The following is a 53,364-nucleotide window of genomic DNA, read 5'->3' on the forward strand; positions in this document are numbered from 1 at the left end:
TCCGAGGCGGTTCCGTCGCCGTCCTCCTCCCCGTCGGCGAGGTCGCCGGTCGCCCTGGCATCCGACCCGCCCAGCGTCTCGGCTGCACCCTCCGCCGGGTCCGGCAGGATGACCTTCAGCGTCCCGTCGGCCTCTTCGAGTGCCGTCTCGACGGAGTCCGTGATGCGCGAGCGGGCGTCCGGCGATATCTTCACGCGGTCCACGACCACGTCGACGGTGTGGTCGTAGTTCTCGTCCAGGTCGGGGCGGTCCATCGTGAGGTCGAACTCCTCGCTGTCGACCTCGACGCGGCTGTACCCCTCGCTCACGAGGTCGTCGAACAGGTCCTCGAAGGCCCCCTTCTGGTCGCGGACGACCGGCGCACACAGCTTGGCGCGGGTCCCCTCGGGGAGTTCCAGAATCCGCGAGACCATGTTCTGTGCGGACTGCTCACCGACTTCACGGCCACACTCCGGACAGTGTGGCGTGCCGACCCGAGCGTACAGCAAACGGAGGTAGTCGTGCAGTTCAGTGACGGTCCCGACCGTCGAGCGGGGGTTGTTGGCCGCGTTCTTCTGGTCGATAGAGATGGCCGGTGACAGGCCCTCGACGTTCTCGACCTGTGGCTTGTCCATCTGCCCCAGGAAGTTCCGTGCGTAGGCGGAGAGCGATTCGATGTAGCGCCGCTGGCCCTCGGCGTACACCGTCTCGAATGCGAGCGAGGATTTGCCCGACCCCGACAGCCCGGTGACGACTGTCAGTTCCTCGCGGGGGATCTCCACGTCGACGTCCTTGAGGTTGTGTTCCTCGGCCCCCCGGACCTCGATTATATCCTTGCTCATCTTGGATTTTACTTGGCCGGCAGGGGGGAAACCCTGTCGGTTCGGGCCTCGGCGGACGACTTCAGGCGCGTGACTATTTTTATTTTGATCAGTACGTCGAAAGATTTACCACGAATATCGAATATGAGATTGGTATGGGAACGAGCGACTACGACATCAAGGGGATCGACCTCTCCGACGACAGCTACACAGTCGAACAGAGTCTGGTCCGCAACAAGTACAAAGCCATGGACGCCGCCGGGAACGTCGTCCTCCGCGGGAAACAGAAGATGATGAAGATGAAAGAGGAGTTCCCGTTCGTCGACGCAAACGACAACGAGGTGTTCCAGGTCAAGGCCGGCGGCATCATCGACGTGGCCGGCAACTACGTCCTGACCGATTCCAAGACCGACGAAGACATCGTCATCCTCGACAACGACTACTCCATCTTCCAAGATACGTGGAAGATTCGGGACGCCAGTACCGAGGCGAAGATCGCCGAGATCACCTCACAGGGCGCGCTCGTGACCATCGCTCGCAACGTCGTCCCCTTCGGCGGCTGGATTCCCCACAAGTACGAGATCAGCGATCAGGACGGCAACCACGTCGGCAACATCGACGGGCAGTTCTCGCTGAAAGACCGCTACGAGATTACTATCGACGACGCCAGCACGGTTCCGAAGGAGCCGATCATTGCCGCGGCGATGGTTATCGACGCGATTCAGGGGAACTGACCCCTCACCGGAATCCTTCTTGCCCTGGCTCCCGCATGGACGGCTATGCGCCGCCGGACGGTCCTCCGACGACTCGCCCTCGCAGGCACAGGTGTCGGCCTCGCTACGGGGACGACCCGCGGCCATCCGATGCCGACCGGAGATGGGACAGCCGAGCCAGCGGCCTCCGACACCCCGACTGGCGAGGACCCGCTGGGCGTGCTAGAGATGGAGACGGTGTACGAGGTCGTTACCAGCCTCGACGGACACACGGCCTACGTCGCGACGGGGGACGGCATCGCGCTCGTCGACCTCGTCACGCCGACCAGTCCGCGACTGCTCAGCCGACGGACCGACCTGCTGGCCGAGAGCGATGACGGGCCAATACAGCGTGTACAGGACCTCGCTGTCAGCGGCTCACGGCTGCTGGCCGCCGGTCCCGCTCACCCCGCCGACGGCGCTCACGGTTTCGTCGTCTTCGACGTGAGCGACCGGCAGGCTCCGGAGCGAATCGCGGGCCTCGAACTGGACACACGGGTCCACAACTGTCACTTTGACGGCCGCTACGCCTATCTGACCGCGAACGACCGCGACGGCAACCCCTTGCTCGTGGCCGATATCGAAGCCGAAGAGGAAGTCGGCGAGTGGTCGCTGCTTGATGCCGACGACGCCTGGACCGACGTGCCGACGAGTCTCTGGCCGCTGCACGATGTCTGGGTGGAGGACGACCGGGCCTACTTGGCGTACTGGGACGGCGGGACGTGGGTCGTGGACGTATCCGACCCGAGCGACATCTCGCTCGTCTCGAAGGTCCGCGGGCGCTCCCCCGAAGACCTCGCCGCCATCGAGGACCCCGGGACCGAGCGGAGCGAACCGCCGGGCAACGACCACTTCGTGACGGTCAATGAGGACGCGTCGCTGCTGGGCGTCGGCGGCGAATCATGGGACCTCGCGGACGACGACAGCGGCGGCCCCAGCGGCATCGACCTGTACGACATCAGCGACCCGACCGACGCCGAACTGCTGTCCACGCTCGACCCGCCGCCGACCTCGGACCCGTCGCCGGGGGGCATCCTCACGACGGCACACAACTTCGAACTGACCGACAACCGCTGTTACTCCGCGTGGTACAACGGCGGCGTCCGTGTCCACGACCTGACGGACCCGACCGCTCCGGAACTCGCCTTCGAGTGGCGCGACACCGAAGCGACCTCGTTCTGGACCGCACAGCGGGCCGCCGGCTGTTTCGTCGCCGGAAGCACGAACGCGAGCCAGGGGACGGAGGTCCAGCCCGGACTGTACACGTTCCCGGACCCGCGGATACGGACGCCGACAGCGGACCCGTCGGCCACAGGCGACGAGGGCGGCGGCGCTAACAGCACTGATGGCACCTCCCTCGGGGTCGGCGGCCCCGGCTTCGGCGTCGGGTCGGCGGTTGCAGCGGTCGGGCTGGCAGCCTGGCGCGCCCGACGCCGGCAAGACTGACGCCGCGCCGCGTGACTGACTTCACTCACTCCAGTGCGCTCTTGACAGCGGCGGCGACGCTCCGGGCGCGCTCGGCCAGCGGTTCGGAGATGTGTCCCCGCTCGACGGCCGCGTCGAGTTCGTCGTCGTCGACCCGCTCGACGGTGCCGTCGGCGTGTTTCACCACGTCGACGTGGAGGTCCACGTACCGGGCGGTGTCGGGGAATATCTCGACGGGTGTACAGACGTTGACGTAGGTGCCCTTCTTCTCGCCGTCGCTGTCGCGGTACACCGTCGGATACCACCAGCGCCCCTCCTTGACCTTTGTCTCGGCGATGTCGCCGGCCTCTTTCGGGACGCCGAGGGCGTCGTAGGTGCCGCCGGGACTCATCTCGCGCTCGATGGTCACTGTTCCGTCGTCGTCGACCGACTGGACCTCGCCATTGCCTAGCGTGATGAGTCGGCCGTCGGGCTTGCCGTGACCCAGCGACAGCGACCCGCCGACCTGCGGGCCGAACTGCCGGGTCGTTACGGCGAAGGGGAAGTCCGTCTCGCCGGTTTCGGGGTCGTCACACAGCGCTTCGACGTAGTCCACAGCGGCGCTGGCCGCGCGGTCGCCCGCCTTCACCCGGTGGTGGCCCGGCATGGTTGCTGTCACTTCGCGGCGGACCTCGTCGAGCGCGAACCGGCTCTCGCGGCCGAACCACAGCCACGCCGTCGAACGTCCCTCGTCGTAACGGGTCGGCGCGCAGTCCTCGGGCGCGTCGGCTCCCGCAAGCGCGTCGTCGACGGTCGCCGCGCGGTCGTTGGCGGCGTTGAGGGCCTCGGCCAGCCCATCGAAGCTCGCGTCCTCGCTCGCCGACGCCCACGAGACGCCCCAGCCGTCCCGGGGCTCCGCGGCGATGACGTCTAGCATCGCTGGGCCACCGGTCCCCGACCTGTTGGCGGTCCCGCCGCGCACGAGCGAGAGGAGCGACCCGCGAACCGCGACGGTGGTGTCCAGCACGGGGCGGCCGTTCGTCCACGGCGCGCTCGCCTCGACGACCTGCACCCGGAGGGTATCGCCCGTCGCGACGCGTTCATCCGAGGACGAGTACGGGAGAAAGCCCTCGCCGTCGCCGAGGTCGACAACAGCGCCGCTCCCCAGCGTCTCCGTTACCGTGCCGGCGTAAATAGCGCCCTCGGGCGTCGGGTCGTCCCAGCGGAGCGTGTCCCGACCGATTTCAGTCAGGCGGTCGGTGACTGTTTCGGCAACGTCGCGGTCCCCCACGACGCCGACGCCCTGCTGGTCGTCCGTCGTCACCACGGTGACCGCCGCCCGCTCGTCGGCGAACTCGCCGTCGAAGCGGTCCTCGATAGGACCCGATGCCTGGACGACCTCGTGGTCCGCCTCGCGCAGTAACTGGGTCAGCGCCGTTGCGTAGATGCCCCTGACCCGGACGGTCATAGCGCGTCCTCGTCGGCGGCAAAGCGGACCCGTCCGTGGACTGTCGGCCCCAGCGAGAGCTCTACTTTCTCGTCGCTCAGAACGCGTCCGCCCTCGACCGGGACGCCCCAAGTGTCGAAGCGCAGATAGCCCCGGATATCGTCGGCGTGGGTGAACAGGTCGCAGTATTCGACGGTGTGTTCCTGAATCTCGCTGGAACTGTGAGCGATATCCATATCGGAGTACACCGTCTCGCGGCCGTCGAAGAAGGCTTCCAGTTCTCCGGCCGCGTCGTCGGTGGCTTCGACCACCGCGTCGGAGGCCGCTTCGATGGTCGCTTGCTCAACGCCAGCATCGCGGAGCGCCTGCTGTTCGCGTTGCGTGAAGTGCATACCCGCGAGTCAGTGGCGGGGAGAGGAAAACAGTGCGGAATCGCCTACACGATCATCGCGTTCAGCACGAGCATCAACAGCCCGAACATGACGCCGGTCGCGACGATTGTTCGAGGGTCGATACGGATCGTGTTCTGGTCTTCGGCGTCGAAATATCGGACCAGTCCCGCACTGGACATCAGTCCGCCGCCGTCGCTGCCACTCATACTTCAGGGTGGTGTATCACCAACACTAAGCCTTTCGGGTCGCCCGCGATTGCGTGCCTCCGGTACACATGGATAACCCTTATCAGATACCGCGGGCTAACACGAACAGAGTACTATGACGGTTACACTGAAGGACTTCTACGCGGACTGGTGCGGCCCTTGCAAAACGCAGGACCCGATCCTCGAAGACCTCGAGGAGGACTGGACGGACGTCGAGTTCGAGAAGATCAACGTCGACGAGGAACAGGACGTTGCCAACGAGTACCAGGTGCGCTCCCTCCCGACGCTCATCATCGAGAACGACGACGGCATCGTCGAGCGCTTCGTCGGCGTCACGCAGGCCGACGACATCGACGACGCGCTGCAGCAGGCCTCGGCGTAACGCAGTCGTTTTTGCGGTTCGTCACGTCAGCCGATAGCGACCGCTAGCTCACTCCCGTTCGGCCAGCCCCGAATCGTCGATTTCGTCGACGGCGATGAGCATTCGGCCGCCGTCGAGTGCCGTCACCATCTTCGATTCGGTGAAGGTGGTTTCGTCGGCCCGCAGCCCTTTGCTCTGGCCGGTCCACTTCCCGCCGCGTTGGACGACGGGGATGACGTGCGTTCTGATGTGCTGGACCTCGTTGCTCGGGTGGAGTTCCGACCAGTGCTTGCCGACGAGTTCCTCCGACTCGTAGCCGTAAAACGAGGCGTAGGTCTCGTCGACTCGCTCGAAGCGTTCGTCCGAGCCGATAACGCCGACACCGCTGAGTTTGACTTCGCTGCCCGTCTCGAAGCTGCCGTCCGAGTCGACGGCGTGTTCGACCCGGCGGATGAGCGACGTGTACTGGTCCGTCCCGACGGACTTCTTGAGGTAGTCGGTGACGCCGGCCTGGATGATCTCGGCGGCGACGTCGCCGGTCTCCTCCCCGGAGAACAGCAACACCGGCAGTTTCTGGTGGGTCTCCCGGATGGCTTCGAGGAAGTCGATGCCGTTCATCTCCGGCATGCTGTAATCGCTGACGACACAGTCGAAATTCGTCTCCGAAGACCGAATCATCGTGAGAGCGTTCTTGGGATTCGTCTCCGTCGTGACAGTACAGTCAAGGCCGCTGTCTTCTCGTTCGAGATACGTTTCGACGAGGGCTCCCAACGCCGCGTCATCGTCGACATGGAGTATTGAGAGCGAGTCTTCCGTCTCCATTCTTTGCTATCAGGGATAGAGTACGCAAGTAGTTGACGCCTATCTTGAGGTATTTGATAATCAACTGCGCGACCAGCCGCGGGCCGCGCCAGCGTCTCGTCGCTGGCGTCGGGGAAGGGCAGGGCTGCCGCTGGAACAGGAGTAGCAGTAGCGCCGTCGTTGCGGTGGCCGAGTGAGTGGAGTAAAGCATACCGCTCGCCAGCGGCGAGCGGTTTCACTTCTCGCGACCAGCGGGAGCGAGAAGGTCGTTTTTAGCGTAGATTTTTGCGAACCCGCTCCCCACAGCGGCGCGAAGCGCCGCGAGGAGAGGGGGTGACGTAAAAAGGTACTATTGGAACCGCACGCCGAGGTCGTGCAGACCGTCGTTGTGGCGGGCGACGTTGATGAGCAACGGCGTCAGTCCCTCGATTTCGGCGGCGTTGGCGAGCGGGCCGCCGTCCAGCGCACGCAGCCCCTCGATGCCTTCGGCGAGTTCACAGACGGTGTCCTTGGCGTCGGTGTCGTCGCCGACGACGATGGTGTCCCAGTCCAGATCGGCGTCGAGGTTGGCGAGGCGGCCGGCTGCGAGGTTGTGGAAGGCTCCCACGACGGGGGTGTCGTCGGGGGCGGCGTTGGCGGCCAGTTGCGTGACGCTGCCGGCACCGGGGCGGTTGTAGTGGAAGCCGTCCTCGTCGCGTTGCATCCCGACGGCGGGGGACACGAGCGTGGTGTCGTCGAGTTCGTCGGCGACGGCGTCGATGGTGTCCGTGAGGTGGTAGGCGGGGACGGCGGCGACGACGACGTCGGCGCGGGCGGCGGCGTCCTCGTTACCCAGGCCAGCGATTGCCACGTCGTCGTGGCCGCGGCTGGCCAGTTCTGTCTCGTACTCCTCCGCTTTGTTCGCCGCCTTCTGGGCTTTCCGGGAGCCGATGATGATCGTGTGGTTGGTGTCGTCAGCCCAGCGGAGGGCGAGACCTTGGCCGATGTCTCCAGTACCGCCAAGCAACGCGATGTCCATACTTACGGCGTAGGCCGACCACTGAATAAACGTTGTGTGACAGGTTCGGTCATACTGTTGGCTGTCCCTAGTGTCCGATATTCGCTACCCTGTGTGGCGAAATTCTTTACAGACGTACAGCCGACAGTATCAGGTGTACTCCTCCCAGGCCCGGTCGAACCCGCCGGCGAAGGCGACGTACAGCGCGCTCCCGAGGCCCATCAGATAGCTGAGCCACTGTGTCGCGACGCCGGGGATCGAGGTGGCCCCGAGCCCGAGAGCAAATATCGTCGAGAGCGGGACCATCACGAAAAAGAGGACGATGATGAACATCCCGACGCGGCCCGGCCGGTGGACGGATTCGAGGATGTCGTCGCGTTCGCGCATCGTCCAGTAGGCCACGACGAGGCCGATTAACTGGCAGGTGACGGCGTACAGCGGCACCAAATCGACCGACGGTTCGCGGATGACCGCGCCCCCGACGAGCCCGGCCCAGATGCTCACCAGGAATGCCCAGCCAAACGTCGGCAGTCGTCGCATACCCGAGGTCTCTGTCCCGCCGGTGAAACCGTTGCTGTTTGCGGTCGAGGGGCGCTGCCGGTGACCCGATGACGCGGGCTACGCCGCATCCAGAAGCTCCGGCAGGTCGGTGACCGATTCGACGACAGCGCTTGCGCCGTTGTTGGCGAACGTCCGGCGGCCGGCGTCGCCGGTCAGCCCGCCGGTCAGGACGCCGATGCCGTAGTACACGCGGTCGTCGTCGGCTTCGTCGGCGTTGACCGCCGTCGCCACGTCGTCGAGGGTATCCCCAACGAAGGAGACCCGTTCGGCGTCGAACCGCTCGGCGAGCGTCCGCAGGGCGGCGGGGTGGGGCTTGCCCTCCTCCCAGTCATCCATGGTGAAGCGGTGCTCTGTGGGCAGGTCGAGACCGACGCGCTCCAGCGCGATGTCGGCCTCGGCGGCCGGGCGGCCGGTGACGACGCCGACGGCGAAGCGGGCCTGCAGGGCCGACAGCGTCTCGTCGTCGACCAGGAGCGGCTCGTCGTGGATGTAGCCGGGCGCGGCAAACGGCGGCTCGCCGCCCTCGATGTCCCGGTAGAGGTCAGTGCCGAGATACAGCGTCTGGAACACGTCCCGGAGCTGTTCGCGGTCCCAGGCGTCGAAGACTCGGTCTTCGGCCGGTTCGTCCAGCAGGTCACGAACCACTGCCTCGGCCGCGTCGAGGCCGCCGCCGCGCTCGGCGATGGCGTCGGTGAACGCCGCCAGGTCGGAGACGGCGGACTCGCGGTCGGCGAGGACGAACAGCGCCGCTGCGTAGGTCAGTTCCCAGTCGTTGTTGAACCCGCCGGCGTCCTTGAACTGCTGGACCGCCGCCTTCTTGATCGTGTCACCGTACACCCGGTCGATAGATTCGACGATTGCCCGACGATAGGAGTCGGCCACGTCCACCAGCACGCCGTCGATGTCGAGGACGACCGCGTCGATTTGCATGAGCGAGCGAAGGCGGTCCTCACTCAAGCGCCTTGCTATCTTTCGCCCGGTACAGCGTCTCCCCGCCCGGGAGCTGTTCTCGCTCGACCGCGACCGTCGGCTGGTCGCCGCCCAGCGTCGTGAACCAGAATGCCGCCCCGACGGTGTTGGCGACGGCCAGCGTCGGTCGGTGCAGCTCCGGCGGTAAATTCCGGGCGAACACGATATCACACCCCGCATAGACGGACTCGTCGGGGTCAAGAATATCGTCGACAACGAACCGCACGCCCTCGGGGACCGCCCGTTCGACGATGTCCGTTGCGGTCACATCCACGCCCCGCTCGGCCAGGGCCCCGGCTACGTCAGGGTGGTTTCCGATGCCGACCTCGACGACGGAATCGACATACGCCAGTCGGTCGACAAGCGGGCCGGTGGTGTCGGTCACGTCGTACAATTTATGAGATGCGGGCGCATATGCGTTCCCATGCACGTCGACATCGTGCCGGTGGGCGAGGTCTCGGCCCAGGTCAAACGCGAGGCCTCGGACGGACTTCGATCCGTCTACGACTGTGAAGTCTCGATGCACGAGCCACAGTCCATTCCCGCCGGCGCGTACGATGGGGACCGCGACCAGTACCGCGCAGAGGAGTTCATCGACCTGGCTCGCCGGGTCGGCTCCGGCGGCAAAAACATCGCTATCACGCCGAAAGATCTCTTCTACCGCCGCCGGAACTACGTTTTTGGGCTCGCATATCTCGGTGGCTCCGGCAGCGTCATCTCCACGTACCGGCTCCAGACATCCTCCGATGGCGGGTTCTCGAACCGCTCGGCCGGCGAAATCTTCTCGCAGCGAGTACGCAAGGAGGTCGTCCACGAGGTCGGACATACCCTCGGGCTGGAGCACTGTGACAACAAGCGCTGCGTGATGAACTTCTCCCCCACTGTCCGACAAGTCGACGTGAAGGAAGTCTCGCTGTGTGGCTCTTGCCAGCGAAACGTGCTGTAGTTTGCGAACGGATACCAAACTGATTCGGTATAGCGCCTACACTCCTGTGGTACTTGTACACATACGCGATGAGCAAGAGTCAGTCCCCCGAGCGCGTTGCGGAACTGCGAGACATCTTCGTGACGGTCACCGGTGACGAATCGGTCACTGAACCCCAGACAGACGAGCAAACCGACCGCGAACTCGACCCGGACGAGGAGTTCGACCCGGCCGAAGTCGCTGACGGTCTCGACGATGCGGTTGCGGGGTCCGAGACGGACGGTGGCAATGACCCTGCGGCGTAACGCCGCGGACTACTCCTGTCTCCTTTGCGAGTAGCGGCTGTACTACTACCTGAGACGTAGTCTCACCAGCTAACTCCCGGGGTGACATGTGGAGTCAATAGCCACGCCGAGCGCGGTTCGGCAGGCGCGACCGTCGAGTATCGACCTCCGTCGACGAAACCGCTTGAGCACAGCTGTTCTCGCAAAAACGACTCCGGCTGAGGTCTCTTCACCCGTAGATTTCCGATGACGAGACAGTCGCCGTCTGGCTCTCGCCAGCCTCGCTCCCGCTCTGAGCCTACGGCGCGTAGTAGTACTCGCCGGCGTTCTTCTGTTCGCGGTCCAGTTGCGAGTCGGGTTTGTTGATGCGAGGGCGGGAGGTCCGTTCGTCACGGCGGAAGGTGATGTCGAGGTTCTGGAGGAACTCGTTCATCCCCTCGCGCATGCCCTGTGGCGGCGCGGCGTGGCCGTTCCGGGCCGGTTCACCGTCGAAGACGAGCAGGCGGTCGGCCAGCAGGTCGATCATGTAGATGTCGTGGTCGATGACCATCGCCGTCGCGTCGTGGTTCTCGGCGTAGCGACGGATCGCGGAGGTCGCCATGACGCGCTGTTCCACGTCCAGGTGGGCCGAGGGCTCGTCCAGCAGGTAGAGGTCGGCGTCCTTCGAGAGGCAGGCCGCGATGGCGACTCGCTGGCGCTCCCCGCCGGAGAGGTCGGTGAGCTGCTGTTCCATCACCGACTCCAGTTGGAGCGGCTGGGCGATTTCGGTGTTCCAGTAGGAACTCCCGAAGTCGTCCGTGATCGACGCGAGGAAGGCGTCGACGCGCATCGGCTGGTCGATTTCGATGTACTGGGGCTTGTAGGCGATGTCGAGGCTGGTGTCGATTTCGCCCGCAGTCGGTTCGAGCCGGCCGGCGAGCATCTTCGCGAACGTCGACTTCCCGATACCGTTCGGGCCGACGACGCCCAGTACTTCGCTCTCGCGGATGGTGCCGGCCTCGACATCCAGCGAGAACTCGCCGCTGCCGTAGCTCTTCTGGAGTTCGGGGTACTCGATGACCACGTCGCCGGTGGAGGCGCTCCGTGGCGCGTGTTCCTCGAACTCGATGTCCGTCTGGCGGATGCGCATGTTCTCGTTTTCGAGGTAGCCCGAGAGGTACTCGTTGATTCCCTTCTTCGTCGATTTTGGCGGCGTGATGACACCGAACGCGCCGGGGGTCCCGTAGGCGACGTTGATATTGTCCGCGAGGAGATCCAGGATGGCGAGGTCGTGCTCGACGACGAGCATCGAGCGGTCCTCCTCCTCGGCGAGTTCCCGGATGAGCCGCGCGGCGGTCATCCGCTGGCCGATGTCCAGATACGGCGTGATCTCGTCGAGGAAGTAGAAATCGGCGTCCCGCGCCAGCGTGGCGACGAGGGCGACCCGCTGGAGCTCCCCGCCGGAGAGATCGTCGATGTGGTTGTCCACGACCGGCTCGATACCCGTCTGCTCGATGAGGTAGTCGAGGTCGCCCCGCTCGTCGGTCTGGTCCAGCAGCTCGATGGCTTTGCCGTCGAACTGGTCCGGAATCCGGTCGACGTACTGGGGCTTGCGGGCGACGCTCACGTCGCCGTCGCGCATCTGTTCGAGGTACTCCTGCAGGGCGGTCCCGCGGTACTCGTCGAGGATCTCGTCCCAGCTCGGTTCCTCGCCGTACCGTCCCAGGTTGGGCTGCATTTCGTCGGCGAGGATGCGGACGGCGGTGGTCTTCCCGATGCCGTTCGGGCCGAGAATCCCCGTCACCTGGCCTTCGGCGGGGCTCGGAAGCCCGTACAGCGCGAAGGCGTTCTCCCCGTAGCGGTGGACCGGCTCGTCGGTCAGCTCCTGTGGGAGATTAATGATCTCGATGGCGTCGAACGGGCACTTGTTCACGCAGATACCGCAGGACTCGCCCAGACAGATCTCCTCGGAGATGCGGACCTGGTCGGGCTGGCCCTCGAAGGGTTCGTCCTCCTCGTACTCGTCTTCCCGCTTGACGATGCACTCTTTCCCGCTGCGGTTGGGCGGGCAGTAGTTCATGCACTCGTAGTTACAGCGGTCGGGCTGACACCGCTCTAGGTCGACGACGGCGATACTGTCTTCGGCCATCGTTACGCTCCCGTCGTGAGGAGAATGCCCCACGAGACGAACCACAGCGAGAAGGTCATGAAGCCGATGTAGAGCACGTCCTTCGCCGAGAGGTCGTCCGTGTCGATGCCGATCACCCGCAGAATCGGGAACTGTGCTGCGATAGCGACCGCGAGGACAAGTATCCCTTGCGGGGCGTCCGGCGTGGCCGCTAACTCGTTGGAACCGAACGCGGCGGCGATGCCAGCGACGGCTGTCAGCGTCGTGACAGTGAGCCCCCGCATATGGGAGCTCATTCCGTCCGCCGTTTCCGTAGCCATACCACACGTTCCACTACCCGCAACCAAAAGGTGCGCGGTTCAGTACTGTGACGCGGCCGCAAATGCGTGCGGCGGCGAGACGGACTCCTCAATCTTTATGCGCCCGGCGCTTGTGATTACGGGTAATGACGGACTCTGATGGGGAGGCCATCGCAGACCTTCCGCCGAGCGCAAAGCTCGTATACAAGGTTCTGGAGTACGACGGCCCGCTGACACAGAAAGGCATCGTCGAGGAGTCGATGCTCTCGGCACGGACCGTTCGCTACGCTCTGGAACGACTCGACGAAGTCGGTGTCATCGAAGAAGACGTGTACTTCGCCGACGCGCGACAGAATCTCTACGAGATTATCGACCAACCGGCGGAAGCGGACGCCGCCGTCTCGGACTGACACGCCTTCTCGCTTGGCTGTTTCGCGACGCGTTCACGCAGCCGCTGGTTACAGCGACGCGACCACGTCGTCCGTCATCGCGATCTCCGCGAACTCACCGCGCAGTTGCGCCAGCGCAGTCCGGTGAACGAGCGACGGCTCGAAGCGTTCGCCGTCGAGCGTTCGGTCGAACGTCGCCGTCGCATCGCCCGGGACGACAACCTCAAACCCGCGGTTTTCAGCCATCCGCGTCGTCGTCGACACGCAGTGGTCAGTCGTCAGGCCACAAACAACGAGCGTCTCGTGGTCCCGTTCGCGGAGCCACGCCTCCAGTCCGGTGTCGACGAACGCGCCGTTGACGCGCTTTTCAAACGTCGCTTCTCCCGGTTCGGGCTCCAGTTCCGGCTTGAACGCGAACCCCGGTTCGCCGTGCCGGAGCGGCGAGTCCGGCTCCGTCGAGTTGTGCCGGACGTGGACGACCGGAAGCCCACGCTCTCGCCATTCGGTAAGCAGGCGTGTCGCGTTCGCCTCGGCGTCGGGGTTGCTCCGCGTCCCCCACGCCGGGTCGTCGAACCCCTGCTGGAAATCCACCAGCACGAGTACCGGCGTCTCGGGCAGTGCGACCATTTCAGTCGGCCGGCTCCGGGGCGGGCGTCCCGATGAGCCACTTCGATTTCGGGTGCTCTCGTGTCACGGTTATCGGACAGTCGTCCGGCGACGCGTCCTCGTCCGACGACAGCATGTACTGGGGCCACTCCCGATCGCCCTCGACGCCCCAGTCGCCCAGGTCGGCGTGGGGACAGACGCCGTCGTACTCCTCCAGCCGTCCCTGGATGATATTGCGGGCGTGCTGACCGGCCTCGGTGTCGGCCGTGACGTTCAGGTCCTCGAACAGCGCCCGGGGCTGGAACGTGATCTCCAGCCCGACCGGACAGTAGCGGCTCTTTCGCGTGCCGTAGAACGGCGCGCGGCAGGTCGGAAACATCGGCTCGCCCCCGAAGCAGAACTCCCAGTGCGGGTCATCTGGATCGGTCGGGATGTCCTCGGGCCACGGCTCCGGGTCGTGGACGTGGAGGAACTGGAGGATATGCCAGAGTCGGTCGTGGTACTCGGCCTCCGTCAGCGGTCGCTCAGGCGGCCGGAAGAAGGTCACCAGTGAGGCCCGCTCGCTGTGGTCCTGATAGGTCTCCAGATACGTGAGCAGCGTTTGGCCAAGGTCGAACAGCGCGTCCGGGTCGCTCATTGACGGGACAGCCGTGTACAGCGGCTCGCCATCTCGAACTGACTCCGCCCCGAAGAAACAGGGAAACGGGGACCCGTTTCGCTCACCGGTCAACCCCTCGCGGAAGGTCTGCCAGTGGGCCCCGACCCACTCCGGTGCATCACCGCGCTCCACTCGGGCGGCCAGCGTCTCCTGGTCCTGTAAGCTCCCGACGACTGCGTCAGTCATGGCTAATCGGTCGTGTTCCACCGGAATTTAGCTGTCGTTTTCGGCAGTTCGACTGTCGAATCCGACACGATTAGTTACCGGTGTCGTATCCTGCTGGACGATTCGACAGAGCGCTGGTCAAACTCCCGTGCGGCTGTCCTGCTCGCCGAGCCCTACGACGGGACGACAGTAATCGTGCTGCCGCGGTCGATCGCTCGCTCTAGTTCCTCGGCGATGCCCGACCCGCGAGAGACCTGAATCTCGCCGCTGCGGGAGACCGTCGCGGTGAAGAGGTACTCGCCGTCGGCCTGCAGTTCGACCGTGTCGCCGGCGTGGCCGTCCAACGGGACGATGACGTGCCGGGAGGTGACTTCCGGCTGGACGATTTCGCCCTGCTTGCCGCCGGAGTCGGTCTGGGGGCCGCCCGACGGCCCGGACGGTCGTTCCTCGAAGGTCCGCACGTCGATGTCGATACCGAGGCGGTTCTCCACGTCGGAGATGCGGCCGCCGCCCTTGCCGATGACCTGCGAGATGTCGTCGTCCTCGACCCAGACGACGGCGGTGTTCGGGCCGCGGAGTTCGACCTCGACGTGGCCCCGCGCGATGGAGCGTATCTCGCGTTCGACCTCCTGTTTGGCGAGGCGGTCGACGCCGGAGTCCTGCTCGTCCTCGTCGTCGCCCAGCGGGACCGTGACGACCTGGTTGTTGAAGGTGTAGATCTCGAACTCCGGCCGGTTGGTCTCGAAGTCCTTGACCATGATGACCGGTCGCGCGAGGTCCTCCTCCATGAGCCCCTGCGGGACCTTGACTTCGGTCGTCACGTCGTAGACCGTGTCGACCTCGCCGGCTTCGATGTAGACGACGGTGTCGACGATCTGGGGGATGAGCCCCAGTTCGACGCGGCCGATGAGCCGCTGGAGCGCGTCGATGGCGCGGGTTGCGTGGACGACGCCGACCATGCCGACGCCGGCCAGGCGCATGTCCGCGAACACCTCGAAGTCGTCCGTTTTGCGAACCTCGTCGTAGATGGTGTAGTCCGGCCGGACCATCAGCAGCGAGTCGGCGGTCTTCTCCATGGAGCCGCCGAGTTCGGTGTACTGTGTGATGTTCGGGCCGACCTGGAGGTCCCGTGGCTTCTCCATCGTCTTGACCGCGTAGTCGGCGTCGACGAGGAACTCCCCGACCGCCTGGGCGAACGTCGATTTCCCGGCCCCGGGTGAGCCGGAGATGAGGACGCCGCGCTGGTGTTCGGTGAAGCGGTCACGGAGCTGGTCCGCGTACTCGTAGTCGTCCAGTTCGGTCTTGACGATGGGCCGGACGGCCGTGATTTCCAGTGCGTCGGCGAAGGGCGGCCGCGCGATGGCGATCCGGAAGTCCCGGAACTGGGTGATCGTCATCCCGGGCTCGTCGAGTTCGAGGAAGCCGTCCGGCGAGGCGCGCGCGCTCTCCTCGATGTCGGCGGCGTACTCCCGTAGCTCACTTTCGGTTGCAGGGTCGTCGCGGATCGGCGTGTACTGCATGTCGCCGATAGAGCCCTTCTTGGCGTAGGGCTGGACGCCGACCTTGAGGTGGACGCTCATCGTCCCCTCGTCGAAGAAGTTCTCGATCTGCAGGCGGTCGACCGTCCGCTTGACCGGCTCGACGAACTCCACTGCGAGCCCTTTCGCGCGGGCCACCTGGGCCTGCACGTCGTCGCTGGTCACGAGCGTGGCACCGCGGTCACCGGCGATGTCCCGGATGAGCGCGTCGATCTGCCCCTCGCCGGCCTCGCGCTTCTCGATGGCGTCGGGTCGTCGGCCCACGTACTCCACGTCGATAGTACCCCCCTCGGCCAGGTCGACGAGCGTCTGGAGCTCTTCAAGGCCCTCCCAGCCCGTCTCGCGGCCGTCGTTCGCCTGTGCTTCGAGTTCGCCGACGACGGCTTCGGGGACGACGACCGTCGCGCCGGCAAAGCCCATGCCGTCGACGTCGGTGTCGGGGTCGGCATCGGCCTTCACTTGGTCGGACACGCGGCCGTCGATGACCACGCTCGTGTCCGGTACGATTTCCATATCGGCCGTTGGAGACTGCCGTTGATAAGGGTATGGAGTCCGTGCCCTCTCCGTCCCTGCCGTCCGCGGGCAGGCTCACCTGCCCCGGATTTTTGCCGCTCCGGCACACGACCCACGGTATGGAGACGCTGCCGTCGCTGACTCGTGCCCTCGTTTCGATCCCCAGTCACGACGACGAAGCGGCTGCTGGGGAGTACATCCTGACGTGGCTCCGGGACCACACCGATGCGCAAGTCACCCGCGACGACCACGGGAACGTCATCGCCCGCAAGGGCCAGGCCGACGACTCGCTCGCCTTCGTCGGCCACCACGACGTCGTCCCGCCGGACGAGTCCCAGGTCGACGCCGACGGCGAGTACGTCGTCGAGGAACGCGACGGCCGTCTCTACGGCCGGGGCGCAGCGGACATGAAGGGGTGTGTCGCCGCGGCGTTGCTGGCCTTCCGGGACGCCGACCCCGCTAGCGAACTGATTTTCGCTTCGTTCGTCGGCGAGGAACAGGGCGGCATCGGGTGCCAGGCCGCCATTGAGGACGGCTTCGCGCCCGACTACGCCGTCGTCGGTGAGGGGTCGACCGGCTACTCCGCACCAGGAACGACGGACGTGGCCGTCGCCCACAAAGGCCGGCGGGGATCGACTATCGTCGCCGAGGGCGCGGCGGCCCACGCCAGCGAACCTGAAGCCGGCGCGAACGCCATCTACCGCGCGACCGACGCCGTCGACATGGTCCGGGACCTCGACTTCCCCGAGACGACCGTCCTGGGCCACGAAATGAGCGGGAGTGTCGCCGTCACGGAAATAGATGGCGGCTCGGCTTGGAACGTCATTCCCGAGCGATGCGAGGTCACCGTCGACGAGCGGACAGTCCCGGGCGAGCGCGCGCCGCTGGACCGGGTCGAAGCTATCGACGGCGTCTCCTGGCGCGTCGACCAGGACCTCCCGCCGATGGCCTGTGGCGACGCCGACTTCGCGGAGCGGGTGCTGGACGCCGCTACCGCCGCGCAGGACGCGACACCTGAACACGTCGTCAAACCGCACGCGACCGACGCCGGCTGGCTCGCCCAGGCCGGGACGGACTGCGTGATTGTCGGCGCGGCCGAACCCGGCGAGGCCCACACTGGTGATGAGAGCGTGTCGCTGGCTGTGTTGGAGCGGTGTCGAGACATCTACGAGGACGTTGCCGAGTCGTGGCCGCCCGAGTGACTGTCGGCTGTTCCGCGCTGCCCTGATGTGTCCTGTTAGCTAGTGCACCCCTTACCGGCGGCGTCGGGCCTTTACGGTCACCGGCCTAACGCCGCCGTATGGCAACAGCGAGCGAGGACAGCGAGTCCACGTACGAGCAGTTCCTGGATCACGTCCGCCGCCTCCACTACGTCGAGGACGCCGGCGGCGTCCTCAACTGGGACCAGCAGGTGATGATGCCCGACGCCGGCACGCCGGCCCGGGCGAAACAGACCTCCGCCATCTCGACGCTCCATCACGATCTGCTTACCGACGACGATCTGGCCGACTGGCTGGACGAACTCGACGACGCTGACCTCGACCCCGAACAGGAGGCCGTCGTTCGGGAGGTCCGGCGGGACCACGAGCGGGCCACCAGGGTCCCCGCAGACCTTGTCGAACGCCTCTCCGAAGCGTCCTCGAACGCCCTGCCGGTCTGGAAGGAAGCCAAGGCCGAGGACGACTTCGACGCCTTCGCCGACACGCTCGAAGAACTGGTCGAACTCCGCCGGGAGTACGCCGCCGCCATCGACCCCGACCGCGACCCCTACGAGGTGCTGTTCGAGGAGTACGAGCCGTATCTCGGCATCGACACTGCCGAGGAAGTACTCACGAACCTCCGCGACGCGCTCGTCCCGCTCATCGACGACATCGCCGACAGCGACGTGACGCTTGCCGACCCATTCGAGGGCATCTACGACGACGACACCCAGCACGACCTCGTCGAGACAGCGCTTGACACGCTTGGCTACGACTGGGACCGCGGCCGCCTCGACACCGCTCCCCATCCGTTCTCCATGGGGACGCAGTTCGACGCTCGCGTCACCACTCGCTTCACCCCCGAGGACCCGCTTGACGCGCTCGGCTCGACCATCCACGAGTTCGGTCACGCCACGTACACGCTCGGCCTGCCACAGGAAGCGTACGGCACGCCGCTGGGCGACAATCGCGACCTCTCCGTTCACGAGTCACAGTCCCGCTTCTGGGAGAACCACGTCGGCCGCTCGCGTTCGTTCTGGGACTTCTTCATCGAGACGGCCAACGACCATCTCGGGACCGACGCCACCGCCCAGCAGTTCTACGAAGCGTTCAACGAGGTGTACGACGACAACCTCATCCGGGTCGAGGCGGACGAGCTAACGTACCACATGCACATCATCGTCCGCTTCGAAATCGAGCGAGACCTCATCCGCGGCGACCTCGATGTCGAAGACGTGCCAGAGGTCTGGAACGACAAGATGGAAGAGTATCTCGGTATCCGCCCCGACACCGACGCCGAGGGCTGCCTGCAGGACATCCACTGGACCAACGGGGCCTTCGGGTACTTCCCCACCTACACGCTCGGGTCGGTGCTGGCCGCGCAACTGGACCACCACGCTCGGCAGGACATCGACGGCTTCGACGACCACGTCCGCGCCGGCGAGTTCGGCCCGATTCACGACTGGCTCACCGAGAACGTCCACCAGCACGGCGCACGCTATCGGACTGACGACCTCGTGGAAGAAGCGACGGGCGAGTCCTTCACCGCCGAGCACTTCCTCGACTACGCCGAGGAGAAGTACCGCGCGCTGTACGACTGCTGACACGACGGTCGACGAACCCCGTTCCAGATATCGACTCTGATACTATTGGGCAACTCGTTTTATATTCCCCTCCCATTGTGACGACTACTATGGCTGAGAGACCGACGGAAAATGTAACGAACCAAACAGGGACGGGGATCGACACGGACATCCAGGACGACGTCGCGGAGAATATCGACACGGAGGCCGGCTACAGCCACACTGCAGCGAGCAAGATCCAGACGATGCTGGCCGAGCTGGAGGGCACGTCGGTCGGAATCGCGGAGGAAACTGCCGAGATCCGCGAACAGGCCGCCGAGCAGTACGAGGGACTGACAGACATCGCAAACGAGGTGTCGAACCTCTCGGCGTCGGTCGAGCAGATCGCCTCGTCGTCCGAAGAGGTGTCCGCGGCCTCCCGCGAAGCAAAGGAACTCGCCGAACGCGGGCAGGGGAACGCTGACGACGTCCACGAGGCGATGGAGAACATCCAGCAGGCGGCCGACAGCGTCGCCGAGGACGTCAAGACGATTCAGGAGAGCGTCGAGGAGATCGACGAGATCGTCGACGTCATCAACGACATCGCCGACCAGACCAACATGCTGGCGCTGAACGCGTCCATCGAGGCCGCTCGCGCCGGTGAGGCGGGCGAAGGGTTCGCCGTCGTCGCAAACGAGGTCAAGAGCCTCGCCGAGGAGTCACAGGAGCAGGCGACGACCATCGAGCAGATGATCGACGGCATTCAGGACGACACCGAGAACGCCGTCGAGAGCCTCGAAGAGAGCAACGAAGAGATCGACGACGGTATCGACACTGTCGAGGAGTCGACCGAAATCCTCGAAGAGATCGACGACACCGTCCGCGAGGTCAACAACGGTATCGAGGAGGTCGCTACGGCGACGGACCAGCAGGCCGCCTCGACCGAGGAAGTGGCCAGCATGATCGACCAGTCCACGGACGCAGCCGAGGATATCGCCGACGGTACGGCCGACATCGCCGAGGAATCCGATGAGCAAACCGACCTTCTCACCGACATCAATCAGGCGATAGACGATCTCGTCGCGGACCTCCAGCGCAACAACTGAGCGGCGAACTGTCCCGGCTGTTCGGATCAGCTCTGCGTCCCGAACGTGCCCCCCGCGACGAACCCGTCGTTTATTTCTCCGGGTGGCGTACGGCCACTATGCGACCGGATCTGGATCCAGAACAGCTTGACCGGTACTCCCGGCATATCATCATGAACGACGTGGGGCCGGAGGGCCAGGCCGCGCTGCTTGACACCGACGTGCTGGTCGTCGGGGCCGGCGGCCTCGGCGCACCGGTCCTCCAGTACCTCGCGGCTGCGGGCATCGGGCGGCTGGGTATCGTCGACGACGACGTGGTCGAGCGGTCGAACCTCCAGCGGCAGGTCATCCACGGCGACGACGATGTCGGCCGACCGAAGGTCGACAGCGCCGCCGAGTTCGTCACCGGCCTCAATCCCGACGTGACTGTCGATCGCCACGACCTGCGGCTGGCGCGGGAGAACGCGACCGACCTGGTAGCCGACTACGACATCGTCGTCGACGCCTCCGACAACTTCGCCACGCGGTTCCTCGTCAACGACGCCTGCACGCTGTCGGGGACGCCCTTCACCCACGGCGCGATTTTCCAGTTCGAGGGCCAGGTAACGACGTTCTCCGGCGACAGTCCGTGTTACCGCTGTCTGTTCCCCGAAGCGCCGCCGGAGGGAACCGTTCCCGACTGCGCGACCGCGGGCGTTCTCGGCGTCCTGCCGGGCACTATCGGGTGCATGCAAGCGACCGAGGTCGTCAAGCTCGCGATGGACTACGGCGAGACGCTGGAGGGGCGACTCGTCGCCTACGACGCCGCCGAGATGTCCTTCGAGGAAATCCCCGTCGCCGCCAACCCCGACTGCCCGGTGTGTGGCGAGGACCCGGCCATCGCGAGCGTCGCCGACGCAAGCTACGAGGGACGCTGTTCGCTCGCCGAGGACTGACCGACTCGCTCTGTACTGACCGGCTCGCCCTGTACTCGCCGCCAGTTTTCATGGCTGATACTGTGGAAGCGAGCTTTATGCGCCGACAACCGCGAGTATCGGTATCCCCTCACATGTCCAGCCCTGACCACGCATCGCATCCCCTCTCGGTTCGCCTCCAGATGCCCGGCTACGTCGAACTCGTGTTCTCGCTGGTGCTCGTCTGGGGCTTCGGCGATGCGCTGTCGACGCTGTTCGCCGCGCAGTTTGCCGGGCCGGGGCTGGAAGCAAACCCGTGGATACGGACCCTCCTTATTCACGAACCGCTGCTCGTAATCGCTTTGAAGATGGCCGTCGTCCTCTACGTCGGCGTCGTCCTGCTGGAGTGTCGCGACGTGGTCGAGCGGGTCCCGCTGTGGCGGGCCTGGTTTCTCTCGGTCGTGGCCCTCGGTGTCGTCGTCGTTCTCGGGAATACCTACGTCGGGCTGGTCGCTGCGGTAGTGTGACGCGAGAACGACTCCGTTCTGTCGATTCACAACGCTTTCGCACCGTCCCCCCGGAGTATCTGGCCCAATGGAGACACTCACGTCACCCGACGGGACCGCCATCGCGTACGACCGCCCTGGCGACGGACAACCGGTCGTGCTGGTGCATGGAACGACCGGCACGTCGGCGGTCTGGGACCGGTTTCGCTCTCAGTTACCCGACGGCTACACGCCCGTCGCGGTGGATCGGCGGGGCCGAGGCGAGAGCGGCGACGCCGACGACCACTCGCTCGCCCGCGAGGTCGACGACGTGGTCGCACTGATCGATTCGCTCCCGGGTGACCCAGTGCTGTTCGGTCACTCCTTCGGGGGGCTCTGTGCGCTGGAGGCCGCCAGAGAGACCGATATCGCCCAGCTAATTCTGTACGAACCGGCGATACTGGTCGGCGATCACCGCGACGGCGCACCGCTCGCGCCACGGCTCCGGGGCCACCTCGACGCGGGCGACCGTGAAGCCGTCATCGAGGCGTTCTTCCGCGAGACGAGCACCAGCGGCGACCCCTCGCAGTGGCCTACCGCCGAGCGTGCGCCGCTGGCCGAGACGGTCGTCCGGGAGAGCGCGGTCGTCGGGTCCTACGAACTCCCGGACTCGCTCACGGTCGATGCACCCACGCTACTCCTTGCTGGGTCCGAGAGTCCGGCGTATCTCCGCGACGGAATTCGGGCAATCGACGACGCGATGAGTGCTGCCACGTTCGTCGAACTATCCGATGTCGGCCACGTCGGTGTCTGGCGAGCCCCGGAAAAGGTCGGCGCGGCGGTTCGCTCGTTCCTCCCCGACCGCTGATGCCGCGTTCGGTACCCTGACAGTTTACGCCCGGAGCGCCGGCAGGTCTACAACCACATCTTGTGGCGGCGTCTCGAACAGGTCCGGGTGACACAGCGCCGCCAGGAACTCAAGCGTGTCCACGAGGCGCGGCCCCGACCGATTTACGTAGTGGTGGCCGTCCATCACGTACGCCCGGCCGTCCCGGACCGCAGTCAAATCGTCGAAGCCGGGCCGCTCGGTCAGGTCAGCGATGTTCTCGCGGGTCTGTGCCACGTCGAAGCCACAGGGCGCGGCCACCAGCACCTCGGGGTCGTAGTCGACGACCTCCTCCCACTCGCGGGGCCGGGAGTGAGCGCCCGCCTCTTCCATTCCATAGGTGCCGCCGGCTTTCCGGACCATCTCTGGCACCCAGTGCCCGCCGACCATCACCGGGTCGAGCCAGTCGAGCACCGCCACGCGGGGCGTCGTCTCGGCCCGCGCCGCTGTTGTCTCCACTGCTGCGACGCGGTCACGGAGGTCCGCGACGAGTTCGGCGGCGCGCTCGTCGCGCTTGATGGCTGCACCGACCCGGTGGATGGACTCGAACAGGTCGTCGAGGCTGTGGACGTCCAGCGTCAGCACGTCGGCGTCCAGTCCCAGTTCCTCGACAGCCTCAGCGACCACCACGTGGTCGACAGCACACACGTCACAGACGCCCTGGGTGACGATGAGGTCGGGGTCCAGTTCTGCCAGCGTCTCGCGGTCGATGGCGTAGACGCCGCCGTCCTCCTCGGCGGCCGCGACCTGCTCGTTGATCTCGCCGCTTGAGGCCGTCGGGTCGACACGCGAGCGATTGACTGACGGCTTCTCGCGGGCCGCCGGCGGATGGTCGCACTCGTGTGAGACGCCGACCGGCTCGACGCCGAGCGCGTAGACGATTTCCGTCGCCGAGGGCAGCAGCGTGACGACTCGCATACCCTGACCTTAGCCCGCGCGGACAAAAACCTGCGTCCGCCACACCGTCCGCACGGTTCGTTACGCTTACCCTCTGTCGCCGAGGAGACGCGGGTATGGAAGTCAAGTCGCGACACCACCTCCGTTCGGACGAGGTCGACACCATCACGACGGCGCTGTCGGACAACCTCGGTGTCGAACTCGACGCGGACAGCTTCGAGAAGGTCGAGTTCGACGACAGCGACTGGGACGTCGTCCTCGTCGATGGCGACCCGCTCGTCCTCTATCTGAACGGCGAACCGTTCCTGACCGTTCAGGGAGCTAATCAGTACCCGCCACAGAAACACGTCGTCACCGTCGATGCGGGGGCCGTCTCCTTTGTCTCGGACGGCGCTGACATCATGCGGCCGGGCATCACCGAGGCCGACGACGACATCAGCGAGGGCGACCTGGTCGTCATCAACGAGGAGTCCCACGGGAAGTTCCTCGCTGTCGGCCGCGCACAGACCGACGGCGACGACATGGTCGGCGACAGCGGAAAAGTCGTCAAGTCGCTGCACCACGTCGGCGACGACCTCTTCGAGTTCTCGGTGTAGCGCAGTCCACTGGTATCGCACTCCAGTCACACCAGCGGCCGAAGCCCGAACCGGTCGAGGGTACGGTCTATGCCGATTCTAGCAACCGCTTCGGCCACGCCAGCGCTCACGGCCACCCCGAGCAGCAGTGGCCAGACGGTGAGATACGACGACAACGGGTGGAGATGCGTCCCGTAGAACCACTGCGACACCGTGTTGCCAAGCAGCCAGAGCGTCACGAGGACTGGCGTAACAAGCGAGAGGCGGCTACAGAGATACAGCGGGACGGCACCTGTGAGGACCATCCCAACGGCGGCGTAGCCGGCCCCGAACGCGAGTGTCGTCGGGTCCTGCGACGAGAAATGGACGCCGCTTGCAAACAGCCACGACAGCACCCCGATGGCATAGACGACGCCACCGACGGCTGCGACGGTGCGGGGAGTCGTTCTGATGGAGGGCGGGCGCATCGCTGTCGGTGTTTGCTCCGCCGCTGAATAACGTTTTGTGTGGGACTCGCTGTTCCTGCTCGCCACCACGGCCGATCAGGGGTGCTGTGGCGACACGTTCGATGGACGAAAAGTTGAAACGGGTAGCGCACGCCGTGAGTGACATGGGACTGATGAGCAAGATCCTCGGGGAGTCTGGATCCTCTCGGAACACCGAGGATTACGTCGAACTGAACGCGAACGAATTCGAGATGACCGGGACGGAACTCGAACGCCAGGTTCGGATCGCCCGTATCAGCGACAAGCAGGACGTCATCGACATCAAAGACGCCGTCTACGACGGTGACGTGGTCGTCGCGGACATCACGCGCCACTCCACGCAGGACCGTACGATGGAACACATCAGCGACGAACTCAAGCAGGTCGCCAACGAGGTCGGTGGCGACATCGTCCAGAAGGACGACGACCAGCTCATCATCACGCCGGCTGGCGTCGGCATCTCCCGGGAACGCCTCGGTCAGTAGGATTGTGACAGCCCGGCCAACGGGACCTCGCCGTTCGGTCGATCTTGTCAGCTTGTATCAGTCTAACTGCCGGTTTTCGGGGGCTTCAATGCGTTTTTCGGTGTCGCCACGCTAAGGGCGGCAATGACTGAACCGGCGATACGCGCCAGTGGATTAGGGAAGCGCTACGGCGACGTCCAGGCGCTCGACGACCTAGAACTGACAGTCGAGCAGGGCGAGTTCTTCGGGCTGCTCGGGCCGAACGGAGCCGGCAAGACGACGTTTATCAACACGCTGGTCGGCCTCGTCCACAAAGACGCGGGGACCGCCGAGGTGTTCGGCTTCGACGTGGAGGACGACTACCGGGAGGCCCGCGACCGCATCGGCGTCGCGCCACAGGAGTTCAACGTCGACCGTTTCTTCCCCATCATCGAGGTGCTCGAACACAAGGCGGGCTACCACGGCATCGGTCGGGCCGAGGCCCGGGAGCGCGCCGAAGACGCGCTGAAGACGGTCGGTATCTGGGACAAGCGCGACACACGCTTCGACTGGCTCTCCGGCGGAATGAAACGGCGGTTCGTCCTCGCGCGCGCGCTCGTTTCCGACCCCGACCTGCTCATCCTCGACGAGCCGACGGCCGGGGTCGACGTCCAGCTCCGGCACGACCTCTGGGATATTATTAACCGGATGAACGACGCTGGGACGACGATTCTGCTGACGACCCACTACATCGAGGAGGCCGAACGCCTCTGTGACCGGGTCGCAATCATGGACGACGGGCGGAAAGTCGAAGTGGCGACCCCCGACGACCTGATGGCCCGCGGGACGGACACTATCGTCCTCGAACTCGCCGAGATGCCGCGGACGGCCCCGCGACTCGACGTGGAGGGGATCACCGACGTCGAACTGACTGACGAGGGTCTGGCTGTCACGGCGATGGGAGGGAGCCAGACCGCGCCGGCGATCATGCGCGACCTCGAAGCGCAGGATCACACCGTGACCTCGCTCGATATCCGCCGCGCGTCGCTCGAAGAGGTGTTCGTCGACATGACCCGCGACGACCGCGAGTACGCGGAGGTGTCCGCATGAACGCGAACGCGACGCAGTTCCTGACACTTGTTCGGCGGGAAATCCTCCGGTTCGTCCGCCGGCCGTACAACACCTTCCTCCCGCCGATTATCACGAACGCGCTGTATTTCTCCGTGTTCGGCGTGATTCTGGGGAGCCGGATTGGGGAAATTGCGGGCGTGAGCTACCTCCAGTTCGTCCTGCCCGGACTGGTCGTACTCGGGGCCATTTCGGACAGTTTTGAGAACGCCTCCTTCACTATCTTCCACGGGCGCTGGAACGACTACATCCAGGCTGTTCTCACTTCTCCGATGTCGAACCGGAGCATGGTGGCCGCCTATGTCTCGGCCAGCGCACTCCGGGGGGTCGTCACGTCACTGCTGATCGTCGGTGTGGGCCTGATATTCACCTCGGTTCCCGTCGCCAACCCCGTGTATCTCGTCTCGTTCCTGCTGGTGATTACCACACTGTTCGGCGGGCTCGGCGTCATCGGCGGCCTCTGGGCGAGCGACTTCGACTACCTGACAGTGATGAACCAGTTCATTCTCCGGCCGCTGGTGTTCTTCGGCGCGGTGTTCTACTCGCTCGAAGTCCTCCCGGCGTTCTGGCGGAACGTCTCGCTTCTCAATCCCATGGTGTACATGGTCAACGGCGTTCGCTACGGCATGATTGGCGTCACCGAAATCGATCCGAACACGTCGCTGGCCGTCCTGACCGGGACGACCGTGGTCGTGCTGTCAATCGACTACGTGCTGTTCAAGCGCGGTTACGGGCTCGCCGAGTAGCGCCGTTCTGACTCTCGAATCTTTCCGATCAACGGCTGCATTTTGTCGTCGATATCGCGCCGATGAAACGGGAATGCCGGCTCGGTAACTGACCTGGCCGCGCTCGAATGCCGGATTGGGTCCGCTCCGGCGGGCGGACAAACTATGACAGGCTGCCCCGGAGCTGGCTCCGTGGCAACACGAGGGGTGTCTCGTGCCCCGGATACTTGTGCGCGCCTCCGGGTGAGGCGTATGTGAACCTATGCCACAAGCGTATTTAGATGTGACGCCCGTCTGACGCTGCGTGATACTGGCGGTACTCAGTGTCGATATCGAAGAATTTCCGGATGGCTACGCGGGCCGTGCCGAACCGATACGCAGTACCAGCCTGCCGGCACTCGCGGACTGCGTGCGCCCGACGACCGTCGTTAGACGTTGTCCGGGGCGTCGGCGTCGTCCTCGACCGAGCGCTTCAGTGAGTCGCGTCGTGCCTTCGCGTCGCGGTCGGTCGCCTCCTCCAGGAAATCGTTCTTGATAGCGACGGCGTCCTCGGCCGCATCGACGTTGCCCTCGGCGATGACGTCCTCTGCCGGTCGCTCGTCGATGTGGAGTGCGATCTTGTCTTTCTTCGAGCCGTACTCGACGCGGCCCGCGACGACCCGGTCGAACACGGGGTTGTCGGGGTCGTCGACGACCAGCAGGTCGTTGCCTTCGTACTCTTCTGTATCCGTTACTTCGCCGAAGTACTCCTCGACGAACGCTTCCATGTCAGGGACGCGGTCTTCGAGATGCTCGCCCCGTCGCATCTTGTACTCTCGCATGGGCGAGTTTTTGCGAGGGGCTGTCTTACCCTTTGCGTTCACTCCTCGCCCCGGGTGATAAGTGACCCTTTGTGACACTCCGGACAGAAGTCCCCAGCGCGCAACGACGTCGATTCCACCTCGGTGGTGAACCCACACTCCGGACAGGCGAACTCGCCTTCCGGAACCGTCACGGCGCTGTCGCTGGTCGGTTCGACGCTCGAATCGTCGTCCGTTCCGGTATCGACCGGCATCGTCTCCGGCGACCAGCCGTCCCCGTCGTCCCCCGGTTCATCGGGCCATTCGCCCGGCTGGCGGTCGTCGCCGGCCGACTCCGATTCCTCTTCCTCGCCGAGAATGAGCCCGTCGTCTTTCTCCGGGTCGGTCTCGTCTTCGGTTACCGGCTCCTCGCCTTCGGCGTCCGGGACGTCGACCGTCGTCGTCGGCTCGTCCAGTTCCACGTCGCCGCTTTCTTCCTCGCCATCGTCACTGTCGTCGATAATCTCGGCGTCGTCAGCCGACGGATCAACCGGTTCCCCGGCGTCTACGCTTTCGTCGCCGATTCCTGTGTCGTCCGGTGCTTCGACCGGGTCGTCGACGCTATCCCAGCCACCCGAGCGCTCCGATTCCTCGTCTGTGGGTTCGGCCGCGCTATCAGCAGGTTCGTCTTCTGGCGGTGACTCGGTCCCCGCCGTTTCGGATTCGGACTCGTCTTCGACGAGGTCGCTGGCGATGTCCGACGGCGTCTCGATTGCCGTGACCTCCTTGTTCTCCGAGACGATCCGCGTATTTCCACACCGCTCACAGGTCTCCCGTTCCTGGATGGTGATGACGACTTCGCTACCCTGCTCTTCGCGCTCGCGCTCGACGGTGGTCTCACCGTACTTGTGCCCGAGGACGGAACATTTGAGACCCATTGCCAGAACTTCCCACCGTGGCGTACTTAAACCCTGCCCGTTGGCTCCACCGCTCGTGACAGAACGCTACCCTGTTTCGCGACGCTGCTACATTAATTTCAGCACAGCTTGTGAAATTTTATAACTGGAAGCGGTACTACGTTACGCCAATGCAGCGGATGACGACGCTCGTGGTGTCGGTCCTCGCCCTCTCGGCGCTTCTCGGCGGGACAGCGGTGGCGGCCGAGAACCAGCCACCGCTTGCCGACGCCGGACTGGACCAGTCCGTCGAGCGAGCAACGACGGTCCAGCTGGACGCTAACGGCTCGCGCGACCCCGACGGCACAATCGAAGATACCGAGTGGTCCATCGAAACGCCGGACGGCACGACGCGCACGCCCGACTGCCAGACCTGCGTCCAGACGACGTTTTCACCAGCCGACACCGGCCAGTACAACGTTACTGTCACCGTCACTGATGATGACGGCGCGTCGCGCTCGGACACGCTCCACGTCGACGTGGTGGCCGCTGGTGGGCCGTCAGTCTCGATGTCGGCCCCGTCTGCGGTACCCGCTGGCCTCCGGCGGAATCTGACTGCAAACGCGACTGCCGGTGATGCCGACCTCCGAACGCTCGCGTGGGTCGTCAACGGCACCGCCCAGAACCAGACACGACTCGCCGGTGAGAACGGGACCGCGACCATTACGCACACGTTCAACGACTCCGGCTCCGTGTCCGTCCGTGCGGTCGCCTACGATGCCCACGGACGGCGCGGCGTCGCCAATCGAACGGTTCAGGTCGCCGACTCGTCCGGCAACGGTGGCGGCGGCAGTAATTGCCCGGGTGGTAGCGGAAGCTACTACGTTGACGGGCAGAACAAGGGCTGTACTTCGGCCGCGATGAAGATCGGCGATACGTGGGTTGATACTGACGGGAAAGACGGCCTGTGGGTCCATGTGGATGGCGAGCTAACCAAAATCGCGAACGAAGACGAGTTGAACGACCTCTCTGCGGACGGCTATGGCGGCACATTCACTGAAGAGACTATCGATACTCGGACGGACGCGATAGAGGAGGAATTAGAAGAACAAACCAACAAGAACGGTGACGATGGTGGTGACGGTGGCAGTGTTGACGACGGCAGCGGTGACGGTGGAAGTACTCGTCCGGCCTCAAGTGTGCCGAACAACCTGATGAATCCCGGCGGAGGAGATGATGACGACGGTAGAGATGATGACGACGATGGAGGCTTTGATTGGACGTACGATGATAATAACGGTGGCAATGATGACGGTGACAGCAGCGACGACAGTAGCAGCAGTGACGACGATGATGATGACGATGGCGGTGAAAATGATGACAACAGTGATGGCGACGAAGACAACGGCGGCTGGTTCGGCGGCGGTGGTGATGACGATGACGACGACGGCGGTTGGTTAGGTGGCGGCAATGATGACGACGATGATAGTAGCGACGACGATGACGGCGGGGGCGGTTGGAGCTTCTGGTAACGTGTTTACTTCTCTATTTTAATGCTTAGATTTATAACAGACAGAAAATAGATTCAAGATAGGATGTGCTGTAGGGGAAAGACCGGAGAGGTAGTTGCCTACCTATTAGCGACCGAAGCAGGGACTCTCCTGCTCTCAGTTGTTGCTCCGATCATCACGCGGACGGATGCCCGTGAGTACTTGTCTGCGTACTCATGGGCTCCCGGTATCCAGTCTGATGATGGCTCCGTTAGTACCTTGTGTATATCCGTCCACGTAGTTGTCTCGGCCGCTCTAACTGATGGAATCGCACTTTTCGCCTCTAGTGACGGAACTGCGCCTGATTCACCACCTGCGGGAGGTGATGGAAATGAGTCAACGGTTGGTTGGATACCCGAACCAACGCCAACTCCGACTGAGATTCCGACCCTCTCGCCTGTTAAATCAGAAACCGATAATACAGACACTAACAACGAGAATAAAAAGCCATGACAAAGAGAAAAACAATCTTTAGCAGTGTTGCTATAGCCCTCTTGATTATTTCCGGCGGTTGTTCCGGATTTGTGGGAGGTGGCGAGCCTGTCGAAGAGACAGCCACACCAACGCAGACGCCAGAACCGACGCCTACCACTACCCCTTCCCCAACGCCCGAGCCAACCGCAACCACACCAGTAGCCACTGAAGAACCTGAAACAGAGACTGAGTCCGACAGTGGAGAGCTCACCAAAGCGGAGAAATTCGAGAAGTTCGACGAGAATGTTCACAGACTCTATCGAGGGGACGATGATAACCGAACCCTCGTTGAGACAGAAACCCATCCAGAGAACGACTCATACCATCTTACGGTGAAGATGCGTGATACCACGAACCGGACAAAGACCGTCGAGGACCGACTTAACCCTCTCTGGAAGTACTACGCCATTGTGAAAGACTATAACTACGGCGACACTTACCCAGAGCGGGACCACACGTATATTCCCGATACGGTCAACGTGACCTTCCTCCGAGAGGACGGAAAGAAGTTCCAAACTAGCTACATCAAGTACCTCTGGGCATACAATTACGCCAATGATGAGTGGTCGCTCCGTGTCCTTATGGGGAAGTATTCAACAACGTTTGACGAGGGTCCGGCCTATCATGATAAGTGGGAGTAGCGAACCGCATAGAACAGTACCATTAGTCAGATCGTTCATTTAATATCTCCATATCGACCGACATTAATTCGTATTTTATTATGTCGATGGGTATAGTGTCGATATTCGTTTGCATCCTATTCCTGTTGTGCGAACTATTCTCTCCCGGACACAACAAGACGTTCGTTAGGCGGCATGGAATTTCCAAAATTACACAAGGAGGGGAGATTTCGCCCTCCGACTTGCCGGTAGCGGTGCGGCGTAACTGATTTTCTGGACCTTTGTGATATAGAGAGCGAGAATACGGGCAAAGACGAGAGAAGCGAGTGCAGAACTCATAGTGGCCGAGCAAATCATGCCGGCTGCTCCGGCAATGTACGGTTCACTGCACATGGCAGTATGTCACAATCCCGAGGGACAAAGATTAGACCCAGCCGGTTTTAGAGGGACATATGAGAGCGAAGCCGGAGTATCGCGACCGGGACGACACAGAGGTTGCGGTGCTCGATGCGCTCGCTGACCGCCGTGATGAGGGGATGACCGTCTTCGAGCTTCGGTCGCGGACGGAGGAGAATATCGACCGCATCGAGGACGCGCTCGCGGCTCTCAAGGCGGACGACCTCATCGAGGTCGAGGACAACGGCGAGCGAACCGTCATTCTCCCGGGCGAGGGCGTGGTGGGGGAGTCGTTGCCCGACGAAGACGAATCGATTCTGGATCAGATCCGCAAGCGACTCCCGTTGTAGCCGCTGTTGTGTCGTGGCGGTGTCACACCGCGTCCGACGGCGCGGCCGCGCAGTTGTTCGGACCGAGTTCGAGTTCGAACGCGGTGTCGTCGTCGGCCGTCTCCGTTCCGAGATTGATGGCGATAATCCGCTCGAAGTTGGCGGGGCGCGGCGGGATATCGTCACAGGCGTACTCCACGAACGCCTCGCGGTCCATCGCGAACCCCGGGAGCCGGTCGCGGAGAGTGCCCAGCGTAGCGGTGAATGTACCGTCGTCAGCCGGCGTTGTCGACTCGCTGTAGTGGCCCGGAGCGACGACTGTTTCGCCGGGTAGCGTTGCGAGTCGCTCGGTCAGCGTTCGGTGGAGGTCGCGGGCCAGATCCCTCGCTCCGTCAGCGCCAGCTTCCAGGTCTGGGCGGGCGACGCTGTCGAGGAAGACGCTGTCGCCGGCCAGCAGCACGTCACCGACGGTGAAGCCGGTCATGCCGGTCGTATGCCCGGGTAGGGGACGAGGCTCCAGTGTGGCCGAGCCGACGCGTAGCGTTTCGTCGGCGGCCAGTGCGGTCACGTCGTCGACACCGCGGGCGACCGCTCGTTCGGAAAGGATCGGCTCGGCACCGGTCTCTGCGGCGAGACGACGGACGCCGCTGACGTGGTCGGCGTGGACGTGCGTGTCGATAGCGTGGGTGAGCGAGGCGTCGTGGTCGGCGGCGTCGGTGACGTACCGGTCGGTGAACGCTCGGAGCGGGTCGACGACGGCGGCCGAGCCGTCGCTGACGACCATGTAGCCGAGACAGCCGGACGACGGCCGGCGGTACTGGAGGACGGTTGCGGCGTCGCAGGTGATCTCGCGGGCCTCGTAGAGCCGCGCCCACCCCTCCATGCCGTCGCTGAGGTTCTGCGCCTCGATGCCGTGTTCGGTCAGCAGGCCGGCGACGAAGGCGCTGGCCTCGCCGCGGCCACAGACGACCGTTATCGGGCCGGTGCCGGCCACGTCGCCGACGATGTCGTCCACTTCGCCGGTCACCTTCGCCTGAAGGAACTTCGTAAATGGGAGCTGTGTCGCCGTCACCGATTCGCCGCGAATCCGCCACTGCTCGTACTCGTCGCGGTCGCGAACGTCGAGCAACCGGAGCGACTTGCCGGCGTCCAGTTCCGCCTGCAACGCCGCTGCCGATAGTGACGGCGGGTCCGTCGGCGGGTCAGGGTAGTCATCGGCCATACCGACTGTAGCGTTGCCCGGCGGATAAATCGGGCGGGGATTTCAAGCCCCTGCCGCGCCCAGCGGACGTATGGACGCTGGAGCCACTATCGACGCCGTCCGCGACCAGACTGAGACAGAGCGGGACAGACTGGGCTCGGACAAGATGCTTATCGCAGCAACAGATGCGACACTGGAGACGGAGGCAGTGCTCACAGCAGCGGCGACCCGCGAGTCAGGACTCGCAGATATCCTCGGTCGATGGGCCGACGAGTCTGACAGCGACGTGGCGACGCAGTTCGGGGCAGCCGCCGAGGCTGCGGCCGAGCGGGCGGACCGCATTGACGCGGACGCCGGTGACCCCGATGGGTTCATCGACCACCTCGAAACCGTCAGTGGGACTGCGCGGCGCGTCGGGGCCGGCCTCGTCGCTGCGCCGCTGCTCGCCGACCGGTTCTACCTGCAGGTAGTGAGCTTCTTCATCAACGAGGCGGACGAGCAGCGGGCCGATACGTTCCGCGAGATTCGAGGGGAGGCGTCGGCACTCGACGACGGGGAGGCCACTCTCGGACACCTCTCGGAGTCCGGGCGCGAGACGGCAGCCGCGGCCGCGACCGAAGCCATCGAAGCGGCGTACGACGACTACGCGGAAACGCTGGAGGCGATGGGACTGGACCCGAAGCCCATCTGCTAGTCGAGTCGGTAGGTCGCGACGCGGTTGGCGGCATAGAGGAAGCCGGCGACAGCGCCAGCGACGGCGATTGCGGCGCTCGCTACCAGCCCCCCACCGAGAAGGAGCGCGTCATCGACCGGTAGCGCGAACAGGTCTCGGACGGCGAGCAGGTACGCCAGACTCCCCGGCGCGACGGCCACGCCGAGAACGAGGAAGTACAGTCCGAACGCCCAGCCGCTCGGGACCACCACTTCGCGGCCCTGCACCGACGAGGATTCGAACTTCGGGAACACGACGCCGGTGCCGACGGCGATGGCCGGCGCGGCGAGGGTTGCCACGAGTGCGAGTGAGAGTCCGACGGCGAGCGTGACTGGCGGTGTCCCGGCCGCGATACCGAGGCCGACGACCAGTAGCGTCGTCACCACGACGCCGGGGAGCGCGCCCGCAAGGACGAGCCCGGCGACGAAGGCTCGGCCGGAGACGTTAGCGGTCAGCGTCAGCGGCAGTACCCCTTCCTCGCCGCCGAGCGGATTGAGCGAAAACGCGGCCCCGAACGCCGCCGCGCTGGCGAGGCCGGCGCTGAGCGGGAGCGTCGGCGGCACTACCCGCTCCAGAATGACTATCTGGAGGTGATACACCAAGAAGAAGAACGGCATGACCGCAAACTGGACGGTGACGGGGGCTCGCTTGGCTCTGAGCCACGACTTCTGTGCGACTACGCGGGTCGCGGTTGGGACCCGCCCCGCCAGCAGACGGTCCGAGAGCGTTCGCTCGTCGGCGTCGAACTCGTGGTCGGGCTGGACCGGATCGGCATACCAGGCCCGCCCGGCCAGCCACAGACACGCGACTGCGCCGACCGGGAGCGCGCCGAAAATCCCCGCTGTGGCGACGACGGCAGCGACCGAATTGCCGCCGGTCCCCAGCACGAGCAGGACGACGTCGGCAGGCCACGAGAGCGGTGACTGGGTCGCCAGTTGGAGCACGCGAAGCTGTACCGTCGGAACGGCCGTCATCGCGACCCAGCCAAGTGGCAGGATGAGCGAGACGGCAGCCCCGACGCTCGCGCGGTGACTGGCGACGAAGGCCGAGCGGTTCGCCACCAGTTTTGTCACCAGCCCCAGGCTGAAGCCGAGGACCGTCCCCAGCAGGGCGACCGCGACCGATCCGACGAGCACCACGAGAGCGACGAGTACCCCGGCGTCACCGGCTGCAAGCCCGCCCACCAGTGCCAGAATCGGAATGGCGAGCGCGAGAGACACGCGACCGACCTCAGCGGCGAGCAGCCCGGCCGCCGCGTCCTCATAGGGCACCGTCGTCAGCAGGCCGTCGGCGGCGTCGGGCTCACCGGCCGATTTCACCGTGTGCTGAAGCGTGAAGAAGCCGACGAGTCCGAGCAGTCCGACGATACCCGCCGTCGTCGCAAGCCTGACCGTGTGGGGGTCGCTGTCGGCCAGGGCACCGCCGAAAAAGAACGCCCCTGCGCCGATAGCGAGACTGTATATGCTGATGCCCAGCCCGCCGCCGAGGAATATGAGTGCGCCGCGTGTTGTCCCCTTGAGCTTGCGCCAGGTACGCCGCAGTTCCGTCCGCGCGATCAGTCGTGTCCGTCGTCCGCTCGGCCGTCTCATCGCTCTCCCGGGTGCTCGCTGGTCACGTCGAGGAACACGTCTTCGAGCGTGCTCCCGGACTCGACGCTGTCGGTCAGTTCATCGGGAGACCCCTCCGCGACGAGGTCGCCGTCGTACAGGACGCCGACGGTGTCGGCCAACTCCTCGACGACGGGCAGGATGTGCGTCGAGAGAAAGACCGTCGTGTCAGCGGCCGCGACTTCGCTGATGGTGTCACGCACTGTCCGGGCGGCCCGCGGGTCCAGCCCCGAGGTCGGTTCGTCCAGAAAGAGAACCTCCGGCTCGTGCAACAGCGCCTGGACCAGCCCGAGCTTCTGTTTCATCCCCTTCGAGTACGTCTCGACGCGCCGGTCGGCGTCCTCGTCGAGGTCGAACCGGTCGAGCAGCGATTCCACGCGGCCCCAGTCCTCGTGCCCGCGCAGGCCGGCGACGTACTCCAGCTGCTCGCGGCCGGTGAGTTCGTCGTACAGCGGCGGCTCCTCCGGCAGGAAGCCGATGTGTTCGACCACCGCTGCGCGGTCGGCGACCGACTCACCGGCGACCCGCGCGGTGCCGCTTGTTGGGTTCGTCAACGTCGTCAGGATGCGAATCGTCGAGGTCTTACCCGCGCCGTTGGGGCCGAGGAAGCCGAAGACGCTCCCACGCGGGACCGTGAGGTCGAGGTCCGCTATCGCCGAGACCCCACTGTAGCGCTTCGTCAACCCCTCGGTGACGATTGCGGGTGCTGGAGGGCACATACGGGCAGTGCCGTACCGACTGTGAAAAGGTCTTGCTGTTGCTATGTGCGACTCTCTGGGATGGTTGTTTGGTGCTGCTACGGCTTTGTGGTGATATTTGAACAGCCAGAAAGCCCCCGCGCTATCGGCTCCTGCGCCTCGCTGCGCGCGCTTCGCGTGCTTGCGTCGTCGGAGTTCGCCGATAGCACGGCCCCTTTCAGTCCCACCCAGCCGGGGCTTTCTGGCTCCCGACGGCCGTAGCTGCACAACAGAACCCGATACTTTAGCTAGCCGTTACTCTTCAACGGCTGCGTCGGCGGCATCGGCTTCAGCGTCTTCATCCTCGCCATCGTCATCAGGATTCTCGACGACTTCGATACCGCGGTTGTTGACCGCTGACGGGTCCAGACCGACCTCCTGCAGGAAGTTCTTGTACTCGCGCTCGCACTGCTCGGCGTCCTTCTGGCGGTCGCTGGCGCGGTCACACAGCGCGACGAGGTCCTCGGGCACGTCGTTGGTGTAGACGATCCAGTGGTTGATGAGGTCCGACAGGCGGCGGATCGGCGAGGTGAAGTGGCCGTAAATCTCGAAGTTCAGGGCGTGGTGGCCGCCGAAGGGGTCGTTCATGTACTTCGCGCGTGGCATGACCTTCATCACGGCCCACTGAATCTTGTCGAGTTGGCGACCGGGGGCCTGTTCGAGCGTGGCGTTGACGGCCTTGCGTGGGTCGTCCCAGGCGTCACCCGGGATGGAGACGCCGTCGAGTTCCTGAATCTCGACCAGCGCCTCGTCCCATTCGTCGGGGCTGGGCTGCGGGTGGACGCGGTACATCGCCTCGACGCCGCGGTTCCACATCAGCTCGTGCGTGACGGCCTTGTTAGCCTTCAGCATACACTCCTCGATGATGGTGTGGGCGCGGTCCCGGGCGGGGTTGAGGACGAGCGAGCCCTCCTCCTTGCGCTGCTCGTGCATCCGGTCGGCCAGTTCCCAGACGCGCTCGGTTTTCTCCGCGAGGTCGACGCTCTGGTCTTCCAGCACGTCTTCTGCGGTCTCCGGCTCGTCCAGCAGGCGCTCGGCCTCGGTGTAGGTCAGGCGAGCGTCCGAGCGGATGACGGACTTGTAGATGTTGATCTCCTCGTAGCCGAGGTTCTCCTTGTCGAGGTGCATCTCGACGGTGTGGGCCAGGCGGTCCTCGTTGGGGACCAGCGAACAGACGGTCTCGGCGAGGACGGGCGGCAGCATGTGGACGGTGTAGGCCGGGAGGTAGACGGTGTTCCCGCGCTCGACGGCCTGCTCCCACATCTTCGTGTCGGGGTTGACGTAGTGGGTCACGTCGGCGATGTGGACCCAGAGGACGATCTCGTCCTCGCGCTCCTCGATGGAGATGGCGTCGTCGAAGTCCTGGGCGTCGATGGGGTCGGTCGTCCAGGTCGTCATCTCCCGGAGGTCTTCGCGTTCGTCGACCTCGTCCTCGATTTCGGCCTGGACGCCCTGCGTGCGCTCTTTGGCCTCCTCCAGTACCTCGGGCGGGAACTCGTCGGGGATGCCGAACTTCTCGAACAGTTCCTCGCGCTTGTTCTCCAGATGGCGGGCCATCTCCGGGTCGATCTCGACGGGGCCTTGCCCCTCGGCGGTCCCGGCGGCCGCTTGCGCGTCCTCTGTAGTCATGTCACCCGGTACGAACAGGGCGTAGTTAGGGCTGTCGGGGTGGGACTGGGCCGTGACTTCCGCGTCTCATTCCCTGTGCGTGTCGCCCTCGGAGAGTTCTCGGAACCGTCGCAGGAAGGTCTCTTGGTCGGTCTCGCCGGCCCCGGCGGCGTCAAGCGTCGTTTCGAGGCCGTCCCGCGGCTGCTGGCACAGGTCGGCAAAACAGGCTTTACAGAGGTGCTCGAACGTCTTGTTCCGGCGGTCCCACCGGTCGCCGTGTTTGTCGTACTCGCGGGCCTCGGACCGTGGGACGGACTCCCCACACGCGATGCAGGTGACTGACACCCCCCGGGAACTCCGGGACCCGAACATACGAACCAGTTGCGACTGACAGCGCTTAGAGCTTTCCGCACAGGCAACAGTTCCCCGTTCCGGGCCACACGTTTATTCACCCGCCGCCACTACACAGGGTATCGGCTATTCGGAGCCAGGGACACTGAATGAAGCCACCAGAGACACTCGCTCACTCGACGTTGGACACGCTACCCATCAATATCGCTGTCCTCGACGACGAGGGGACGATTCTGTTTACCAACCGCGCCTGGCGTGAGTTCGCGGGCGACGAGGATGGGGAGATGGAGGGGACGAACTACTTCGCGACGACCGACATCGACGCCGACGAGTACGCCGGGCAGGCACTCGGCGGCATCGAGTCGGTCATCGACGGTGAGCAGGACCTGTTCACGATGGAGTACCCGTGTCACTCCCCGGAGGAGAAGCAGTGGTTTCTGATGCGGGTCGCACCGCTGCCCGACGACGAGGCCGGGAGCGCAGTCGTCGCACACATCGATATCACCCAGCGGAAGCTCGCTGAACTGGCAGCCGAGCGCCGCAGCGAGGAGCTCAAGGCCGAGCGCCAGAACCTCAAGCAACTCGTTGACCGGGTCGACGGGCTGCTGAAAGCGGTGATGGGCGACGTACTGACCGTCGACTCGCGCGAGGCCATCCAGCAGACCGTCTGTGACCGGCTGGCCGAGGTCGACTCCTACCAGTTCGCCTGGGTGTCAGAACTCGATCTCCGCGACGAGACGCTGTCGTCGACAGCCCTCTCCGCCGACCACCCGACGTCGCTGTCCATCCCGCTGGACGCCGATGACCCGGTTGCGGAGGCGGCCCGCACCGAGGAGATGCAAGTCGTGACCGGTGACATCGACGAGCAACACAGCCGACTCGCCGACTCCGACGTTGCGTCGGTCGCGGCAGTCCCGCTCGTCTCCGGCGAGTCGCTGTACGGCGTCCTCACCGTCTACGCCGACAGCGACGACGTGTTCGACCCTCGCGAACAGGCCGTACTGGGGACCATCGGGCGGGCGACCGCGGCGGCCATCGACGCCCGCGAGACCAGCCGGCTGTTGACCGCCGACAACGTCACCGAACTCGAACTGCAGGTCACCGACCCCGAGGTGTTCTACATCGACGTGGCGAGCGAACTCGGCTGTTCGATGGAGTACGGCGGGAGCGTCCCCGACGGTGAAGAGACGGTGATGTTCTTCCTCGTCGAGACGGACGACCCATCGGCGGTCTGTGCTGTCGCTGCGGACCACCCGCAGGTATCGGGCGTTTCGCACGTCTCGACGGCGGACTCGTCGGCGCTGTTCGAATTTACCGTCTCGGACCCACCGGTCGTCTCGGTCGTTGCCGACCGTGGCGCCCAGACGGGCGATATTCTGGTCGAACCCGGGAAGGCGACGGTTACCGTCGCGCTCCCGGCGTCGATGGAGACCCGTAGCGTGGTCGAGCAGGTCCGAAACCAGTATCCGGAGACGGAACTGCTCTCCGTGCGAGAACGGGACGAACCGCCCGTCTCCCGACAGGCCTTCATCGCGAACGTCGAGGAGCGGTTGACCAACCGCCAGCTAACGGCGCTCCGAAAGGGGTTTCTCGGCGGCTTCTTCGACTGGCCACGCGACGTGTCCGGCGAGCAACTGGCCGAGTCGATGGACATCTGCCCGTCGACGTTCCATCAGCACCTCCGTGCAGGTGAGCGAAAGTTATTGGAAGAAGTGTTCGAAAACTGGTAAACCGTGATTGCGAACCCCTTCGCCGGCGGTGGACTCCTGACGCGATTCCCGAAGCAGTTTGGTAGTCCGCTTATCCCGACAACAACCGTATATTCATGTAGTGACACGGAACCAGTGTCCTGTTTGTCGCCGACCAATCGACGGGACACAGACCCCCGTGATAGCGGCGCACTCACGGGTCGACCGGACTATTACGGACAGCCTGCCGACAAGCGCGCGACGCATTGGCCACCGAATGACCGCCCGATAACTTTCAATGCACTCCGATAACATCCAAACCAGCAAATCGATACAACAGGAGACCGGACGGACGTTTCACCTTGCAACGCGTCTGCTTCCGGAGCGTATCCGCCACCCGACGTACGTCATGTACGCGTTCTTCCGGGTCGCGGACGAGGTCGTCGACCAGACGGACGGACCGCCGCCGACCGTCCAGCACGAGCAACTGGAGGTAATTCGTGAGGCCGCGCTCGGGAACATCGACCCGGAAGAAACTGACCACGAAGCGGTCATGGCGGCGTTTCAGGACCTGGCCGACCGACACGACATCTCCGAGGAGACTATCAACGTCTTCATCGATGCGATGGAAATGGACATCGCACAGGCCCGCTACGAGACGTTCGAGGACCTCCGTGAGTACATGGGCGGCTCCGCCGTCGCCGTCGGCCACATGATGACCGAGGTGATGGACCCGCCACAGAAGGAAGCGGCCCTGCCCCACGCGACGGCACTGGCCGAAGCGTTTCAGCTTTCGAACTTCCTTCGGGACGTCCGCGAGGACATTCACGACTACGGCCGGGTGTATCTCCCACAGGAGACGCTGGAGCGCCACGGCGTCACTGAGGAGCAACTGGCCGACGCTGAAGTCGACGATGCGTTTCGCGCCGTGATGCAGGAGGAACTGGCCCGGACCGACGAACTGTATCGCGAGGGCGTCGCCGGTATTCGGTACCTGCCGGAAGACTGCCAGTTCGGCGTGTTGCTGGCCGCAGTCCTGTACGCTGACCACCACCGGCTCATTCGCGACCGCGGTTACGACGTGCTGACGGAGACGCCGGATCTCACCCGCCGCCGCCGGCTCTGGCTCCTCGCCCGCACGTGGTGGCACTGGCGGCGCAACGGTGACCCCGAAGCGACGTTTTACACCGTGAGCGCGGTGTCCGAGCGCGGCCCCGGTGAGACGCCGACAGACGCTCACAGCCACGGGCAGCCTACGTGGCGTGGATGACACCCGCGCGTCGGGCGTCGTCGCTGACCCAGTGTCGCACCTGAACTAATGTTGCCCACGCCCACGTATCTCCAGTTCCACGCCCTGTTCGTGGTCCCGGTCGTGGCCGCACTGGTGCTGACGGCCACCTACCGCCTCGGCAGCCGCCGGGACGTACTCACAGCAACGGCTATCCTCACAGGCTTGGCGCTCGTCTACACGACGCCGTGGGACGGCGAGCTCATCCGACGCGGCGTCTGGTGGTACGGCGACGGCGCCGTACTGGTGCGGTTCTGGTCGATTCCCCTCGGCGAGTACCTCTTTTTCGTTCTGCAGACCGCGATGGTGGGGCTGTGGGTAGCCCGGTTTCGGGTGGACACTGAGCGCCAGCTAGCCACGCCGATGCGGACGCGGCTCGTTGGACTCGCCGCTGCGCTCGTCGTCGTTCTGTCCGGCCTCGTGCTCCTGCGCTCCGACTCGGGACTGTACCTCGGGTCGCTGCTGGTCTGGAGCGGGCCGATTCTCGCCATTCAGTGGGCCTTCGGCTGGCAGTTCCTCGCCAAGGAGTGGCGGACCGTCGGCGGCGCGACACTGGTTCCGGCGGCCTATCTCTGCGGTATCGACAGCGTCGCCATCCGACTCGGCGTCTGGACCCTCTCGAAACAGTACACGACCGGCTACACGATTCCCCTGCTCGACCTGCCCATCGAGGAGGCGGTGTTCTTCTTCCTGACGACGCTGTTCGTCGTGCAGGGAGTCGTGCTCTACATCTGGCTTCGGGACAGATGGGAATGAGCCGCCGCAGTACTGTCGAGCCGTCGGTTCGCTACCGGGTCGCACTGGTTCCCGGCTGGATCGCCAGCCTCGCCGTCGTTGCTCCGTTCCTCGCCGGGGTCTCGATACCGCCCGCGCTCCAGTACGCCCCGCTGGTCGTCAGTGCCGTTCTGCTCGGCCTCCCCCACGGTGCGGTCGACCACCTCGCGGTCGCACGCACCCGCGGCAAGCGCCCGGACTGGCGGGCTATCGCCCGCGTGTTCGCGCTCTACGGCGTCGTCGGCGGAACCTACGCCGTCGCCTGGTTCCTCGCGCCCGCGGCGGCGTTCGTCCTCTTCATCGCCGTGACGTGGTTCCACTGGGGGCAGGGCGACCTGTACGCGCTGCGTGCGCTGGCCGACGCCGACCACCTCCGAACCCTTCCGCAACGAATCGGAACCGTCCTCGTCCGCGGCGGCCTGCCGATGCTAGTCCCGCTGCTCGCGTTCCCCGACTGGTACCGCCGCGTCGCGACGAATCTCGTCTCGCTGTTCGCACCTGACGCCGTGGCCGCCATCGGCTGGGCGTTCCGGGCCGACATCCGAACCGCGCTCGCCGTCGCCTACGGCGCCCTCGCCCTCCTGACGCTGGCCGTTGGCTTCGCCCGCGCCGACGCCCGCCGGCCGTGGCTGCTCGACGCAGGTGAGACACTGGGCCTGCTCGCGTACTTCGCCCTCGTCCCGCCGGTGCTCGCCATCGGCGTCTACTTCTGTCTGTGGCACTCGCTGCGCCACGTCGCCCGCCTCCTGCTGGTCGACGACGACGCCACTGCCGCGCTCGAAAACCGCGACCCGACAGCCGCCCTGGCGCGGTTCGCTCGCGACGCCGCACCGCTGACCGCCGCTTCGCTCGCCCTGCTCGCCGGGCTGTACTTCCTCGTCCCGAACCCGCCGGGGTCCGTTCCGGAGTGGGTCGCGCTGTATCTGGTGTTTATCGCCGTCGTCACACTCCCCCACGTCGTGGTCGTTAGTATCATGGACCGCGAACAGGGTGTCTGGGCGTAGTCGGCTCCCTCTCTAGACGGCACTAGGACCGGATGTCTGGAAGAACTGAAGTCGAAAATCACGGTGGACATCCGCGCGAGCGGAGCGAGCGTTCGGCCTTTTTCGCCACCGAAAGACTCGCGTTGCTCGCTCGTCTTTCGAGCTGCTCGGAAATCGAAGATTTCCGGCATGACGAGACGGCAATGCCGTCTCGAACCACCTCGCTCGCTTCGCTCACGAGGACCACGTTTTTGCGCCGAGTGGTGCACCTCCGTACCCGAGGCCGAAAAAGGTGGGTTACTTGCCCTTGCCGCGGTTGCTGCGCAGCGACGGGCGGGTCTTCTCGCTCCCTTTGCCCTTACCGCTGAGGCCGCGGTTGCGGCGGCCGGCACCGGTCAGACCGCGGAAGACGCGGTCGGCCTGGTCGTCGGCACAGATCCACGACAGGTCGTCGTCGTTCTGGATGGCCGGGTGGTTCGGGTCGATGAGGATGACTTCGTGCCACTTCTGTCGGCCGTCCTGACCGACGGAGTAGCTGTTGAGCACGCGCAGGTTCGGGAAAGTGCGGGAGGCGCGTTCCTCGGCGACGCGCTGGATGTCCTTCCGGCGGGTGATGCGCGTGACGCCCTGGCGCTTGGACCGGCGACCGGCCTTGTGTCGGCGCTTGCGTGCGCCGCCCTTGCGGACGGAGACGCGGGCGACGACGACGCCCTGTTTCGCCTTGTAGCCCTGCGAGCGGGCCTTGTCGAGGCGGGTCGGGCGCTCGATGCGCTCGACGGCCCCTTCGTCGCGCCACTCCTGCTGGCGCTGCCACTGTAGTTCTGCGAGCTGTCCGTCGCCCGGGTTCTTCCAGGCGTCTCGAATGTACGAATATGCGCTTCGTGCCATATGTATTCACCACGGGCGTTGCGTGGTTCAAGTCGCGCTCGGCGCGACTCACATCCCGACCTGCACACGCAGGTGCCCGCTGGTGCCCGTCGTCCAGCGAGTTACCCGGAGTTTGCCGTTCGGAGTCTTAAACGGTTCGGACCAGACTCGCGGATGTGACCCGCTCACGCAGGGACGCGACCGCTGAAAACGTCGGATATCTGTGGTTTAGCAACACAAATCGTTAAGTTGTTCCCAGCCGGAGAGTCATGTATTACCATGACAGACCTTGGTGGCTTTCAGGACCATGTAGCGCGAATCGACCTCGGGGACGGGGACGTAGCCTACGAAGGTATCGACGAGGAAGACGCGAAAAAGTACATCGGTGCACGCGGGCTCGGCGTGAAGTACGTCTTCGATCAGGGACCGGACGTGGACCCGCTGGGTCCGGACAACCTGCTGGCGTTCATGAACGGGCCGCTGACGGGGACACAGGTGACGATGAGCGGCCGTATCGCCATCTGTACGAAATCGCCGCTGACGGGGACGGTCACTGATTCACACCACGGCGGCTGGTCCGGAGCGCGGCTCAAGTGGTCAGGCTTCGACGGACTCCTCTTCGAGGGCCAGGCCGACGAGCCGGTGTATGCGCTCGTCGAAGACGGCGAAGTGGAACTGCGCGACGCCTCGCACCTCTGGGGGCAGGGCGTCCACGACACCATCGACGACCTCGAAGGCGAGATCGAGGGCGGCTCGCTGGGCAAGAACCTCTCGGTGATGGCCATCGGACAGGGCGGTGAAAACGAGGTCAAGTACGCCTGTATCATCAACGAAGACGACCGCGCGTCGGGCCGCGGCGGCACCGGCTGCGTGATGGGCAACAAGAACCTCAAAGCCGTCGTCGTGAAATCCGGGACGCGGATGCCCAAGCCGAAGGATCAGGAGACGTTCCAGGAGGGTCACAAGCAGGCGATGCAGGTCATCCAGGAGTCCGACGTGACCGCACCCAACGAGGGCGGACTCTCGATGTACGGCACGAACGTCCTGATGAACCTCACCGAAGAGATGGACGGCCTCCCGACGAAGAACGCGAAGTACTCTTCGACGCGCTCGTACTCGGACGCCGAAGGCGACGGCGAGCGCATTATGGATTCGGAGAACGTCTCCGGCGAGAACGTCCGGGAGAACATCCTGGTCGACGAGCCGACCTGTCACTCCTGTCCGGTCGCCTGCAAGAAGGAAGTCGAGGTGCAGGCGATGCACAAGGGCGAGGAGATGAACGTCCGCACGGAGTCCTACGAGTACGAGTCCGCGTGGGCGCTCGGCCCGAACTCCGGCCACGTCGAACGCGACAAGATCGCCGTGATGCTCGACCGGTGTAACGACGTCGGCGTCGACACCATCGACGTTGGCAACACCATGGCGATGGCGATGGAGATGACCGAGGAGGGCAAACTCGACGAGCTCGGCGACGGCCTGGACTGGGGCGACGCCGAGACGATGATCGACATGATCGAGATGATCGCCCACCGCGAGACGGAACTCGCGGACCATCTCGCTGAGGGGCCGGACCACCTCGCAGAGGAGTTCGATGCCCACACCAACTCGCTGGCGGTCAAGGGCCAGACGATGGCGGCTTACGACCCGCGCTGTATGAAGGGGATGGCAATCGGGTACGCGACCTCGAACCGCGGCGCGTGTCACCTGCGCGGCTACACGCCGGCGGCTGAGATTCTCGGCATCCCGGAGAAGGTCGACCCGCGAGAGTGGGAGGGCAAAGGCGAGCTGTGTGCCACCTTCCAGGACCTGCACGCTATCAGCGACTCCTTCGACATCTGCAAGTTCAACGCCTTCGCCGAAGGCATCGAGGAGTACGTCCTGCAGTACAACGGCATGACTGGGCTGGACGTGAGCGAGGAGGAACTGATGGAGGCCGGCGAGCGCGTCTACAACCTCGAACGGTACTACAACAACCTCGCGGGCTTCGACGGGTCCGACGACGACCTGCCAAACCGGTTCGTGGAGGGCGACGAGCACGCGATGCCGGCACAGGGCGGTTCCGAGGGCGAACTCGCGGAACTCTCGAAGATGAAAGACGAGTACTACGAGGTGCGTGACTGGGAGAACGGTGTCGTTCCCGACGAGAAACTCGATGAACTTGGCATCGACATCGGTCCCGGAACCGGCGTCAGCTCCGGTGGCGCAGCGGCACCGAGCGACGACTGAGACAGCCCCGGCAGCCGAACACACTTCAGTTCTCTAATGCGCAAGGCAGATATCGACGACTTCGAATTCCAGGTAGAGTCCCGACTGACCAGCCACGGCGTGTACGTCACCGAGTTCGACGACGAGGGCGAGACGTACCGGCTCACCTACGAGTCGATTTCGGCCGACGAGGCGGCCGTTATTCCCCACCGGGAAATCGGCCGCGTCATCAACGTCTTCCGGGACCTGCACGCCGATGACTGGTCCGGGGTCGACATCGAGGCGACGGTGACGGACCTCGAAGACACCGAACTCGGCGAATGGTCAGTCGACAGCGAGTGGATCGATGCCCTCGAAAACGGCGATCTCTCGGAGACGGACTTCTCCCAGCGCGTGCTGGAGACGATTACGGTTCGGAGCTGACCGCCAGCACGTCCCTGATTTCGAGCGTCGTCTCGAACTCCTCGCTTCTGTCCAGCCGCCGGCCGTCGCGCTCGAACTGGGCGGCGTGAGCCCGCCGAACCGCGTCCCGCTCGCGGTCGCTCAGCCCGAGTTCTGTACCGATACTGTCCCAGCGGCCCGACTCGGCACAGACGTAATCGGCCTCTCTGGGGCCGCTGATGCGCTCGTATTTCCTGTCGTAGCTCGCACGGTTCGCCCGGAGATACGTCTGGACCCGTCCGAGCAGGTCAGGGAGCTGGTCGAGCGGCACGCTGGCCTGTGTGCCGGCCAGCAGGACGATCTGCCCCTCGATGGGGTACGACGGGTCGGCCATCGCGCCCCGGTCAGCCGCCCGCCCGCATCGCTTTCTGTGCGAACTTCTCGATGAGCGGCTCCAGCGTCTCCGGCTCGCCGTCGAACTGGATTGTCACCTCGTTGAGCTGGAGGCTCGGCCCGATAGCGACTTTTTCCTCGGAGAGCGTTGCTGCCCAGCCGTCACCTTCGACGGTCGCGTCGCCGCGTTGCTCGCCGCCCAGGTTCTCCAGATAGCCGATAGCAGCCCGTGCCGAGATGCCGCGAAAACTCCGTTCACGCTCCATTACGTGGTCGTTACGGGTGCGGTCGTCTAAACTTATCGGCGGTCCGGCGCTCGTTTGCCACAACCGCGCTATCCCGGATGGCTCCCCTCTCCCGGACGGCGACGGCCTACCCCGGACGGATACACTCTATCCCGGCCGGATACCGTCGTCGACGATGCGGGCGTTGCGCTCGCGGTTGATGCGCTCATCCAGATCGGCGTGGTCGTAAATCTGGGCAATGACGGCGGCGTGCAGGTCGCGCCAGGCCATCGCGTAGATGGGTGACTGGCCCCAGGCTCGGAGTTCGACGACGTATTCGTCGTAGGCCTCCCACCGGCTCTCGAACTGCTCGATGTGGTCGACGACAGCGCTGGCCGGCTCTTCGGTATTGAGCGCGGCGTTGAGCTCCCGCTCCCAGCCACCAACGGCCTGTTCCATGTCGCGTTTCGTGTCCTCGCTGTCCGGCGGCAGCGAGTCGACAATTCCGGGCGGAATCCCCAGTTCGATATTGTCCATATCGCCACACAGAGTTCGCCGCAAATAAACCCCAGCGATGGGCGAACATGTTCGTCTCTACTGATTTGTGTCGGCGGGTCATAGCGCATGTATGAGCAGTGAGACAGTAGAGCGACAGTCGTCGGCACCGGACCTGACCACTGTCGAGGTCAGGTGTACCGGCCACGTCCGCCGGGTCGTCGGCGAACCGGCGCTGTCATACACGTTCGAAGGGAACACGCTACGTGACTTCCTCGACGCGTTCTTTCAGGAGTACGACGTGGGCGATATGCTCATCGCGGAGACCGAAGCCGACGCCACCACCGAGGGTTGGGCCCCGGAGATGGCGGACTTGCCGGGCGACTGGGCGAAAAACCCCGAAGGCGAGCAGACCAGATGCTACGCGCGAGTGGCGGTCAACGGCGAGTTCAACGAACACCTCGATGGACTGGACACAGAATTAGAAGCCGGCGACCGCGTCGGATTGATGTTCCCGTTTATTTTCTGTTGCTGATTCGAGTCCCCGCCTGCTCCGCCGGGCCGTTCTACCCCCCGGCAACTGGCGGGAACACGCTGAGTTCGTCCCCGTCTTCCAGCGCCGTCTCCTCTCCGTCGAGATGAGCGATGTCCGTCCCGTTCCGAAGAATCGTCAGGTACTCCCGCAGTTCGCCGTCCTCGAACAGGTCCATCTCGGTGAACTCCTCGGAGAGCTGTCGGAGCACGTCACCCGCCTGCAGGTCGTTTTCGTACTCGCGCTGAACCGTTTTCTGCCCCACGGCTTCCCGGAAGTTGGCGAAAAACCGCAGCTCGATTTGCATACCGCTGGGTTGGCGGTCGAGTGGCTTAAATCACAGCGCTCGGACCGCGTGAATCGAACGAGCAACTGATTTATTCGTTGTATTGAATCTATCATCGACCTCGAATTCCTATTCGATGGGAACGACTTCGACCCGTTTTACCGTCCCAGTCCATGACTCCGCGTATGGAACGTGTGGTCGCAAGCGATGACCCGATGATAGCTGTCGACCGACTGCGGGCGGAACTCGACGCCGATGTCGTTGTCGCGGAGACAGACGACGAGGACGCGGTCCGGGACGCTGCCGCCGGTGCAGCGGCGCTCGTTGTGGACGTGAACACGCCGGTCACCGCTGCGGTGCTCGACGCGCTGGACGACCTCCAGATCGTCGCGCGAGCGGGTGTCGGTATCGACAACATCGACGTGTCCGCGGCAGCGGACAACGGCGTAGCCGTCACGAACGTCCCCGAGTACTGCACGGACGAGGTCGCGACCCACACGGTGACGCTCCTGCTTGACTGCGTTCGGACACTCACGGCCTACGACCGCGACGTTCGCGACGGCGGGTGGGGCTGGGAGCGGACCCGACCGGTACACCGCGTCCGCGACCAGACGCTCGGTCTCGTTTCCTTCGGCCCCATCGCGAGACGAGTGCGCGACCAACTGCGAGGGTTCGACATCGACGTCATCGCCTACGACCCGTACGTCGACGCCGAGGAGATGGCCGAAGCCGATGTCGAGAAGGTCACGCTTGAGACGCTGTACGAGCGGGCCGACTACGTCTCCCTCCACGCGCCGTTGACCGAGAGCACGGCGGAGATGATAGACGCTGACGCGCTCGCGGCAATGCGCGACCACACCGTCCTCGTCAACACCGGCCGCGGCGGCCTCGTCGACGAGGGAGCGCTTCGGGCGGCGCTGGACGACGGGACGATTGCGGCCGCCGGCCTCGACGTGCTGGCCGAGGAACCGCCGACGGCGGACCACCCGCTGGTCGGCCTTGACAACTGCATCGTTACGCCTCACGCGGCCTGGTACTCCGAGGAAGCCCGCGACGACCTCAACGCCGCCGTCGCCGCGAACGTCGAGGCCGCGCTGGCCGGTGAGACGCCACCGAACCGGATCGACCCCGAGACGGACTGGCTGTAAATATACGGCCGTGGTTGACCGCTAAGACCGTCGAAACGGTTGTCGGCGAGTGGTGTGACCGCGCTCAGCAGCGGATGAACTCCCGACGCTGGTCGCCGAGGGCGCTCTGACCCGTGACCGCCGTCTTGATATCTCTGACGAGATTCGAGAGATACGCGCGAAGCCCGGGGTCACATGTGCCGACGCGCCTGGCCTGCCGGTAATCGCAGTAGAGCGCGACCGGCAACAGCGGGGCCGCAAACAGTCCCGAAAGCGTGACGCCCAACTGGAAGGGGTGGCCGGCCGGGACGGCGAGCCACGCAGCGGCCACGACCGCCCAGAACACGACTCCGTAGATGACGGTGTGTCGCCAGTTGTGCGTCGGCAGTTCATAGCCGCGAATACGCGATGCGGACTCGTCCGGCGTATCGCCGGCGGTCGGTCCGCCGGGCGATTCGCCAGTAGATGCGGAGACAGGACACGACATACTCTATCGGTGGCCTCCCGTACCAATTACAGCTTGTTTGGCATACGCCGAATGAGACAGTGCGTATAAACGGCTTGGCACGCAACGGGACGTATATGCGAGAGTTCATCTTCACTATCGACTACGAACGGAATGTCGACCCCGTGATGGACGTGTTCATCGACTACCCGGAAACCCACTCCCGGACTATCGCGTGCAACGTCACGCGAGACGGGATGTGGCGGCTCGAACGGGTCGCCGGCCCGGAGACCGCCCTTGAACAGCTTGACGACGTGTACGACGACCCGGTCCAGTGTACCGAGTGCATCGGGACCCGCAACTGCAAGACCGACTGGACGTACGAGGTCATCGGCTCGGACCCCGGAGTCCGGACGGTGTACAGCTACCGGTCGGAAGCCGGTGACTGTCACTCGATTCCGCGGCTGGCCATCGACCACGTCGGCCGCGGTGTCCTCGTCGAGACCGAACGCCGCGGGAGCCGGTGTGAGTGGCGGCTGCTCCTGTGCAGCGACGCCGGCGTCGACGGACTGTTCGAGGAGATGGAATCCGAGCTCCGCGAGGGGCTCACCGTCGAGTTCCGGCAGCTTAGCTCGCCCTCGTACTGGGTCGACGAGGCCGTGACGCTGGCGGAGCTCCCGCCGGAGCAACAGGCCGCCGTCGAGGCCGCCGTCGAACACGGCTACTACCGGACGCCCCGGGATACTTCGCTCACCGAACTCGCCGAGACGCTCGACGTGTCGCGGTCGACGCTCCAGTACCGCCTCCAGCGGGCCGAAGCGTGGATCGTCCGGTCGTTCGTCACGCGGTCGATGGGGCCAGTTCAGGCCGACGAAGATGTCGCCGAGGGCGGACGCCTCCGCATCGGCCGCTCGGGCGTGTAAACGGCGATATCGTATCCGGAACCGGGCCGAACTGCACTACCTGAATACTGCCGCGTCGCAGGTCAGCACAGGATGACCGCGGAGGGGCGTCATGCGCTGTGGCGCGCGAACGTAACAGCTATCTATCACTTATCAGGGTTTCGGCATATGCCAAACGAGTCGTCATGGGGGATGCACCCCTATAATTGGGTACGACCGCGGGCGTCCCACGCGCTCGCAGAGGCACACTATGACGACACGCAGCATCTATTCCCCCGACGAACGCGATGAAAGTGCGGACGAACAGGCCGAGTCCGAGGCGAGCACTGGCCACGCCTGCCCGGACTGTGGCGGAAGCCTCGTCACCGACGACAGTCGCGGCGAGACGGTCTGTGAAGCCTGCGGCCTCGTCGTCGACGAGGACGAGATCGACCACGGCCCGGAGTGGCGCGCCTTCGACAGCCAGGAGCGCGACAACAAGCGCCGCGTCGGTGCCCCGACGACGGAGATGAAACACGACAAGGGTCTCTCGACCAACATCGGCTGGCAGAACAAGGACGCCTACGGCAACTCCCTGTCGACGCGCCAGCGCGAGAAGATGCAGCGCCTGCGGACCTGGGACGAGCGGTTCCGCACCCGCGACCACGCCGAGCGCAACCTCAAGCAGGCGCTTGGCGAGATTGACCGGATGGGGAGCGCTCTCGGTGTCCCTGAAAGCGCCCGTGAGACGGCCAGCGTCATCTACCGCCGCGCGCTCGACGAAGGGATGCTACCCGGTCGCTCCATCGAAGGGATGGCGACTGCCGCCCTGTACGCCGCAATCAGACAGTCGAACCTCCCACAGACGCTCGACGATATGGCCGTCGTCAGCCGCGTCGACGAGATGGAGTTCACCCGCGCGTACCGCTATCTCAACCGCGAACTCTCGCTGCAGGTCGGCCCGCCGGACCCCGCGACCTACCTCAGCAAGTTCATCTCCGAACTAGACGCCGACGACGCCCTCGAACGCCAGGCCCGTGCGCTTATCGAGGCGGGGAAGGAAGCGAACGTCCACAGCGGCAAGAGCCCCGTCGGCCTCGCCGCCGCGGCCATCTACGCCGCCGGCCTGCTGCTCGGCGAGGAGATGACCCAGGAGACCGTCAGCGAGGCCACGGACATCAGCACTGTGACCATCCGCGAGCGCTACCGCGAACTGCTGGAAGCCGAAGCGGAACTCGACGACAGCGCCGTCGACGCGACGAGCGGCGCTGAATCCGGTGCGAGCGCCTGATTCGGCCGCTATCCCTTTGTTCTCCTAGCTTCGGTCCCCTTCGAAATCGTCCAGCCATCCGCGCACAGCGTTCTGTACCGCGCCGGTCGTACTCCCGACGTGCAGTATCTGGTACCCCGACTGGGCCTTCTCGTTCACGTCGTCCATCCCGAACCCGAGGCCGCCGACGGTGACGTCCGCTTCCACCGCCGCCGAGCGGACCGTCTCCACCGCCTCCTGTACCTCCGGATGCTCGATTTCGCCCGGATGACCGAGCGACACCGAGAGGTCAAACGGGCCGATGAACACGAAGCCGAGATCGGGCACGTCCAGAATCGCGTCGATGTTCTCCACCGCCGCCTTCGTCTCGATTGTGGTTCCGACCAGCGTCTCCGCGTCCGAGGCCTCGATGTAGTTCTCGCCCAGGCCCCAGCGACGCGCTCGGGGCGCGGCCAGTCCCCTGTCGCCCGGGTCGCCGTCGTACCGGAACCGCCCTGATTTGACGGCTTCCCTGACTTCGTCGGCGGTTTCGACCCGCGGCAGGAAGACGTTCTTGACCCCAAGGTCCAGCGCCTTCCGCACCAGCGTCGGAGCCGTATCCGGCAGGCGGACCAGTAGCTCCGTCCCGGTGCCGTCGGCCGCCCGCAGCAGATTCTCGACGGTCGCCGCGTCCCACGGGTCCGGCCCGCCGTGTTCGAAGTCGAGCCAGACGAAGTCGACGCCGAGGTCCCCGTAGAATTCGACCAGCGTCGGGCTGTATGTGTTGTCGAGGACGCCCAGCGCGACGCCGCCGCTGTCGACCGTTTTGCGGAGTCCGTTCGTCGGCAGTGGTTCGGCCATGACTTGTCAGTGAACTACAACACCGATAAGCGTGGTGCGGAAACGGCCGGTCAGTTCTGTTATTCCGACGGCAGCCCCTTACTGTCCCGGCAAGGGACAGAGGCTCGCGGTCAGCACGACGACGCCATCGGTGTGATTGTGCGCGCCGTGGGCCTGCCCCCGCTCGTTCAGCACGACCCCCGGCGCGGCGATGGCTTCCTCTCTATCCTCCTGCTGGACCGTCACCTCGCCACGGACGACGTGGAACACGTTCGTCGCGTCGTCGTGTTCGTGCGGGTCGATTGTCGCGTCCGGCCCCAGCGCGAACGCCTTCACCAGCACGTCGTCGGTCACTGCCAGTTCCCCGTCGATGACTTCACCCTCTTCCGGTTCGGCGTCGAACTCGGACAGGCGGTTGAGCGTCATATTTGTCCGTGGGCCGGCGCTTCCTTAGCCGTTCGGTTGCCAGGAAAATCTGTGTCTCTTTTCGTTTCTTGAGTGAGTGTATTATCTAACAGCCAGAAAGCCCCGGCTGGCTGAACTTGGGGGTGGTTCGAAAGACGCGTCGCGTCTTTCGTCATCACGAGAGAGCAAAGCTCTCTCGAACGACCTCGCTGCGCGCTTCACTCACTACGTTCGTTGCAGTGCTTGCGTCGTCCGCCGTCGTTCAGCCAGCCGCCCCTTTCAGTCCCACCCAGCCTGGATTGACCAACCGGCCACAGGTGGGACTGAAAGGGGCGAGACGCTGGGCGTACGAGACGACGGAAGCACCGCAACGTAGTGAGGAGCGCAGCGAGTCACAGTAGCCCAGCGTCTCGGGGCTTTCTGGCTGTTCGAACTCTCGTCACGAAATATACAAGCAACTCATCACTCCGCTAGCCGGAACGCGAGACTGTACATCGTCCCGGT

At 64.8% G+C, this 53,364-nt stretch carries 62 protein-coding genes (2 of these 62 cut by a window edge); 30 read left to right on the top strand and 32 right to left on the bottom strand.

Going from position 1 to position 53,364, the window contains the following annotated elements; all coding sequences use genetic code 11:
• Nucleotides 1-821: the beginning of an excinuclease ABC subunit UvrA gene (gene uvrA, locus AV929_RS16355; RefSeq protein WP_064288739.1), read on the bottom strand. 2,161 nt of this gene lie to the left of the window's left edge; 821 of the gene's 2,982 nt are visible here — the first part of the coding sequence; it begins with the start codon at nt 819-821; its stop codon lies beyond the left edge, outside the window.
• Nucleotides 822-955: 134 nt separating this feature from the next.
• Between uvrA and AV929_RS16360 the strand changes: the two genes are divergently transcribed.
• Nucleotides 956-1,534 (top strand): LURP-one-related/scramblase family protein, encoded by a 579-nt coding sequence (locus AV929_RS16360; protein ID WP_050037060.1) that lies wholly within the window; start codon nt 956-958, stop codon nt 1,532-1,534.
• Between the two features lie 45 nt (nt 1,535-1,579).
• Complete coding sequence (locus AV929_RS16365; RefSeq protein WP_064288740.1) at nt 1,580-2,998, top strand: LVIVD repeat-containing protein; 1,419 nt, start codon at nt 1,580-1,582, stop codon at nt 2,996-2,998.
• A gap of 25 nt (nt 2,999-3,023) precedes the next feature.
• Here AV929_RS16365 and AV929_RS16370 read toward each other — a convergent pair whose 3' ends face one another.
• From AV929_RS16370 to AV929_RS16380, 3 genes are read right to left on the bottom strand one after another with little or no spacing between them, the layout of a single operon-like run.
• Nucleotides 3,024-4,424 (bottom strand): DUF402 domain-containing protein, encoded by a 1,401-nt coding sequence (locus tag AV929_RS16370; protein ID WP_064288742.1) that lies wholly within the window; start codon nt 4,422-4,424, stop codon nt 3,024-3,026.
• Nucleotides 4,421-4,795, bottom strand: a complete 375-nt coding sequence (locus AV929_RS16375) for a hypothetical protein (protein WP_014041273.1) — start codon at nt 4,793-4,795, stop codon at nt 4,421-4,423. The genes AV929_RS16370 and AV929_RS16375 overlap by 4 nt, the downstream gene beginning before the upstream one ends.
• Nucleotides 4,796-4,839: 44 nt before the next feature.
• Nucleotides 4,840-5,001 carry a preprotein translocase subunit Sec61beta gene (locus tag AV929_RS16380; RefSeq protein WP_004514908.1) on the bottom strand — a complete coding sequence of 54 codons (162 nt, stop codon included), beginning with the start codon at nt 4,999-5,001 and terminating at the stop codon, nt 4,840-4,842.
• A 115-nt stretch (nt 5,002-5,116) separates the two neighbouring features.
• Here AV929_RS16380 and AV929_RS16385 point away from each other — a divergent pair, with 115 nt between their 5' ends.
• A complete protein-coding gene (locus tag AV929_RS16385; protein ID WP_008307970.1) occupies nt 5,117-5,383 on the top strand; it encodes a co-chaperone YbbN in 267 nt (88 codons plus the stop codon).
• A gap of 48 nt (nt 5,384-5,431) precedes the next feature.
• On the opposite strand, the gene AV929_RS16390 is transcribed toward AV929_RS16385, so the two are convergent.
• From AV929_RS16390 to AV929_RS16410, 5 genes are all read right to left on the bottom strand, one after another.
• Complete coding sequence (locus AV929_RS16390) at nt 5,432-6,184, bottom strand: response regulator (RefSeq protein WP_014041272.1); 753 nt, start codon at nt 6,182-6,184, stop codon at nt 5,432-5,434.
• Nucleotides 6,185-6,512: 328 nt separating this feature from the next.
• A complete protein-coding gene (gene npdG / locus AV929_RS16395) occupies nt 6,513-7,181 on the bottom strand; it encodes an NADPH-dependent F420 reductase (RefSeq protein WP_014041271.1) in 669 nt (222 codons plus the stop codon).
• 129 nt (nt 7,182-7,310) lie between these two features.
• Nucleotides 7,311-7,700 carry a hypothetical protein gene (locus AV929_RS16400; protein WP_064288744.1) on the bottom strand — a complete coding sequence of 130 codons (390 nt, stop codon included), beginning with the start codon at nt 7,698-7,700 and terminating at the stop codon, nt 7,311-7,313.
• 78 nt (nt 7,701-7,778) lie between these two features.
• The gene (locus AV929_RS16405) at nt 7,779-8,651 is read right to left on the bottom strand and encodes a TIGR01548 family HAD-type hydrolase (RefSeq protein WP_064288746.1); all 873 of its coding nucleotides are present in this window, start codon (nt 8,649-8,651) and stop codon (nt 7,779-7,781) included.
• Nucleotides 8,652-8,670: 19 nt separating this feature from the next.
• The gene (locus AV929_RS16410; RefSeq protein ID WP_064288749.1) at nt 8,671-9,084 is read right to left on the bottom strand and encodes a UPF0146 family protein; all 414 of its coding nucleotides are present in this window, start codon (nt 9,082-9,084) and stop codon (nt 8,671-8,673) included.
• A 30-nt stretch (nt 9,085-9,114) separates the two neighbouring features.
• Between AV929_RS16410 and AV929_RS16415 the strand changes: the two genes are divergently transcribed.
• Nucleotides 9,115-9,636, top strand: coding sequence for an archaemetzincin family Zn-dependent metalloprotease (locus tag AV929_RS16415; RefSeq protein WP_004514915.1), 522 nt, complete (start codon nt 9,115-9,117; stop codon nt 9,634-9,636).
• Nucleotides 9,637-9,704: 68 nt separating this feature from the next.
• On the top strand, nt 9,705-9,920 hold the full coding sequence (locus AV929_RS16420) for a hypothetical protein (protein WP_050007097.1): 216 nt from the start codon (nt 9,705-9,707) through the stop codon (nt 9,918-9,920).
• A gap of 277 nt (nt 9,921-10,197) precedes the next feature.
• On the opposite strand, the gene AV929_RS16425 is transcribed toward AV929_RS16420, so the two are convergent.
• Nucleotides 10,198-12,027, bottom strand: coding sequence for a ribosome biogenesis/translation initiation ATPase RLI (locus tag AV929_RS16425; protein ID WP_064288751.1), 1,830 nt, complete (start codon nt 12,025-12,027; stop codon nt 10,198-10,200).
• Nucleotides 12,028-12,029: 2 nt separating this feature from the next.
• Entirely contained in the window at nt 12,030-12,326 is a 297-nt protein-coding gene (locus tag AV929_RS16430; RefSeq protein ID WP_023843411.1) for a hypothetical protein, read from the bottom strand.
• 125 nt (nt 12,327-12,451) lie between these two features.
• Between AV929_RS16430 and AV929_RS16435 the strand changes: the two genes are divergently transcribed.
• Nucleotides 12,452-12,715, top strand: a complete 264-nt coding sequence (locus AV929_RS16435) for a winged helix-turn-helix domain-containing protein (RefSeq protein WP_004514919.1) — start codon at nt 12,452-12,454, stop codon at nt 12,713-12,715.
• 48 nt (nt 12,716-12,763) lie between these two features.
• Here AV929_RS16435 and AV929_RS16440 read toward each other — a convergent pair whose 3' ends face one another.
• From AV929_RS16440 to AV929_RS16450, 3 genes are all read right to left on the bottom strand, one after another.
• A complete protein-coding gene (locus AV929_RS16440) occupies nt 12,764-13,321 on the bottom strand; it encodes a cysteine hydrolase family protein (protein WP_014041265.1) in 558 nt (185 codons plus the stop codon).
• 1 nt (nt 13,322) lies between these two features.
• Complete coding sequence (locus AV929_RS16445) at nt 13,323-14,144, bottom strand: YqcI/YcgG family protein (protein ID WP_064288753.1); 822 nt, start codon at nt 14,142-14,144, stop codon at nt 13,323-13,325.
• Nucleotides 14,145-14,296: 152 nt separating this feature from the next.
• Complete coding sequence (locus AV929_RS16450; RefSeq protein ID WP_064288755.1) at nt 14,297-16,174, bottom strand: PINc/VapC family ATPase; 1,878 nt, start codon at nt 16,172-16,174, stop codon at nt 14,297-14,299.
• A 119-nt stretch (nt 16,175-16,293) separates the two neighbouring features.
• Here AV929_RS16450 and AV929_RS16455 point away from each other — a divergent pair, with 119 nt between their 5' ends.
• The 6 genes from AV929_RS16455 to AV929_RS16480 all read left to right on the top strand — a co-directional run bounded on the left by AV929_RS16455 (nt 16,294) and on the right by AV929_RS16480 (nt 22,266).
• On the top strand, nt 16,294-17,376 hold the full coding sequence (locus tag AV929_RS16455) for a M20 family metallopeptidase (protein ID WP_050037053.1): 1,083 nt from the start codon (nt 16,294-16,296) through the stop codon (nt 17,374-17,376).
• 98 nt (nt 17,377-17,474) lie between these two features.
• A complete protein-coding gene (locus AV929_RS16460) occupies nt 17,475-18,977 on the top strand; it encodes a carboxypeptidase M32 (RefSeq protein ID WP_064288756.1) in 1,503 nt (500 codons plus the stop codon).
• Between the two features lie 89 nt (nt 18,978-19,066).
• Nucleotides 19,067-20,041 carry a methyl-accepting chemotaxis protein gene (locus AV929_RS16465; protein ID WP_064288758.1) on the top strand — a complete coding sequence of 325 codons (975 nt, stop codon included), beginning with the start codon at nt 19,067-19,069 and terminating at the stop codon, nt 20,039-20,041.
• A gap of 98 nt (nt 20,042-20,139) precedes the next feature.
• Nucleotides 20,140-20,955 (top strand): molybdopterin-synthase adenylyltransferase MoeB, encoded by an 816-nt coding sequence (locus AV929_RS16470; RefSeq protein ID WP_014041259.1) that lies wholly within the window; start codon nt 20,140-20,142, stop codon nt 20,953-20,955.
• A gap of 113 nt (nt 20,956-21,068) precedes the next feature.
• A complete protein-coding gene (locus AV929_RS16475; RefSeq protein ID WP_050007092.1) occupies nt 21,069-21,440 on the top strand; it encodes a DUF5658 family protein in 372 nt (123 codons plus the stop codon).
• A 67-nt stretch (nt 21,441-21,507) separates the two neighbouring features.
• Nucleotides 21,508-22,266, top strand: a complete 759-nt coding sequence (locus AV929_RS16480; protein ID WP_064288760.1) for an alpha/beta fold hydrolase — start codon at nt 21,508-21,510, stop codon at nt 22,264-22,266.
• A gap of 24 nt (nt 22,267-22,290) precedes the next feature.
• Here AV929_RS16480 and AV929_RS16485 read toward each other — a convergent pair whose 3' ends face one another.
• Nucleotides 22,291-23,202 (bottom strand): cobalamin-binding protein, encoded by a 912-nt coding sequence (locus AV929_RS16485; RefSeq protein ID WP_050037050.1) that lies wholly within the window; start codon nt 23,200-23,202, stop codon nt 22,291-22,293.
• Between the two features lie 95 nt (nt 23,203-23,297).
• Here AV929_RS16485 and AV929_RS16490 point away from each other — a divergent pair, with 95 nt between their 5' ends.
• Nucleotides 23,298-23,777 (top strand): RNA-binding protein, encoded by a 480-nt coding sequence (locus tag AV929_RS16490; RefSeq protein ID WP_064288762.1) that lies wholly within the window; start codon nt 23,298-23,300, stop codon nt 23,775-23,777.
• 26 nt (nt 23,778-23,803) lie between these two features.
• On the opposite strand, the gene AV929_RS16495 is transcribed toward AV929_RS16490, so the two are convergent.
• Nucleotides 23,804-24,223 (bottom strand): hypothetical protein, encoded by a 420-nt coding sequence (locus AV929_RS16495; protein WP_014041255.1) that lies wholly within the window; start codon nt 24,221-24,223, stop codon nt 23,804-23,806.
• A 143-nt stretch (nt 24,224-24,366) separates the two neighbouring features.
• Here AV929_RS16495 and sepF point away from each other — a divergent pair, with 143 nt between their 5' ends.
• The 3 genes from sepF to AV929_RS16510 all read left to right on the top strand — a co-directional run bounded on the left by sepF (nt 24,367) and on the right by AV929_RS16510 (nt 26,558).
• On the top strand, nt 24,367-24,726 hold the full coding sequence (sepF, locus tag AV929_RS16500; RefSeq protein ID WP_014041254.1) for a cell division protein SepF: 360 nt from the start codon (nt 24,367-24,369) through the stop codon (nt 24,724-24,726).
• Nucleotides 24,727-24,849: 123 nt separating this feature from the next.
• Entirely contained in the window at nt 24,850-25,794 is a 945-nt protein-coding gene (locus AV929_RS16505) for an ABC transporter ATP-binding protein (RefSeq protein WP_064288763.1), read from the top strand.
• Nucleotides 25,791-26,558, top strand: coding sequence for an ABC transporter permease (locus AV929_RS16510; protein WP_014041252.1), 768 nt, complete (start codon nt 25,791-25,793; stop codon nt 26,556-26,558). The genes AV929_RS16505 and AV929_RS16510 overlap by 4 nt, the downstream gene beginning before the upstream one ends.
• 407 nt (nt 26,559-26,965) lie before the next feature.
• On the opposite strand, the gene AV929_RS16515 is transcribed toward AV929_RS16510, so the two are convergent.
• Nucleotides 26,966-27,358, bottom strand: coding sequence for a DUF5611 family protein (locus AV929_RS16515; RefSeq protein ID WP_008308010.1), 393 nt, complete (start codon nt 27,356-27,358; stop codon nt 26,966-26,968).
• 38 nt (nt 27,359-27,396) lie between these two features.
• Nucleotides 27,397-28,254 carry a hypothetical protein gene (locus tag AV929_RS16520; protein WP_014041251.1) on the bottom strand — a complete coding sequence of 286 codons (858 nt, stop codon included), beginning with the start codon at nt 28,252-28,254 and terminating at the stop codon, nt 27,397-27,399.
• Nucleotides 28,255-28,403: 149 nt separating this feature from the next.
• On the opposite strand from AV929_RS16520, the gene AV929_RS16525 reads away from it, so the two are divergent.
• The 3 genes from AV929_RS16525 (at nt 28,404) to AV929_RS16535 (ending at nt 31,602) form a co-directional block, all read left to right on the top strand.
• Complete coding sequence (locus AV929_RS16525; RefSeq protein WP_064288764.1) at nt 28,404-29,744, top strand: PKD domain-containing protein; 1,341 nt, start codon at nt 28,404-28,406, stop codon at nt 29,742-29,744.
• Between the two features lie 467 nt (nt 29,745-30,211).
• The gene (locus tag AV929_RS16530) at nt 30,212-30,877 is read left to right on the top strand and encodes a hypothetical protein (RefSeq protein WP_011224019.1); all 666 of its coding nucleotides are present in this window, start codon (nt 30,212-30,214) and stop codon (nt 30,875-30,877) included.
• A 431-nt stretch (nt 30,878-31,308) separates the two neighbouring features.
• Nucleotides 31,309-31,602 carry a DUF6432 family protein gene (locus tag AV929_RS16535; RefSeq protein WP_004958397.1) on the top strand — a complete coding sequence of 98 codons (294 nt, stop codon included), beginning with the start codon at nt 31,309-31,311 and terminating at the stop codon, nt 31,600-31,602.
• A gap of 22 nt (nt 31,603-31,624) precedes the next feature.
• Here AV929_RS16535 and AV929_RS16540 read toward each other — a convergent pair whose 3' ends face one another.
• Nucleotides 31,625-32,803 (bottom strand): MBL fold metallo-hydrolase, encoded by a 1,179-nt coding sequence (locus AV929_RS16540; protein WP_064288765.1) that lies wholly within the window; start codon nt 32,801-32,803, stop codon nt 31,625-31,627.
• Nucleotides 32,804-32,873: 70 nt separating this feature from the next.
• Here AV929_RS16540 and AV929_RS16545 point away from each other — a divergent pair, with 70 nt between their 5' ends.
• A complete protein-coding gene (locus AV929_RS16545) occupies nt 32,874-33,476 on the top strand; it encodes a hypothetical protein (RefSeq protein ID WP_064288766.1) in 603 nt (200 codons plus the stop codon).
• Here AV929_RS16545 and AV929_RS16550 read toward each other — a convergent pair.
• The 4 genes from AV929_RS16550 to AV929_RS16565 form a co-directional block, all read right to left on the bottom strand.
• On the bottom strand, nt 33,473-35,083 hold the full coding sequence (locus AV929_RS16550; RefSeq protein WP_064288767.1) for a hypothetical protein: 1,611 nt from the start codon (nt 35,081-35,083) through the stop codon (nt 33,473-33,475). The genes AV929_RS16545 and AV929_RS16550 overlap by 4 nt on opposite strands.
• Nucleotides 35,080-35,820, bottom strand: a complete 741-nt coding sequence (locus tag AV929_RS16555) for an ABC transporter ATP-binding protein (protein ID WP_014041245.1) — start codon at nt 35,818-35,820, stop codon at nt 35,080-35,082. Before AV929_RS16555 ends, AV929_RS16550 begins: the two co-directional genes overlap by 4 nt.
• A gap of 273 nt (nt 35,821-36,093) precedes the next feature.
• Nucleotides 36,094-37,467, bottom strand: coding sequence for a ribonuclease R family protein (locus AV929_RS16560; protein ID WP_014041244.1), 1,374 nt, complete (start codon nt 37,465-37,467; stop codon nt 36,094-36,096).
• Between the two features lie 66 nt (nt 37,468-37,533).
• The gene (locus tag AV929_RS16565; protein WP_064288768.1) at nt 37,534-37,818 is read right to left on the bottom strand and encodes a hypothetical protein; all 285 of its coding nucleotides are present in this window, start codon (nt 37,816-37,818) and stop codon (nt 37,534-37,536) included.
• Between the two features lie 128 nt (nt 37,819-37,946).
• Here AV929_RS16565 and AV929_RS16570 point away from each other — a divergent pair, with 128 nt between their 5' ends.
• The 4 genes from AV929_RS16570 to AV929_RS16585 all read left to right on the top strand — a co-directional run bounded on the left by AV929_RS16570 (nt 37,947) and on the right by AV929_RS16585 (nt 42,551).
• Nucleotides 37,947-39,527, top strand: coding sequence for a bacterio-opsin activator domain-containing protein (locus tag AV929_RS16570; protein ID WP_064288769.1), 1,581 nt, complete (start codon nt 37,947-37,949; stop codon nt 39,525-39,527).
• A gap of 256 nt (nt 39,528-39,783) precedes the next feature.
• Complete coding sequence (locus tag AV929_RS16575; protein WP_064288770.1) at nt 39,784-40,755, top strand: phytoene/squalene synthase family protein; 972 nt, start codon at nt 39,784-39,786, stop codon at nt 40,753-40,755.
• 48 nt (nt 40,756-40,803) lie between these two features.
• Nucleotides 40,804-41,529, top strand: coding sequence for a lycopene cyclase domain-containing protein (locus AV929_RS16580; RefSeq protein WP_064288771.1), 726 nt, complete (start codon nt 40,804-40,806; stop codon nt 41,527-41,529).
• Nucleotides 41,526-42,551, top strand: a complete 1,026-nt coding sequence (locus AV929_RS16585) for a Brp/Blh family beta-carotene 15,15'-dioxygenase (protein ID WP_196220001.1) — start codon at nt 41,526-41,528, stop codon at nt 42,549-42,551. Before AV929_RS16580 ends, AV929_RS16585 begins: the two co-directional genes overlap by 4 nt.
• A gap of 276 nt (nt 42,552-42,827) precedes the next feature.
• Here the strand turns inward: AV929_RS16585 and AV929_RS16590 are convergent, their stop codons facing one another.
• Nucleotides 42,828-43,418 carry a 50S ribosomal protein L15e gene (locus AV929_RS16590; RefSeq protein WP_008308034.1) on the bottom strand — a complete coding sequence of 197 codons (591 nt, stop codon included), beginning with the start codon at nt 43,416-43,418 and terminating at the stop codon, nt 42,828-42,830.
• Nucleotides 43,419-43,676: 258 nt separating this feature from the next.
• Here AV929_RS16590 and AV929_RS16595 point away from each other — a divergent pair, with 258 nt between their 5' ends.
• The gene (locus AV929_RS16595; RefSeq protein ID WP_064288773.1) at nt 43,677-45,623 is read left to right on the top strand and encodes an aldehyde ferredoxin oxidoreductase family protein; all 1,947 of its coding nucleotides are present in this window, start codon (nt 43,677-43,679) and stop codon (nt 45,621-45,623) included.
• Nucleotides 45,624-45,659: 36 nt separating this feature from the next.
• Nucleotides 45,660-46,025, top strand: coding sequence for a hypothetical protein (locus AV929_RS16600; RefSeq protein ID WP_064288774.1), 366 nt, complete (start codon nt 45,660-45,662; stop codon nt 46,023-46,025).
• Here AV929_RS16600 and AV929_RS16605 read toward each other — a convergent pair.
• The 3 genes from AV929_RS16605 to AV929_RS16615 form a co-directional block, all read right to left on the bottom strand.
• Entirely contained in the window at nt 46,009-46,377 is a 369-nt protein-coding gene (locus tag AV929_RS16605; RefSeq protein WP_014041234.1) for a hypothetical protein, read from the bottom strand. The two genes, AV929_RS16600 and AV929_RS16605, sit on opposite strands and share 17 nt — an antisense overlap.
• A 10-nt stretch (nt 46,378-46,387) precedes the next feature.
• On the bottom strand, nt 46,388-46,642 hold the full coding sequence (locus AV929_RS16610) for a hypothetical protein (RefSeq protein WP_014041233.1): 255 nt from the start codon (nt 46,640-46,642) through the stop codon (nt 46,388-46,390).
• A gap of 126 nt (nt 46,643-46,768) precedes the next feature.
• A complete protein-coding gene (locus AV929_RS16615) occupies nt 46,769-47,137 on the bottom strand; it encodes a hypothetical protein (RefSeq protein ID WP_064288775.1) in 369 nt (122 codons plus the stop codon).
• 91 nt (nt 47,138-47,228) lie between these two features.
• On the opposite strand from AV929_RS16615, the gene AV929_RS16620 reads away from it, so the two are divergent.
• On the top strand, nt 47,229-47,630 hold the full coding sequence (locus tag AV929_RS16620; protein ID WP_014041231.1) for a MoaD/ThiS family protein: 402 nt from the start codon (nt 47,229-47,231) through the stop codon (nt 47,628-47,630).
• A gap of 31 nt (nt 47,631-47,661) precedes the next feature.
• Here AV929_RS16620 and AV929_RS16625 read toward each other — a convergent pair whose 3' ends face one another.
• Entirely contained in the window at nt 47,662-47,934 is a 273-nt protein-coding gene (locus AV929_RS16625; RefSeq protein ID WP_050007084.1) for a ubiquitin-like small modifier protein 1, read from the bottom strand.
• A 164-nt stretch (nt 47,935-48,098) separates the two neighbouring features.
• Between AV929_RS16625 and AV929_RS16630 the strand changes: the two genes are divergently transcribed.
• Nucleotides 48,099-49,061, top strand: coding sequence for a C-terminal binding protein (locus tag AV929_RS16630; protein WP_064288776.1), 963 nt, complete (start codon nt 48,099-48,101; stop codon nt 49,059-49,061).
• 64 nt (nt 49,062-49,125) lie between these two features.
• Here the strand turns inward: AV929_RS16630 and AV929_RS16635 are convergent, their stop codons facing one another.
• Entirely contained in the window at nt 49,126-49,527 is a 402-nt protein-coding gene (locus AV929_RS16635) for a hypothetical protein (protein ID WP_064288777.1), read from the bottom strand.
• A 95-nt stretch (nt 49,528-49,622) separates the two neighbouring features.
• Between AV929_RS16635 and AV929_RS16640 the strand changes: the two genes are divergently transcribed.
• Nucleotides 49,623-50,408, top strand: a complete 786-nt coding sequence (locus AV929_RS16640) for a helix-turn-helix domain-containing protein (protein ID WP_004591084.1) — start codon at nt 49,623-49,625, stop codon at nt 50,406-50,408.
• A 229-nt stretch (nt 50,409-50,637) separates the two neighbouring features.
• Nucleotides 50,638-51,657 (top strand): transcription initiation factor IIB family protein, encoded by a 1,020-nt coding sequence (locus AV929_RS16645; RefSeq protein ID WP_014041227.1) that lies wholly within the window; start codon nt 50,638-50,640, stop codon nt 51,655-51,657.
• A gap of 24 nt (nt 51,658-51,681) precedes the next feature.
• Here the strand turns inward: AV929_RS16645 and AV929_RS16650 are convergent, their stop codons facing one another.
• The 3 genes from AV929_RS16650 to AV929_RS16660 form a co-directional block, all read right to left on the bottom strand.
• Nucleotides 51,682-52,476 (bottom strand): HpcH/HpaI aldolase/citrate lyase family protein, encoded by a 795-nt coding sequence (locus tag AV929_RS16650; protein ID WP_050037037.1) that lies wholly within the window; start codon nt 52,474-52,476, stop codon nt 51,682-51,684.
• A 78-nt stretch (nt 52,477-52,554) separates the two neighbouring features.
• Complete coding sequence (locus AV929_RS16655; RefSeq protein ID WP_014041225.1) at nt 52,555-52,881, bottom strand: cupin domain-containing protein; 327 nt, start codon at nt 52,879-52,881, stop codon at nt 52,555-52,557.
• Nucleotides 52,882-53,322: 441 nt separating this feature from the next.
• A protein-coding gene (locus tag AV929_RS16660) for a class I SAM-dependent methyltransferase (RefSeq protein WP_196220005.1) crosses the window boundary here: on the bottom strand, nt 53,323-53,364 show its 3' end. Its footprint extends 687 nt past the window's final position; 42 of the gene's 729 nt are visible here — the last part of the coding sequence; the start codon falls outside the window, past its right edge — the gene reads right to left on this strand; the stop codon is at nt 53,323-53,325.

It is taken from the genome of Haloarcula sp. K1 (assembly GCF_001647155.1).
Classification (GTDB): domain Archaea; phylum Halobacteriota; class Halobacteria; order Halobacteriales; family Haloarculaceae; genus Haloarcula; species Haloarcula hispanica.

Excerpts from the sequence above, each read along its gene's own strand:
- AV929_RS16360 (WP_050037060.1), top strand. The coding sequence starts at position 956 with ATGGGAACGAGCGACTACGACATCAAGGGGATCGACCTCTCCGACGAC.
- AV929_RS16365 (WP_064288740.1), top strand. The coding sequence starts at position 1,580 with ATGCGCCGCCGGACGGTCCTCCGACGACTCGCCCTCGCAGGCACAGGT.
- AV929_RS16370 (WP_064288742.1), bottom strand. The coding sequence starts at position 4,424 with ATGACCGTCCGGGTCAGGGGCATCTACGCAACGGCGCTGACCCAGTTA.
- AV929_RS16375 (WP_014041273.1), bottom strand. The coding sequence starts at position 4,795 with ATGCACTTCACGCAACGCGAACAGCAGGCGCTCCGCGATGCTGGCGTT.
- AV929_RS16380 (WP_004514908.1), bottom strand. The coding sequence starts at position 5,001 with ATGAGTGGCAGCGACGGCGGCGGACTGATGTCCAGTGCGGGACTGGTC.
- AV929_RS16385 (WP_008307970.1), top strand. The coding sequence starts at position 5,117 with ATGACGGTTACACTGAAGGACTTCTACGCGGACTGGTGCGGCCCTTGC.
- AV929_RS16390 (WP_014041272.1), bottom strand. The coding sequence starts at position 6,184 with ATGGAGACGGAAGACTCGCTCTCAATACTCCATGTCGACGATGACGCG.
- npdG (WP_014041271.1), bottom strand. The coding sequence starts at position 7,181 with ATGGACATCGCGTTGCTTGGCGGTACTGGAGACATCGGCCAAGGTCTC.
- AV929_RS16400 (WP_064288744.1), bottom strand. The coding sequence starts at position 7,700 with ATGCGACGACTGCCGACGTTTGGCTGGGCATTCCTGGTGAGCATCTGG.
- AV929_RS16405 (WP_064288746.1), bottom strand. The coding sequence starts at position 8,651 with ATGCAAATCGACGCGGTCGTCCTCGACATCGACGGCGTGCTGGTGGAC.
- AV929_RS16415 (WP_004514915.1), top strand. The coding sequence starts at position 9,115 with ATGCACGTCGACATCGTGCCGGTGGGCGAGGTCTCGGCCCAGGTCAAA.
- AV929_RS16420 (WP_050007097.1), top strand. The coding sequence starts at position 9,705 with ATGAGCAAGAGTCAGTCCCCCGAGCGCGTTGCGGAACTGCGAGACATC.
- AV929_RS16425 (WP_064288751.1), bottom strand. The coding sequence starts at position 12,027 with ATGGCCGAAGACAGTATCGCCGTCGTCGACCTAGAGCGGTGTCAGCCC.
- AV929_RS16430 (WP_023843411.1), bottom strand. The coding sequence starts at position 12,326 with ATGGCTACGGAAACGGCGGACGGAATGAGCTCCCATATGCGGGGGCTC.
- AV929_RS16435 (WP_004514919.1), top strand. The coding sequence starts at position 12,452 with ATGACGGACTCTGATGGGGAGGCCATCGCAGACCTTCCGCCGAGCGCA.
- AV929_RS16440 (WP_014041265.1), bottom strand. The coding sequence starts at position 13,321 with ATGGTCGCACTGCCCGAGACGCCGGTACTCGTGCTGGTGGATTTCCAG.
- AV929_RS16445 (WP_064288753.1), bottom strand. The coding sequence starts at position 14,144 with ATGACTGACGCAGTCGTCGGGAGCTTACAGGACCAGGAGACGCTGGCC.
- AV929_RS16450 (WP_064288755.1), bottom strand. The coding sequence starts at position 16,174 with ATGGAAATCGTACCGGACACGAGCGTGGTCATCGACGGCCGCGTGTCC.
- AV929_RS16455 (WP_050037053.1), top strand. The coding sequence starts at position 16,294 with ATGGAGACGCTGCCGTCGCTGACTCGTGCCCTCGTTTCGATCCCCAGT.
- AV929_RS16460 (WP_064288756.1), top strand. The coding sequence starts at position 17,475 with ATGGCAACAGCGAGCGAGGACAGCGAGTCCACGTACGAGCAGTTCCTG.
- AV929_RS16465 (WP_064288758.1), top strand. The coding sequence starts at position 19,067 with ATGGCTGAGAGACCGACGGAAAATGTAACGAACCAAACAGGGACGGGG.
- AV929_RS16470 (WP_014041259.1), top strand. The coding sequence starts at position 20,140 with ATGCGACCGGATCTGGATCCAGAACAGCTTGACCGGTACTCCCGGCAT.
- AV929_RS16475 (WP_050007092.1), top strand. The coding sequence starts at position 21,069 with ATGTCCAGCCCTGACCACGCATCGCATCCCCTCTCGGTTCGCCTCCAG.
- AV929_RS16480 (WP_064288760.1), top strand. The coding sequence starts at position 21,508 with ATGGAGACACTCACGTCACCCGACGGGACCGCCATCGCGTACGACCGC.
- AV929_RS16485 (WP_050037050.1), bottom strand. The coding sequence starts at position 23,202 with ATGCGAGTCGTCACGCTGCTGCCCTCGGCGACGGAAATCGTCTACGCG.
- AV929_RS16490 (WP_064288762.1), top strand. The coding sequence starts at position 23,298 with ATGGAAGTCAAGTCGCGACACCACCTCCGTTCGGACGAGGTCGACACC.
- AV929_RS16495 (WP_014041255.1), bottom strand. The coding sequence starts at position 24,223 with ATGCGCCCGCCCTCCATCAGAACGACTCCCCGCACCGTCGCAGCCGTC.
- sepF (WP_014041254.1), top strand. The coding sequence starts at position 24,367 with ATGGGACTGATGAGCAAGATCCTCGGGGAGTCTGGATCCTCTCGGAAC.
- AV929_RS16505 (WP_064288763.1), top strand. The coding sequence starts at position 24,850 with ATGACTGAACCGGCGATACGCGCCAGTGGATTAGGGAAGCGCTACGGC.
- AV929_RS16510 (WP_014041252.1), top strand. The coding sequence starts at position 25,791 with ATGAACGCGAACGCGACGCAGTTCCTGACACTTGTTCGGCGGGAAATC.
- AV929_RS16515 (WP_008308010.1), bottom strand. The coding sequence starts at position 27,358 with ATGCGAGAGTACAAGATGCGACGGGGCGAGCATCTCGAAGACCGCGTC.
- AV929_RS16520 (WP_014041251.1), bottom strand. The coding sequence starts at position 28,254 with ATGGGTCTCAAATGTTCCGTCCTCGGGCACAAGTACGGTGAGACCACC.
- AV929_RS16525 (WP_064288764.1), top strand. The coding sequence starts at position 28,404 with ATGCAGCGGATGACGACGCTCGTGGTGTCGGTCCTCGCCCTCTCGGCG.
- AV929_RS16530 (WP_011224019.1), top strand. The coding sequence starts at position 30,212 with ATGACAAAGAGAAAAACAATCTTTAGCAGTGTTGCTATAGCCCTCTTG.
- AV929_RS16535 (WP_004958397.1), top strand. The coding sequence starts at position 31,309 with ATGAGAGCGAAGCCGGAGTATCGCGACCGGGACGACACAGAGGTTGCG.
- AV929_RS16540 (WP_064288765.1), bottom strand. The coding sequence starts at position 32,803 with ATGGCCGATGACTACCCTGACCCGCCGACGGACCCGCCGTCACTATCG.
- AV929_RS16545 (WP_064288766.1), top strand. The coding sequence starts at position 32,874 with ATGGACGCTGGAGCCACTATCGACGCCGTCCGCGACCAGACTGAGACA.
- AV929_RS16550 (WP_064288767.1), bottom strand. The coding sequence starts at position 35,083 with ATGAGACGGCCGAGCGGACGACGGACACGACTGATCGCGCGGACGGAA.
- AV929_RS16555 (WP_014041245.1), bottom strand. The coding sequence starts at position 35,820 with ATGTGCCCTCCAGCACCCGCAATCGTCACCGAGGGGTTGACGAAGCGC.
- AV929_RS16560 (WP_014041244.1), bottom strand. The coding sequence starts at position 37,467 with ATGACTACAGAGGACGCGCAAGCGGCCGCCGGGACCGCCGAGGGGCAA.
- AV929_RS16565 (WP_064288768.1), bottom strand. The coding sequence starts at position 37,818 with ATGTTCGGGTCCCGGAGTTCCCGGGGGGTGTCAGTCACCTGCATCGCG.
- AV929_RS16570 (WP_064288769.1), top strand. The coding sequence starts at position 37,947 with ATGAAGCCACCAGAGACACTCGCTCACTCGACGTTGGACACGCTACCC.
- AV929_RS16575 (WP_064288770.1), top strand. The coding sequence starts at position 39,784 with ATGCACTCCGATAACATCCAAACCAGCAAATCGATACAACAGGAGACC.
- AV929_RS16580 (WP_064288771.1), top strand. The coding sequence starts at position 40,804 with ATGTTGCCCACGCCCACGTATCTCCAGTTCCACGCCCTGTTCGTGGTC.
- AV929_RS16585 (WP_196220001.1), top strand. The coding sequence starts at position 41,526 with ATGAGCCGCCGCAGTACTGTCGAGCCGTCGGTTCGCTACCGGGTCGCA.
- AV929_RS16590 (WP_008308034.1), bottom strand. The coding sequence starts at position 43,418 with ATGGCACGAAGCGCATATTCGTACATTCGAGACGCCTGGAAGAACCCG.
- AV929_RS16595 (WP_064288773.1), top strand. The coding sequence starts at position 43,677 with ATGACAGACCTTGGTGGCTTTCAGGACCATGTAGCGCGAATCGACCTC.
- AV929_RS16600 (WP_064288774.1), top strand. The coding sequence starts at position 45,660 with ATGCGCAAGGCAGATATCGACGACTTCGAATTCCAGGTAGAGTCCCGA.
- AV929_RS16605 (WP_014041234.1), bottom strand. The coding sequence starts at position 46,377 with ATGGCCGACCCGTCGTACCCCATCGAGGGGCAGATCGTCCTGCTGGCC.
- AV929_RS16610 (WP_014041233.1), bottom strand. The coding sequence starts at position 46,642 with ATGGAGCGTGAACGGAGTTTTCGCGGCATCTCGGCACGGGCTGCTATC.
- AV929_RS16615 (WP_064288775.1), bottom strand. The coding sequence starts at position 47,137 with ATGGACAATATCGAACTGGGGATTCCGCCCGGAATTGTCGACTCGCTG.
- AV929_RS16620 (WP_014041231.1), top strand. The coding sequence starts at position 47,229 with ATGAGCAGTGAGACAGTAGAGCGACAGTCGTCGGCACCGGACCTGACC.
- AV929_RS16625 (WP_050007084.1), bottom strand. The coding sequence starts at position 47,934 with ATGCAAATCGAGCTGCGGTTTTTCGCCAACTTCCGGGAAGCCGTGGGG.
- AV929_RS16630 (WP_064288776.1), top strand. The coding sequence starts at position 48,099 with ATGGAACGTGTGGTCGCAAGCGATGACCCGATGATAGCTGTCGACCGA.
- AV929_RS16635 (WP_064288777.1), bottom strand. The coding sequence starts at position 49,527 with ATGTCGTGTCCTGTCTCCGCATCTACTGGCGAATCGCCCGGCGGACCG.
- AV929_RS16640 (WP_004591084.1), top strand. The coding sequence starts at position 49,623 with ATGCGAGAGTTCATCTTCACTATCGACTACGAACGGAATGTCGACCCC.
- AV929_RS16645 (WP_014041227.1), top strand. The coding sequence starts at position 50,638 with ATGACGACACGCAGCATCTATTCCCCCGACGAACGCGATGAAAGTGCG.
- AV929_RS16650 (WP_050037037.1), bottom strand. The coding sequence starts at position 52,476 with ATGGCCGAACCACTGCCGACGAACGGACTCCGCAAAACGGTCGACAGC.
- AV929_RS16655 (WP_014041225.1), bottom strand. The coding sequence starts at position 52,881 with ATGACGCTCAACCGCCTGTCCGAGTTCGACGCCGAACCGGAAGAGGGT.